The organism is Kocuria gwangalliensis, assembly GCF_039544365.1.
GTDB lineage: Bacteria > Actinomycetota > Actinomycetes > Actinomycetales > Micrococcaceae > Kocuria > Kocuria gwangalliensis.
In genome coordinates this window covers 1-57,671 of the sequence record NZ_BAABLN010000071.1, presented here as the reverse complement: position 1 = coordinate 57,671, position 57,671 = coordinate 1, and the positions used below count along the sequence as shown (strand labels likewise).

General features: G+C 64.6%; 46 protein-coding genes, 1 tRNA gene and 2 riboswitches (1 of these 49 running past the window's edge). Of the genes, 27 read left to right on the top strand and 20 right to left on the bottom strand.

Annotation, left to right across the window (positions count from 1 at the left end):
* Positions 1-1,843, top strand: the 3' portion of a protein-coding gene (locus ABEA06_RS14335) for a threonine/serine exporter family protein (RefSeq protein ID WP_345311942.1). The gene continues 170 nt to the left of window position 1, outside the view; 1,843 of the gene's 2,013 nt are visible here — the last part of the coding sequence; its start codon lies beyond the left edge, outside the window; its stop codon occupies positions 1,841-1,843.
* Between the two features lie 3 nt (positions 1,844-1,846).
* Here the strand turns inward: ABEA06_RS14335 and ABEA06_RS14330 are convergent, their stop codons facing one another.
* Complete coding sequence (locus ABEA06_RS14330; RefSeq protein WP_303382336.1) at positions 1,847-2,701, bottom strand: siderophore-interacting protein; 855 nt, start codon at positions 2,699-2,701, stop codon at positions 1,847-1,849.
* A 19-nt stretch (positions 2,702-2,720) separates the two neighbouring features.
* On the bottom strand, positions 2,721-3,404 hold the full coding sequence (locus ABEA06_RS14325) for a uracil-DNA glycosylase (RefSeq protein ID WP_345311941.1): 684 nt from the start codon (positions 3,402-3,404) through the stop codon (positions 2,721-2,723).
* Between the two features lie 66 nt (positions 3,405-3,470).
* On the opposite strand from ABEA06_RS14325, the gene ABEA06_RS14320 reads away from it, so the two are divergent.
* From ABEA06_RS14320 to ABEA06_RS14305, 4 genes are all read left to right on the top strand, one after another.
* Positions 3,471-3,695, top strand: a complete 225-nt coding sequence (locus ABEA06_RS14320; RefSeq protein ID WP_303382338.1) for a DUF3263 domain-containing protein — start codon at positions 3,471-3,473, stop codon at positions 3,693-3,695.
* A gap of 68 nt (positions 3,696-3,763) precedes the next feature.
* The gene (locus tag ABEA06_RS14315) at positions 3,764-4,402 is read left to right on the top strand and encodes a hypothetical protein (RefSeq protein ID WP_303382339.1); all 639 of its coding nucleotides are present in this window, start codon (positions 3,764-3,766) and stop codon (positions 4,400-4,402) included.
* A gap of 279 nt (positions 4,403-4,681) precedes the next feature.
* Positions 4,682-6,313: a chaperonin GroEL gene (gene groL / locus ABEA06_RS14310; protein ID WP_312395675.1), complete on the top strand. Its 1,632-nt coding sequence runs from the start codon at positions 4,682-4,684 to the stop codon at positions 6,311-6,313.
* Positions 6,314-6,480: 167 nt separating this feature from the next.
* Positions 6,481-7,521, top strand: coding sequence for an RNase H family protein (locus ABEA06_RS14305; RefSeq protein WP_345311940.1), 1,041 nt, complete (start codon positions 6,481-6,483; stop codon positions 7,519-7,521).
* 5 nt (positions 7,522-7,526) lie between these two features.
* Here ABEA06_RS14305 and ABEA06_RS14300 read toward each other — a convergent pair whose 3' ends face one another.
* The 4 genes from ABEA06_RS14300 to ABEA06_RS14285 all read right to left on the bottom strand — a co-directional run bounded on the left by ABEA06_RS14300 (position 7,527) and on the right by ABEA06_RS14285 (position 10,454).
* Positions 7,527-7,817: a WXG100 family type VII secretion target gene (locus ABEA06_RS14300; protein WP_303382307.1), complete on the bottom strand. Its 291-nt coding sequence runs from the start codon at positions 7,815-7,817 to the stop codon at positions 7,527-7,529.
* Positions 7,818-7,920: 103 nt separating this feature from the next.
* Entirely contained in the window at positions 7,921-9,393 is a 1,473-nt protein-coding gene (locus ABEA06_RS14295) for a sensor histidine kinase (protein ID WP_345311939.1), read from the bottom strand.
* 4 nt (positions 9,394-9,397) lie between these two features.
* On the bottom strand, positions 9,398-10,111 hold the full coding sequence (locus ABEA06_RS14290; RefSeq protein WP_190781815.1) for a response regulator transcription factor: 714 nt from the start codon (positions 10,109-10,111) through the stop codon (positions 9,398-9,400).
* Positions 10,112-10,196: 85 nt separating this feature from the next.
* Complete coding sequence (locus tag ABEA06_RS14285) at positions 10,197-10,454, bottom strand: hypothetical protein (RefSeq protein WP_345311938.1); 258 nt, start codon at positions 10,452-10,454, stop codon at positions 10,197-10,199.
* A gap of 149 nt (positions 10,455-10,603) precedes the next feature.
* On the opposite strand from ABEA06_RS14285, the gene ABEA06_RS14280 reads away from it, so the two are divergent.
* From ABEA06_RS14280 to ABEA06_RS14270, 3 genes are all read left to right on the top strand, one after another.
* A complete protein-coding gene (locus ABEA06_RS14280; RefSeq protein WP_303382310.1) occupies positions 10,604-10,987 on the top strand; it encodes a cold-shock protein in 384 nt (127 codons plus the stop codon).
* Positions 10,980-11,537 carry a DUF3027 domain-containing protein gene (locus ABEA06_RS14275; RefSeq protein WP_345311937.1) on the top strand — a complete coding sequence of 186 codons (558 nt, stop codon included), beginning with the start codon at positions 10,980-10,982 and terminating at the stop codon, positions 11,535-11,537. Before ABEA06_RS14280 ends, ABEA06_RS14275 begins: the two co-directional genes overlap by 8 nt.
* A 65-nt stretch (positions 11,538-11,602) precedes the next feature.
* Complete coding sequence (locus ABEA06_RS14270; RefSeq protein ID WP_303382312.1) at positions 11,603-12,832, top strand: MFS transporter; 1,230 nt, start codon at positions 11,603-11,605, stop codon at positions 12,830-12,832.
* A gap of 84 nt (positions 12,833-12,916) precedes the next feature.
* Here the strand turns inward: ABEA06_RS14270 and serC are convergent, their stop codons facing one another.
* Positions 12,917-14,047 (bottom strand): phosphoserine transaminase, encoded by a 1,131-nt coding sequence (gene serC / locus ABEA06_RS14265; protein ID WP_303382313.1) that lies wholly within the window; start codon positions 14,045-14,047, stop codon positions 12,917-12,919.
* Positions 14,048-14,235: 188 nt separating this feature from the next.
* On the opposite strand from serC, the gene ABEA06_RS14260 reads away from it, so the two are divergent.
* The 4 genes from ABEA06_RS14260 to ABEA06_RS14245 all read left to right on the top strand — a co-directional run bounded on the left by ABEA06_RS14260 (position 14,236) and on the right by ABEA06_RS14245 (position 17,880).
* Entirely contained in the window at positions 14,236-14,952 is a 717-nt protein-coding gene (locus ABEA06_RS14260) for a metal-dependent transcriptional regulator (RefSeq protein ID WP_303382314.1), read from the top strand.
* Positions 14,953-15,280: 328 nt separating this feature from the next.
* Positions 15,281-15,448: riboswitch (cyclic di-AMP (ydaO/yuaA leader) on the top strand.
* 5 nt (positions 15,449-15,453) lie between these two features.
* A complete protein-coding gene (locus tag ABEA06_RS14255; RefSeq protein WP_345311936.1) occupies positions 15,454-16,125 on the top strand; it encodes a C40 family peptidase in 672 nt (223 codons plus the stop codon).
* A gap of 235 nt (positions 16,126-16,360) precedes the next feature.
* Complete coding sequence (locus tag ABEA06_RS14250; protein ID WP_345311935.1) at positions 16,361-17,395, top strand: NlpC/P60 family protein; 1,035 nt, start codon at positions 16,361-16,363, stop codon at positions 17,393-17,395.
* A gap of 212 nt (positions 17,396-17,607) precedes the next feature.
* Complete coding sequence (locus tag ABEA06_RS14245) at positions 17,608-17,880, top strand: hypothetical protein (protein WP_303382317.1); 273 nt, start codon at positions 17,608-17,610, stop codon at positions 17,878-17,880.
* Here the strand turns inward: ABEA06_RS14245 and ABEA06_RS14240 are convergent.
* Positions 17,851-18,741 carry a DUF4031 domain-containing protein gene (locus tag ABEA06_RS14240; protein WP_303382318.1) on the bottom strand — a complete coding sequence of 297 codons (891 nt, stop codon included), beginning with the start codon at positions 18,739-18,741 and terminating at the stop codon, positions 17,851-17,853. The genes ABEA06_RS14245 and ABEA06_RS14240 overlap by 30 nt on opposite strands.
* Positions 18,742-18,804: 63 nt before the next feature.
* On the opposite strand from ABEA06_RS14240, the gene ABEA06_RS14235 reads away from it, so the two are divergent.
* Positions 18,805-18,877 (top strand) — tRNA-Arg (locus ABEA06_RS14235).
* 45 nt (positions 18,878-18,922) lie between these two features.
* Here the strand turns inward: ABEA06_RS14235 and ABEA06_RS14230 are convergent.
* The gene (locus ABEA06_RS14230) at positions 18,923-19,618 is read right to left on the bottom strand and encodes a hypothetical protein (RefSeq protein WP_303382319.1); all 696 of its coding nucleotides are present in this window, start codon (positions 19,616-19,618) and stop codon (positions 18,923-18,925) included.
* Between the two features lie 164 nt (positions 19,619-19,782).
* Between ABEA06_RS14230 and ABEA06_RS14225 the strand changes: the two genes are divergently transcribed.
* Together ABEA06_RS14225 and pcrA are read left to right on the top strand one after the other, a co-directional pair.
* The gene (locus ABEA06_RS14225) at positions 19,783-20,514 is read left to right on the top strand and encodes an NHL repeat-containing protein (RefSeq protein WP_303382320.1); all 732 of its coding nucleotides are present in this window, start codon (positions 19,783-19,785) and stop codon (positions 20,512-20,514) included.
* Positions 20,515-20,567: 53 nt separating this feature from the next.
* Entirely contained in the window at positions 20,568-23,021 is a 2,454-nt protein-coding gene (gene pcrA, locus ABEA06_RS14220) for a DNA helicase PcrA (protein ID WP_345311934.1), read from the top strand.
* Between the two features lie 6 nt (positions 23,022-23,027).
* On the opposite strand, the gene ABEA06_RS14215 is transcribed toward pcrA, so the two are convergent.
* Entirely contained in the window at positions 23,028-23,762 is a 735-nt protein-coding gene (locus ABEA06_RS14215) for a hypothetical protein (RefSeq protein WP_345311933.1), read from the bottom strand.
* A gap of 227 nt (positions 23,763-23,989) precedes the next feature.
* Here ABEA06_RS14215 and sucC point away from each other — a divergent pair, with 227 nt between their 5' ends.
* Complete coding sequence (gene sucC / locus ABEA06_RS14210) at positions 23,990-25,159, top strand: ADP-forming succinate--CoA ligase subunit beta (protein WP_303382323.1); 1,170 nt, start codon at positions 23,990-23,992, stop codon at positions 25,157-25,159.
* 32 nt (positions 25,160-25,191) lie between these two features.
* Positions 25,192-26,109: a succinate--CoA ligase subunit alpha gene (sucD, locus tag ABEA06_RS14205; RefSeq protein WP_345311932.1), complete on the top strand. Its 918-nt coding sequence runs from the start codon at positions 25,192-25,194 to the stop codon at positions 26,107-26,109.
* 104 nt (positions 26,110-26,213) lie between these two features.
* On the opposite strand, the gene purU is transcribed toward sucD, so the two are convergent.
* From purU to ABEA06_RS14180, 5 genes are all read right to left on the bottom strand, one after another.
* Complete coding sequence (purU, locus tag ABEA06_RS14200) at positions 26,214-27,086, bottom strand: formyltetrahydrofolate deformylase (protein ID WP_303382239.1); 873 nt, start codon at positions 27,084-27,086, stop codon at positions 26,214-26,216.
* Positions 27,087-27,798: 712 nt separating this feature from the next.
* Entirely contained in the window at positions 27,799-28,965 is a 1,167-nt protein-coding gene (locus ABEA06_RS14195) for a VIT1/CCC1 transporter family protein (RefSeq protein WP_345311931.1), read from the bottom strand.
* Positions 28,966-29,073: 108 nt separating this feature from the next.
* On the bottom strand, positions 29,074-30,291 hold the full coding sequence (locus tag ABEA06_RS14190; protein WP_303382241.1) for a benzoate/H(+) symporter BenE family transporter: 1,218 nt from the start codon (positions 30,289-30,291) through the stop codon (positions 29,074-29,076).
* 96 nt (positions 30,292-30,387) lie between these two features.
* Positions 30,388-30,933, bottom strand: coding sequence for a TY-Chap domain-containing protein (locus ABEA06_RS14185; protein WP_312394980.1), 546 nt, complete (start codon positions 30,931-30,933; stop codon positions 30,388-30,390).
* A gap of 153 nt (positions 30,934-31,086) precedes the next feature.
* Positions 31,087-34,080: a DEAD/DEAH box helicase gene (locus ABEA06_RS14180; RefSeq protein WP_345311930.1), complete on the bottom strand. Its 2,994-nt coding sequence runs from the start codon at positions 34,078-34,080 to the stop codon at positions 31,087-31,089.
* Between the two features lie 151 nt (positions 34,081-34,231).
* Here ABEA06_RS14180 and ABEA06_RS14175 point away from each other — a divergent pair, with 151 nt between their 5' ends.
* The 4 genes from ABEA06_RS14175 to ABEA06_RS14160 all read left to right on the top strand — a co-directional run bounded on the left by ABEA06_RS14175 (position 34,232) and on the right by ABEA06_RS14160 (position 42,823).
* Positions 34,232-37,369, top strand: coding sequence for a hypothetical protein (locus tag ABEA06_RS14175; protein ID WP_345311929.1), 3,138 nt, complete (start codon positions 34,232-34,234; stop codon positions 37,367-37,369).
* 162 nt (positions 37,370-37,531) lie between these two features.
* Positions 37,532-39,694 carry a choline BCCT transporter BetT gene (gene betT, locus ABEA06_RS14170; RefSeq protein WP_345311928.1) on the top strand — a complete coding sequence of 721 codons (2,163 nt, stop codon included), beginning with the start codon at positions 37,532-37,534 and terminating at the stop codon, positions 39,692-39,694.
* Positions 39,691-41,184 carry an aldehyde dehydrogenase family protein gene (locus ABEA06_RS14165; RefSeq protein ID WP_345311927.1) on the top strand — a complete coding sequence of 498 codons (1,494 nt, stop codon included), beginning with the start codon at positions 39,691-39,693 and terminating at the stop codon, positions 41,182-41,184. Before betT ends, ABEA06_RS14165 begins: the two co-directional genes overlap by 4 nt.
* Before the next feature lie 52 nt (positions 41,185-41,236).
* Positions 41,237-42,823: a GMC family oxidoreductase gene (locus tag ABEA06_RS14160; protein ID WP_345311926.1), complete on the top strand. Its 1,587-nt coding sequence runs from the start codon at positions 41,237-41,239 to the stop codon at positions 42,821-42,823.
* A 31-nt stretch (positions 42,824-42,854) separates the two neighbouring features.
* Here ABEA06_RS14160 and ABEA06_RS14155 read toward each other — a convergent pair whose 3' ends face one another.
* On the bottom strand, positions 42,855-43,151 hold the full coding sequence (locus ABEA06_RS14155) for a hypothetical protein (RefSeq protein ID WP_303382248.1): 297 nt from the start codon (positions 43,149-43,151) through the stop codon (positions 42,855-42,857).
* 20 nt (positions 43,152-43,171) lie between these two features.
* Positions 43,172-43,313, bottom strand: a riboswitch (SAM riboswitch).
* Positions 43,314-43,409: 96 nt separating this feature from the next.
* Positions 43,410-44,564: a glycosyltransferase family 4 protein gene (locus ABEA06_RS14150; protein ID WP_345311925.1), complete on the bottom strand. Its 1,155-nt coding sequence runs from the start codon at positions 44,562-44,564 to the stop codon at positions 43,410-43,412.
* A 244-nt stretch (positions 44,565-44,808) separates the two neighbouring features.
* Between ABEA06_RS14150 and ABEA06_RS14145 the strand changes: the two genes are divergently transcribed.
* The 3 genes from ABEA06_RS14145 (at position 44,809) to purH (ending at position 49,297) form a co-directional block, all read left to right on the top strand.
* The gene (locus tag ABEA06_RS14145; protein WP_345311924.1) at positions 44,809-46,602 is read left to right on the top strand and encodes a cell division protein PerM; all 1,794 of its coding nucleotides are present in this window, start codon (positions 44,809-44,811) and stop codon (positions 46,600-46,602) included.
* 444 nt (positions 46,603-47,046) lie between these two features.
* The gene (gene purN / locus ABEA06_RS14140) at positions 47,047-47,640 is read left to right on the top strand and encodes a phosphoribosylglycinamide formyltransferase (protein ID WP_303382251.1); all 594 of its coding nucleotides are present in this window, start codon (positions 47,047-47,049) and stop codon (positions 47,638-47,640) included.
* 46 nt (positions 47,641-47,686) lie between these two features.
* The gene (gene purH / locus ABEA06_RS14135) at positions 47,687-49,297 is read left to right on the top strand and encodes a bifunctional phosphoribosylaminoimidazolecarboxamide formyltransferase/IMP cyclohydrolase (protein WP_345311923.1); all 1,611 of its coding nucleotides are present in this window, start codon (positions 47,687-47,689) and stop codon (positions 49,295-49,297) included.
* Between the two features lie 70 nt (positions 49,298-49,367).
* Here the strand turns inward: purH and ABEA06_RS14130 are convergent, their stop codons facing one another.
* Entirely contained in the window at positions 49,368-49,922 is a 555-nt protein-coding gene (locus ABEA06_RS14130; RefSeq protein WP_345311922.1) for a gamma carbonic anhydrase family protein, read from the bottom strand.
* Positions 49,923-49,954: 32 nt separating this feature from the next.
* Positions 49,955-53,308 carry a beta-phosphoglucomutase family hydrolase gene (locus ABEA06_RS14125; RefSeq protein ID WP_345311921.1) on the bottom strand — a complete coding sequence of 1,118 codons (3,354 nt, stop codon included), beginning with the start codon at positions 53,306-53,308 and terminating at the stop codon, positions 49,955-49,957.
* 281 nt (positions 53,309-53,589) lie between these two features.
* Between ABEA06_RS14125 and glyA the strand changes: the two genes are divergently transcribed.
* Together glyA and ABEA06_RS14115 are read left to right on the top strand one after the other, a co-directional pair.
* A complete protein-coding gene (gene glyA / locus ABEA06_RS14120) occupies positions 53,590-54,876 on the top strand; it encodes a serine hydroxymethyltransferase (RefSeq protein ID WP_345311920.1) in 1,287 nt (428 codons plus the stop codon).
* Complete coding sequence (locus ABEA06_RS14115; protein ID WP_345311919.1) at positions 54,870-55,769, top strand: bifunctional methylenetetrahydrofolate dehydrogenase/methenyltetrahydrofolate cyclohydrolase; 900 nt, start codon at positions 54,870-54,872, stop codon at positions 55,767-55,769. The genes glyA and ABEA06_RS14115 overlap by 7 nt, the downstream gene beginning before the upstream one ends.
* A 66-nt stretch (positions 55,770-55,835) precedes the next feature.
* Here ABEA06_RS14115 and ABEA06_RS14110 read toward each other — a convergent pair whose 3' ends face one another.
* Positions 55,836-57,299 carry an MFS transporter gene (locus tag ABEA06_RS14110; RefSeq protein WP_345311918.1) on the bottom strand — a complete coding sequence of 488 codons (1,464 nt, stop codon included), beginning with the start codon at positions 57,297-57,299 and terminating at the stop codon, positions 55,836-55,838.
* A 119-nt stretch (positions 57,300-57,418) separates the two neighbouring features.
* On the opposite strand from ABEA06_RS14110, the gene ABEA06_RS14105 reads away from it, so the two are divergent.
* Positions 57,419-57,607 (top strand): hypothetical protein, encoded by a 189-nt coding sequence (locus ABEA06_RS14105; RefSeq protein ID WP_345311917.1) that lies wholly within the window; start codon positions 57,419-57,421, stop codon positions 57,605-57,607.
* Positions 57,608-57,671: the final 64 nt, after the last annotated feature.

Below are 57,671 nucleotides of genomic sequence, written 5' to 3'. Positions count from 1 at the left end.
CACGGAGACCCAGGCCGCCCAGGCACAAACCCGCGCTCGGCTCGCGAGTGGAGTGCAGCCAGCGGTCTCGCCCCAGCAATCGGTTGCCGCTCAGGACGGGGCGGTGTCCTCCCAGGTCGGTGCGCTGCCGGTGCTGACTCCCGGCCAGATCGAGGCCGATAAGGCCGGGGCGACACCGCGTTCTCAAGCTGCCGCCGCCACCAGGCCCGTCACGCAGATTTCTCGCCGTGGGTCCGGACAAACCACAGCCGTGGAACGGCCAGATACATCGGGCGTGCCCCACGAGCCGGCCCCGGCCACCACCACGGTGCTGCGGGGCGCCTATCCCTCGACCCGCACGCGGGCGGTGCAATCGTCCAAGGAGAAGTTACGGTCCATCATCTGGGGCGACGCCGCCCCGACCGCACCCATGCGCGTGGTGGACCGACTCACGGCTACGCCGTTCCACAACCTCAGACGGTTCGGGGACAGCAGCGACCGGCAGGCTCGACGCACCCTGAATTTTGCGCTGCGGCTGGCCGAGACCATGTTCCACTACGGTGCCGATGCCCTGGACGTGGAGAACGCGATCATTGCCGTGTGCGCGACCTACGGGGTGGAAAATCTTGAGGTGGACATCACCAACCAGTCGGTGACCATAAACTACGTCGCCGAGATCACCGAGACGGGAAAGCTGACCGCGGAGGGCCACAACACGGAGAGCACGGGACAAATCAGCGGTCCCCGGACCAGCCAGGACGTCCTGGACGATCCCAACACCTACAGTCACACGGTCATGCGCGTGGTGCGCTCGTGGACGGACAACTACGCGGGTCTGGCCAATTCGCACCAACTGGTCACACGCATCATCGAGGGGACCATGCCGCTCAAGGAAGCCGAGCGGCAACTGTCAATCATCAATTCCAAACCCAAGCCATATCCCAAGTGGACCGTGTGGTTGGCAACCGTGGTCGCGGCGGCCACCATCACCATGGCGATCGGCGGCGGAGCTGCCGGTGCCCTGGTGGCGGCGGTGTCCTCGGTGCTCGTGCAGTTGGTGTCCGCGAAACTCGGTGCCTGGCGTATTCCCGAGTTCTTCGCCCTGGCCGCAAATGCATTGATTGTGACGCTCGCGGCCATGGGGATTTCCGCCCTGGGCGTGGACCTGTCACCGCCCAGAGTCATTGCCGGTGGCATCATCATGCTGCTGCCCACTACCCGCATGGTCTCGACCATGCAGGACGCCATCAATGGCTTCCCAGTGACCGCTGTGGGGCGTTTGCTGTCCACATCATTGGCGTTCCTCGGCATCATCGCCGGGATCGCCGTGGGTATCGCGTTGGCCGGCTACCTGGGCGTGCCACGCATCGACGTGTCGCAATCCTCGTTCACCTCACCGGATGCAGTGACCAACACGGTTTTCATGCTCATTTCCACGGCTTTGGTGGCCGTGACCATGCAGGCCAAACCACGGCACATCTTCCCCGCGGTTCTTGCCGCCCTGGCAGGGCTGTTGGTGTTCCATGTGGGTGGCGAGTACGGACTGGGCGCCCGCCTGGACACGGCTCTCGGCGCCGTGACCACGGGCTGCGTTGCCGCATTGCTGGCGGCTCGTTCACGGATTCCGCAAACCATTCTCGCCATCCCCGCGATGACCTACCTGCTGCCGGGGTTGTCCATTTTCCGCGGCATGTACGCGATCACCGTAGAGGCAGACACCGCGGGCACCGGCTTCACCGGGCTGATCAACGCCATGGCATCGATTGTCATGATGGCCTCGGGTGTGGTGCTCGGAAACTACCTGATGCGCCCGTTCCTGGAGCGCATGCAGATCTTCTCGCACCGGCGGAACCGGCGCCGCTGAGGGCTAGAGAATTTTCCCCACGGGGAGCTTCTTCTCGGCCTGGAAGAGGTCTTCCGTACGGCCGGCGGCCCAGTACCCGGACAGTGAGACCTGAGATCGATCCAGGTTGCGGCGGTCGAACAACTCCTTGCGGACCTCTTTCATGGCCTCGCGCTCGCCGTGGACGAAGACCTGAATGCCGGACAGGTCCTCGGGCCACGGGGCCCGGGACACGGCCAACACGAGGGCGCGTTCATCCTGCTGGTGGCTTGACCGGTAGACCCATTGGATCCGTACGCCCTCCGGCACTGTGACTCCGCTGAGATCGTGGCGGTGCGCGGGATCCTGCACCTCGAGAATCGCCAACCCCTCCGCCGTGTCCGGGAGGGATTCCACATTGGCGAGCACCGCGGGGATCGCGGCCTCGTCCCCGGCCAGCAGCGTCCAGGAGGCATCCGGATCGGGTTCCCATTTGCCACCCGGCCCGACGGCCACCAGACGATCGCCGGGCTTGGCCGTCGCGGCCCACGGTCCCGCGTGCCCCTCCGTGCCGTGCAGGGCGACATCGATCCATACGGTGCCGGCGGCGGCGTCGTACCGACGCAGCGTCATATGGCGGGTGACGGGGAGGTCCTCAGGTGCCGCGGCATCGCGCAGGCTCCAGTAATCGGGGAACTCTCCGGAGGGAATGTCGGCCAGCGTGGCGTCGGAGAAGAACACCAGTTTGACGTACTTCTCCGGAGGAACAATGTCCTGGTAATCCGCGTGATTGGCGATCCGGCACACCACGCGGACCATGCCCGGGGACAGCTCCCGGCGCTCGGTCACCTCGAGGTTGAGCTGTGGTTTCCGCGGCTTCCGCGCAGTGGTCTTCTCCATCTCCCCAGCCTAGGTGATCCTAATCGGCGATCGTCCAGTTGACGGGTTGGGCACCCTGGTTCGCAAGAAGCTCATTGGTTTGGGAGAACGGGCGCGAACCGAAGAATCCCCTTGCCGCGGACAGCGGGGAGGGGTGCACAGATTCGACTGTGGGTGCCCCTGCCAGCCACTGTTTGGTGTCGCGGGCGTCGCGACCCCACAAGATTGCGACCAGGGGGGTTCCTCGTTGGGCCAGTGCCTTGATTGCGCATTCCGTGACGGTTTCCCACCCCTTGCCGCGGTGTGATGCGGGAGCGCCCTCCCGCACGGTCAGGGCCCTGTTCAACAGCATGACCCCCTGCTCGGACCACGAAGAGAGGTCGCCGTGCTCCGGCGGGGTGATCCCCAGATCGGTGTTCAGTTCCTTGTAAATGTTCTGCAGGGACCTGGCGATGGGGCGAACCTGCGGTTGCACCGAGAACGAGAGCCCCATGGCATGTCCCGGGGTCGGGTACGGATCCTGCCCCACGATCAAGACCTTCACCCGGGACATCGGTTCGCGAAATGCGCGAAAGATGTTGTCTCCGCTCGGGAAGGTGCGATGCCCGGCAGCATGCTCGGCTCGCAGGAATTCCCCCATCTCACGAATGGTGGACTCCACGGGCTGCAGCGCCCGGGCCCAGTCATCGCTCATGATCTCGTGCAGGGGACGAGGTTCTGACATGAGCTGGTCTCCGATCGATAACGGGTGCGGATAACGGGTATGAGATTACCGGTTATGGTGGCTCTCATGGCTGAACCGGACAACGGGCTTGATGCACTGGACAAGGCCATCCTGCAGCTCGAAGCCGAACACTGGAAATATCGCGGGGCCAAGGAGTCGGCCATTCGGCAACGATTGGGGCTCAGCCCCGTCAATTACTATCAGCGCCTCAATGCGCTGATCGACCGGGACGACGCCGCCCGGTTCGCTCCCATGCTCATTTCGCGATTACGCCGGGCCAGGCAGCGCTGACGGGGTAGGACAACGCCCGCGGCCGTGGGATAGTAGAGGCAAATCGTGGCTGACCGGAAGTATGGACAATGAGTGAATACCCCCGTGACGAATTCGACGACGTTCCCGAGGACGGAACGCGTCAAGGTGCCCACCGGGGTCATAACCCTCGGGCGCGCACCGGTTCTCGTAAAGGATTCCTCGCCATAGTCGGAGCGGGAATTCTGGCGCTCACCGTCGGCGCGGTTGCGTTCGTCAACGCACCGCGTACGGCCCAGGACGCGGTGGAAAATTCCCCCGCGCCCTCGGGGAACATCACTACCAGCACCGCCGAACCCTCCCCGTCACAGAGCCCCACGGCGTCACCGGAACAGCCCGCAACCCCGGCCGCCCCCGAAGCACCCGTTGCTCCGGACAACGGGGTCCAGCCCGGTTCGGAACAGCCCGCAGCCCCGGAAGTGCCCGCCGCTCCGCCGGCGTTCGAGGCACCCGCGGCACCTCCCGAGGCTCCGGCCGCCCCTGAAGCGCCAGTGGAGCAGGTGCCCCTACCGGACACCGGCGACGGCGCGGCGGAGGAATCGGGCACACGGGAAGAATCCGGTTCGGCCGTGGATACCGTTCCGGGAACCGACGCCCAGTCGGGGGGTGCCCGAGGCGGGCAGGCCGACGGTGGCACAGGCATGGGACAGGAACCCGCAACGGTGGCAGTAGCCACGCCGGGTAACTGACCGGCAGCACTCCGTGGTCCCTCAGTCCCGGATGAAACCTGAGTTTTCTTGACTCAAGATGTTTGCACTCTCCGTGGTCGAGTGCCAGTATTGACTTAGCACTCAGTTGAGTGGACTGCTAAACCCGGGTCCGGGGGAGGCCCACTCACGCGAATGGGTGGATACCATCCATCACGGTGAGGTGCGTTCATGCGGGTGAGGACCCGTGCGAACCATCGTCCGTCGCGGGCATCGTGATGAACAGATTTGTTTGTCAACCGTCCAGGAGGGACGCAACACATGGCAAAGATGATCGCATTTGACGAAGAGGCACGCCGCGGGCTCGAGCGGGGTCTGAACACCCTGGCCGACGCCGTCAAGGTGACCCTTGGCCCGCGCGGACGCAACGTTGTTCTGGAGAAGGCCTGGGGCGCTCCCACCATCACCAACGATGGTGTGTCGATCGCCAAGGAAATCGAGCTCGAGGACCCGTACGAGAAGATCGGTGCCGAGCTCGTCAAGGAAGTTGCCAAGAAGACCGACGACATTGCCGGTGACGGCACCACCACGGCCACCGTGCTCGCACAGGCCCTGGTCAAGGAAGGCCTGCGCAACGTAGCCGCCGGCGCCGACCCGCTGTCGCTCAAGCGCGGTATCGAGAAGGCCGTTGCCGCCGTGACTGAGGAACTGCTGTCCTCGGCCAAGGAGATCGAGACCGAGGAAGAGATCGCTGCCACCGCGTCGATCTCCGCCGCTGACCCCGAGATCGGCAAGCTCATTGCCGCCGCCATGGAAAAGGTCGGCAAGGAAGGTGTCATCACGGTCGAGGAGTCCAACACCTTTGGGTTGGACCTCGAGCTGACCGAGGGCATGCGCTTCGACAAGGGCTACTTGTCCGGTTACTTCGTGACCGACGCCGACCGCCAGGAAGCGGTCCTCGAGGATCCCTACATCCTGATCGTCAACTCCAAGATCTCCAACGTGAAGGACCTGGTCCCCGTTCTGGAGAAGGTCATGCAGGCTTCCAAGCCGCTGTTGATCATCGCGGAGGACGTCGAGGGCGAGGCCTTGGCCATGCTCGTGCTGAACAAGATGCGCGGTGCCGTGAAGTCCGTGGCCGTCAAGGCCCCCGGCTTCGGCGACCGTCGAAAGGCCCAGCTGGCTGACATCGCCATCCTCACCGGCGGTCAGGTCATCACCGAAGAGGTCGGCCTGTCCCTGGAGTCGGCGACCCTGGACCTGCTGGGCACGGCCCGCAAGGTGGTCGTCACCAAGGACGAGACAACCATCGTCGACGGCGCCGGCACCCAGGACGAGATCGAAGGCCGCGTGGCTCAGATCCGCGCCGAGATCGCCAACTCGGATTCGGACTACGACCGCGAGAAGCTGCAGGAGCGCTTGGCCAAGCTGGCCGGGGGCGTGGCAGTCCTCAAGGCCGGTGCCGCTACCGAGGTGGAGCTCAAGGAACGCAAGCACCGCATTGAGGATGCCGTGCGTAACGCCAAGGCTGCCGTTGAAGAGGGCATCGTGGCCGGTGGCGGCGTGGCACTCATTCAGTCCGGCCAGAAGGCCTTCGACAAGTTGCAGCTGACCGGTGACGAAGCCACCGGTGCCAACATCGTCAAGGTTGCCATCGACGCACCGCTCAAGCAGATTGCCGCGAACGCCGGCATGGAGCCCGGTGTGGTGGTCGACAAGGTGCGCGGTCTGCAGACCGGCCACGGTCTCAACGCCGCAACCGGTGAGTACACCGACCTGATGGCCGCGGGGATCAACGACCCGGTCAAGGTGACCCGTTCTGCCCTGCAGAACGCGGCCTCCATTGCCGGTCTGTTCCTCACCACCGAAGCCGTGGTGGCCGACAAGCCCGAGCCCGAGGCTCCGGCCGGTGCCGGTGCGGATCCCATGGGTGGCATGGGCGGCATGATGTAAGTACCGCCCCGGGGCACGCTCGATCGCCTCGCGCGGTCCAGCTCTGACAAAGCCCCCGGGACGCCATTGAGTTGGCGTTCCGGGGGCTTTGTCGTGCGCCCGCGCCCGAACCGAGGGGGACCAGGAGGAAGCTACTGCCTGTCGGAGTCGTTTGCAAAGATGATCGCATGACAATTATTGCTGCGGCGGACGGTTCTGCCCTGGGAAATCCCGGTCCCGCCGGATGGGCCTGGTTCATTGACGAGAACACCTGGCGCGCGGGTGGTTGGGACCACGGCACCAACAACATGGGTGAACTCACCGCAGTCCTGAACCTTCTGGAATCAACTCGGCACATACCGGATGAGCCCCTCAAGATCCTGTGCGACAGCCAGTACGTCATCAATTCCATCACCAAGTGGATGCCGGGATGGAAGAAGAAGGGATGGAAGAAGAAGGACGGCAAACCCGTTCTCAACGTGGAGATCATGAAGGCCCTGGACCGTGAAATGTCAGGGCGCATCGTGGACTTCGAGTGGGTCAAGGGCCACGCGGGTCATGACCTCAACGAAGCCGCGGATGAACGCGCCCGGGCCATGGCCTCGGCCTACCAGGCAGGCACCGCGAAGCACGAGATGCCGGTGGGCCCCGGGTTCGCGGGCCCCGGCGATCCGGCGCGAGGACCACAGCCCGGGGGAACCCAGCAGGCCGAACGCGCGGCCCTGCCATCGGCGGAACCCCGCTCTGCGGCGGCCGGGCACGTCGTGCGGTCAACCGAACCCGAATCGGAGCCGGATTTATTCTCGGAGCTGTGGGCGCGTGAGGAAGACCCGGTGCTCGAGGACAGCCGCCCGGAGGAACGCATCGCCCGACAAGCCGATCCGGTGCACCAAGTTCGGGCTCTGGAGGCCACGTTGTTGGCCCCGGACACCCCGGAGGAACACCGCAGGGAACTCTTCCACGAGCACTTTGAATACGTTGCCCGGGACGGATCGGTCACGGGCGCTAACGGATTCATTTCGGACCACCGGGGGCCCGGCGAAAGCCACGAATCGGATCTGAGCCACCACGGGGCGTTGCCACTGGGATCCACCGCCTACCACCTGACGTACCGGCTCACGGACAGTTCCACCGTGACCCGGCGCAGCTCGTTGTGGTTGCGAGAGGACCAGCACAACGACATGGGGCCGTGGCTGCTCCGCTACCACCAGGTCACCACGGAGAGCTGATCGGGTCAGCCGACGAACATCCGGGCGTTGGCGGCCTCGGTTTCCGCGTACTGATTACCGGCCGCTGACAGGGCCTGATTGATGTGCGCCATGGCCTGTTCCATTTGCGCCTGCGCGGCACGCCATGAGCGGAAGGCCTCCTGGAAATTCACTGATGCGGTGCCGGTCCACGAATTCTGCAGATCGGTGAGGGTCGAGGTCATGCCGTTGACCTCGCCGGTCAAGCGCTCGATGTGCCCCTGCGCCTGTTGGGATGTGGCGGCAATGGTGTCGCTGTCGACCACGAACTGGGCCATGGTTGTCTCCTCGCTGTGAGTGTGAACGCCCGAGTCATCCCGGGTGTGCACAGCGTAGGCAGGGGTTCGGCCGTACTCGGCGCGGGCCCTGAACCCGGTGGATTCATTCAATGGTCGGCGGATTGTCCACAGGCTCGCTGTGCGGCACCCGCACGGTGAAGGTCGCCCCACCGCCGGGGGTCTCCTCCAACTTGACGGTGCCGTCGTGCTGTTCCACGATCGCCGCCACGATGGACAGGCCCAAACCGGTGCCGCCGGTTTCTCGCGTGCGAGAGGAATCGGCACGGTAGAAGCGCTCGAAAACACGATCCGCATCCACACCGTGAATGCCGGGGCCGTGATCGCGTACCTGCACGACGGCGGTGGAATGCCCGTCCACGCTTGGTTCCAGCCCCACCGCCAACTCGACGGGGGTTCCTGCGGGGGTGTAACGCAGGGCATTGGTGAGCAGGTTCGCCACCACCTGTCGCAGTTTGGACTCGTCGCCGTACGCCCAGGCTTGCTCCGGGGCGAGATCCTCGAGACCCACCACCTGCACCACGCGATCGGGCGCCGTGGCGTGGGCGTCCGAGGCGGCGTCATAGGCGAGGTGCATCAAATCCATGTGCTGCATAGTGGCCGGCCGGCGTTCGTCCAGGCGGGCCAGGGTGAGGAGGTCCTCGACCAGCTGGGTCATCCGCTTGGCCTCGGATTCAATACGGTTCATGGCCTTGCCCACATCTTCGGGCTGTTGCAGTGCGCCGTGGCGGTAGAGCTCCGAGTAACCCCGGATGGACACCAACGGTGTACGAAGTTCGTGGGAGGCGTCCGCCACGAATCGGCGCAGCTTCGTCTCCGACCGAGTGCGTGCTTCGAAGGCGTCCTCGATGTGCCCCAGCATGGTGTTGAGCGACATGGACAGCTGACCGATTTCGGTCTGGGAGTTGTACCCCTCCATGCGCTGCGACAGGTCACCCTCGGCAATCCGGGCGGCCGTGGATTCCACTTCCCGCAAGGGGGCGAAAGCCCTGGTGACCAGTACCCAGCCCACGGCCATGGCCGCCAGCAGGGTGGCCATGCCGAAACTGAAGGTCAGTAACGACACCGCGGAAATAATGGAGGTGGTTCGGTCCAGCGGCTGGGCAACGATCACGGACATGTCGTAGTGCTGCAACTTGGCCGGTATGACCCGCCATTTCCGTTCGGGAGCTCCGATCGCGGACACCGTGGTGGGCTGCAGGTTGTGGGACACCACATAGGACAGGTCCATCCCGGTCAGGTCCGGTGCGGGGCGGGTGGCACTGGAATCCTGGCTGTTCTCCGCGGCCGCAATCACGTTCCCCTGGGCGTCCAGCAAGTAGCCGGCGTGCGGGACCGGAGTGGCGATGGTCCCCTCGAGTTCATCCAGCAGCACCGTGGACACCGAGGTCACCGACTGTCCCAGCTCTTGGTCCGTGTTGTCGACCAGGGCATCGCGCAGCACGGAAATGGCCACCAGCGACGTCACGAGGATGCTGATGGCCAGCAGCAGGCCCGTGAGGACCATCAGCTGCGAGCGCAGTGACGCGGAACGCCACCTGCGGGAAATCCGGGTCAAGGGATCAGTGGCGCTTGTCGGACGAGCGCAACAGGTACCCCACACCACGCTTGGTGTGGATCAACGGCGTCTGTTCGGGGTCGTTGTCGATCTTGCGACGTAGGTAGGAGATGTAGGACTCCACGATCGAGGCGTCTCCGTTAAAGTCGTACTCCCACACGTGGTCCAGGATCTGCGCCTTGGACAGCACACGATTGGGGTTGAGCATCAAGTAGCGAAGGAGCTTGAACTCGGTGGGGGAGAGGTCGATCTCGCGATCGCCGCGGAAAACCTCGTGGGCGTCGTCGTCGAGCACCAGGTCGTCCACGTGCAGTCGCGAGTCTTCTTCCTCGATGGGCTGGGTGCGGCGCAGTACGGCGCGGATGCGTGCGACCACCTCGTCGAGGCTGAAGGGTTTGGTCACGTAGTCGTCACCGCCCACGGTCAAACCGGTGACCTTGTCATCGGTGTCGTCCTTGGCGGTGAGGAAAAGGATCGGGAAGTGCCGGCCGGCAGCGCGTAGCTTGCGGGTCACGGAGAATCCGTCCATGTCCGGGAGCATGACGTCCAGGACGGCGAGGTCCGGGTTCTCGGCCTCAGCCTTCAGGAGAGCGTCGCGCCCGTTGGCGGCGGTCACCACCTCGAAACCGGCGAAGCGCAGTGACGTCGCCAGTAGCTCAAGAATGTTGGGTTCGTCGTCCACGACGAGCAGTTTGGCCTCAGGAGTCTTATCGTTCACCGTCTCAGTGTCTCGGAGTTACCTGAACGCAGACTGAGACATTTCCCGAGATTTTCTGTACGGTTTCGACGCCGCTCGGGCGAGGTCAGCGGCGGCGTCGCCGCAGCGCGGTCCGGGCCAGCTCGACACACATCAGCATGAAGGCCACGGGGAAAAAGATGGCGGGGAAGATCGTGAAGCCACCCCAGAGGACCTGGCCCATGAGTGCGGCTATCAGGACGATCACCAACGACACCGAACTCAGGGCCGCCAAGACCAGGGCGATCATTCCCAGTATGGAGAGGGTGCCTACCCGGGCCGGTCGGGCGGGGCGGGGGCGTTCCTGGTGCGTGGGATCAGACATGATCACCAAGGTATCAATGTCGCGCGCGCGGTGGATGAACAGCGAATTCGACAAGGCCGGGGAGAGGATAGACTCGAGAGTTCTTAGACGACCGTGAATCCCCGCCCACTAGGGCTTGGAGCAAGACAAGAGAAACTGAGGTGATCCGCGTGCCCACGGGCAAAGTCAAGTGGTTCGATTCCGAGAAGGGTTTCGGCTTCCTGGCAACGGATGACGGGCAGGAAGTGTTTTTGCACTCCTCCGCCCTGCCGCAGGGCGTCACCACGGTGAAACCGGGAACCCGGATGGACTTCGGCGTTGCAGCCGGTCGTCGTGGCGCGCAGGCGTTGTCCGCCACGATTATCAGCAAGCCGCCCTCTGTTGCGCGCAACACCCGTAAACCGGCCGAGGAAATGGCTGTGTTGACCGAGGACCTGATTCGGCTCCTGGATGAGATGTCCAACGGCTTGCGTAAGGGCCGGTACCCGGATCGCTCCCACGGGCACAAGATCGCATCCATCCTCCGTACCGTGGCGGATGAGCTCGATGTCTGAGGTAACCACCAACCCGGCAGAAGATGTTGCCCAGGTAGCGCAACAGGCCGCCGCGGTGACCGCGCGGCGTCGTAACCCCAAGCAGGACCCCACTCTGGCCCAGGCCGTCGAGACCGCGCGCAAGGCGGTCGTGGAGTCCGCGGGCGAGGAGAATATCGGTGAGCACCTCGGTATCGAGGTCCACGAGGACCGTCTGCTGACTCATCTCTTCGACTGCACCATGGCCGGGTATCCCGGGTGGACGTGGTTCGCCACGGTGGCCAGGGCACCTCGGACCAAACTGGTGACCGTGTGTGAGGTCGGGTTGCTGGCCGGTGAGACGTCATTGTTGGCCCCGGAATGGGTTCCGTGGGAAGAGCGCATGCAGGCTGTCAACGACCAGCACGAGGCCGAAGGCGAGGATTCCTCGAGCGGGTCGTCGTCCGAGGACACTGACGCCGCGGAGGACTCTCGTGTCACTGTGACCGCGGATGAGGGCCCCGTTGCGGGCCCCCCGGCGGATCATTCGGAGGCCGACCAAGCCCAGCACGAGAACGAGGAATCGTCGTAGCGCCGCGAACGCCCATTGATTCAGGGAGCGAGCGCCCCGGCCCGGAGGCAACTCCGGGTACGGGGATGTTTCGTTCCCTGAAGATTCGCAATTACCGGTTGTGGTTCACCGGGGCACTGATTTCCAATATCGGGACATGGATGCAGCGCACCGCCCAGTCCTGGCTGGTCTTCGACGAACTCACGGATCACGACGCAACGGCCATGGGTGTGGTGATGGCACTGCAGTTCCTGCCCCAACTGTTGTTGGCTCCGTACGCCGGCGTCACTGCCGACCGGTACGACCGGCGCAAGATCCTGGTGGTGACGCAGACTTTCATGGGCCTGCTGGCGGCGGGCCTGGGACTCATGGTGTTGTTCGGCGTTGCCGAATTGCCCACCGTGTATGCCTTTGCGCTGGGTCTCGGCATTGTGGCCACCTTCGACGCACCCGTTCGTCAGACGTTCGTCTCGGAGATGGTTCCCGACACCCACCTCTCCAACGCTGTGGCCCTGAACTCCACATCGTTCAACTCCGCCCGGTTGATCGGACCCGCAGTCGCCGGCGTTCTGGTGGCCGTGATTGGTTCCGGCTGGGTGTTCTTGTTGAACACCGTGACGTTCGCGGCCATGATCGCCGCGATCCTGGCCATCGATGACAACCACTTACGGTTGATGCCCAAGACCAAGCGTGGCCGGGGCCAGATCCGCGAGGGCATGGCCTACGTGGCGCACCGACCGGACCTGGTGGCGGTCATGGCCACCATTTTCATGATCGGTACCTTCGGCATGAACTTTGCGGTCTATCTTGCGGCCATGGCGGGCTCCGAATTCGGCCGCGGCTCCCAGGAATTCGGTGTGCTCAATTCGGTGCTCGCTGTCGGCACCGTCACGGGGGCACTGTTGGCCGCTCAACGCGCGAGAGCCCGCTTACGGTTCCTCTACGCGGGCTGCATAGCATTCGCCGTGTCCACGCTGGGCGCAGCCACGGCCCCCACCCTCCTCATCTTCGCGCTGTGGCTCATCCCGAGTGGTGTATCGGCCATGACGATCATGACCACGGCCAACGCCTACGTCCAGACGACCACGTCACCGGTGATGCGCGGCCGCGTGATGAGCCTCTACATGGCCATCTTCATGGGTGGCACGCCCCTGGGTGCGCCCGCGGTCGGTTGGCTCACGGACACGTTGGGCGCGCGCTGGGGTATGGGCTCCGCGGTCGCCGCGGGTGCGGCCGGCGCGCTGATCGGCGCGTGGTTTTTCTGGCGCCTTCGCACGGAACAGGACAGGGCTTCTCGGGGGCAACCGGCCGCCTAGGAAAGCGCGGCCGTGAACGGCAGCGGGCGGCGTCGTGAACCAACGACGCCGCCCGTTGCGGTTTTCTCCATGACGGCCGCACCGTCAGGACAGGGCGTTCTCCAGCGTCCAGTCGATGCACGCGAGCAAGGCCTCGACATCCGCTTCGGGGACCGAGGCGAAAGTGGCGATGCGCAATTGGTTGCGCCCCAGTTTCCGGTAGGGGTCCACATCCACCACGCCGTTGGCGCGCAGGACGGACAGTATCCGCGCGGTGTCCACGGTGTCGTCGAAATCAATGGTGCAGACCACGGGGGACCGGTGTGCGGGGTCGGTCACGAACGGTGTCGCGGACGGGGTGCGCTCGGCCCAGTCGTACACGAGCGAGGATGTCGTCCGGGTGTGACCGGCCGCCCACGTCATCCCACCGTTGTCGTTGAGCCACCGCACCTGCTGGTCGAGCATGACCAACCCGGCCAGCGCCGGCGTGTTGTAGGTCTGGTTCTTGCGGGCATTCTCCACCGCAGTGGCCAGGGACAACACATCGGGAATCCAGCGATCGGAGCGGGAGATCTCCGAGATGCGTTCCAGTGCGGCGGGAGATACGGCAGCGAACCAGATGCCGCCGTCGGACCCGAAATTCTTCTGCGGAGAGAAGTAATAAACGTCGGTCTGCGATGCGTCCACGTACATTCCACCGGCCGCCGACGTCGCGTCGATCACCGTGAGGGCGTCCGCGTCCGTTCCGACCGGGCGAGCCACGTCCATGATCACACCCGTGGACGTCTCGTTCTGCGGCCACGCGTAGACGTCGATGCCCTCTCGAGGTTCGGGCCCGGCCGGACGGGTACCGGGTTCGGCCCGGAGAATGTCCGAGGGTTCCAAATGCGGTGCCCTGTCGGTCACCTGCGCGAACTTGGACCCGAACTCACCGAATGAAAGGTGCTGTGCGCGGCGTCGAACCAGGCTGAATGCGGCACTGTCCCAGAAGGTACTCGCGCCTCCCAGACCAAGGATGATGTCGTAGCCGTCGGGAAGATCGAAGAATTCGGCGAGCCCCTCACGGATCCCGCCCACGAGATGACGCACCGGAGCCTGTCGGTGGGAGGTGCCCAGCAGGTTCGAGCCCGCACGGACCAGGGCGGTCACTTGGTCGGGGCGCACACGGGAGGGGCCTGCACCGAAACGCCCGTCGGCGGGCAGCAGGGAGGTGGGAAGGACAGGCAACTCGGACACAAAGGCTCCTAGCATGGTGGATCATTGGGGCTGACACCATTCTGCCCCCTTGCTCTCGCCGAGGTCGCAGCCTGACGGAGCGGTCCGTCCTGTCGGAATGGACCGATATGCTTATCGTGAATGATTCACGAAACCCCTATGAGAGCGCACCCACTCGACGCGCACCCAGATTCCTCGAAGGATGGACCATGAGCGGCGATTTGATCGACACCACCGAGATGTACCTGCGCACCGTGCTCGAACTGGAGGAAGAGGGCATCGTGCCCATGCGCGCGCGCATCGTGGAGCGGCTTGAGCACTCCGGCCCCACGGTGTCGCAAACCGTGTCACGGATGGAGCGGGACGGACTGCTCGAGGTGCTCAAGGACCGTTCCCTGTCGTTGACGGACACGGGTCGGGCCAGGGCCATCGAGGTCATGCGCAAACACCGCTTGGCGGAGCGGCTCCTGGCGGATGTCGTGGGTCTTGACATGGCCTACGTGCATGAAGAAGCGTGCCGGTGGGAACACGTCATGAGCGAACGAGTGGAGCGGCGCCTGATGGCGCTGTTGGACGAACCCCGGTATTCGCCGTACGGGACGCCCATTCCCGGGATGGGCGCCATTGGCGGCCCCCAAGTGGGCGCGGAGCGATTCAAGGGGATGAACCTCTTGGATGCCGCGGATCAGGACCGTTCCGCAATCTTCACCGTGCGCCTTTTGCCCGAGGTGATCCAGGCGGATCAGGACTTGATTGAAACCCTCAGCTCGGCGGGAGTGCTCAATGGTGCCCGGGTTACCGTGGCGCCCTCGGAGTCCGATGACGAGCGTGTCCTGGTCACGGTATCCGCCACCGGGCACAGTGTGGAACTGGAGCGAGCCAGCGCCAAAGCGATCCGCGTGGACCTCGACAAGGGCCGTGTTTGATAACAATGTCCGGCCCGTCCCCTAATGTGTGGATCATCACGATATGTACTATCTGTGAAACGCATCACATACCCGGTAGTAGGGATTGTCCGGGCAGGTCAGGGCGGATTTGACGGGGCGCGGCAATCGGACTGCACAGCCGGACCATGCGCTAATTGAGTAGTAAAACCTTATCAATACCCGCTGATTGATCCATGACTATGCTCGGTCCGTGACCTGTCGTAATCAAAACGTGACAATTTCGTTATCTGTCCTGTACTGTTCTTCTCGTGCCGATCCTTGGTCGGATTGGCGCTCACACGCGTACCGCCTAGTTCTGCCATCGCGTGTGATCCGTACACACACATCCGCAAGGCAGAAGCGGGGGAACCAACTTCGGGCCCGCCAAGTTTCATGGGTCCTTGGGGTTAAGTCGTATCGAAGCTACAAGCCGACGTGCGGCCGGATGACTCCCATCCGAACCCGACAGCTCACCTCGTAGGCGCAGGGAGGAAAACCGCAATGACTTTCATTAAGAAGAACTCAGCCCGTCACCGCGCTGAGACCGCGTCACACGCGGTCCGCAACACGTCCATCGCAGCAGCTGCTGCCGGTGTTGCAGTGGCAGGCATCGTGGCTCCGGCTCAGGCCAACAGCGACATCATCGACCTGGGTGGCACCACCTCTTACGGTACCCAGTCCGTGTCCTCGTGGGGCTCCGAGGCCGGCAACAGCTACTCCTGGACCTCCGACGCGTCCACCGCCGTGCAGACCCCGGCCGCCACGGTCGACAGCGGCGTGGCACAGGCAGCCAGCAACACCCAGCAGGACTCGGGCGTTTCCACCCAGTCCACTTCTTCCGCAAGCGGCCTGGTCGGCACTGCCTACCAGGGCCTGGGCGGCGCGTACGTCCTGGGCGGCACTTCGTTCAAGAGCTGGGACTGCTCCGGCTTCACCCAGTGGGTTTACGCGCAGAACGGTATCGACCTGCCCCGCGTGAGCTGGGCACAGATTGCCGCAGGCACCCCCACCTCCAACCCCCAGCCCGGCGATCTGGTTTCCCAGAACGGTGGAGGCCACGTTGGCATCTACATCGGCAATGGCCAGATGATCTCCGCGCTGAACCCCTCGCAGGGCACCGCAGTGCACTCCGTGAACGCCATGCAGCTGGACGGTTACTACACTTTCCGCTGATCCGCATGAGCTGGGCGGCGGCCCTATTCCCGCCCAGCATCTGCGCGTCTTGACGGGCACGTGATGTACCACTGCACCGTCAGCCGGGCCCCCCGATGGGCCCCCCTCGACTGATCTCCGGCACGATTGTGCCTCTCCGTCCGAATTTGATCGATTGACGCGTGTACACGCGCGCCCATCTTCAGCACACTCCCGTGCCCCGGACGGTCCCCGAACGCGTAAGGAACCCTGACGTATGTCGCCCGAAACGAACACCCAGACTCGCGCCGGCCTCTTCGCCGGCAAGGCCCGCACCGTGGCCGCCGTTGCTGCATTCTCCGGTTTGGCCCTGGCCACCACCGTCTCCGTGCAGGCAACCCAGAACGCTTCCGAGCAGAGCCCCGCGGCCGTCGTGGCCGAGGCTCCTGCTGCTGAGCAGACCGTGACCGCAGAGCCGGCCGCCAAGTCCGACTCCTCCGAGGCCAAGAAGGCCGAGAAGACGGAAGAGAAGGCAGCACCCGAGGCTGAGGTTGCACCGGCAGCTCCCGCCGCTGTCCAGGCTGTGCCCGCTGCGGACGTTGCTCCGGCTGCTGAGGCTGCTCCGGCCGCACAGGCTCCCGCCGCTGAAGCCGCTTCCATCAACGTTGTTCCCGCTTCCGAGAACGTGACTCCGATTGCCCCGGCTGCACCCGCTGCCGAGGCTCCCGCCGCTCAGGCTCCGGCCGCTCAGGCTCCCGCTACTCAGGCTCCCGCTACTCAGGGCCGCCATGCTGCTCCGGCGACCGTCGAGACCCAGGCTCGTGAAGCCGCTGCCGCTCAGGATGCCGGTGTCGCCTACCAGGCTCCCGCCACTCCGGCTGTGACCACTGCGTCCAACACCACCGCTCCGGCTGCTAAGGCTCCGGCCGCGACGGCTGAGAAGACCACGACCGTTTCCACGCAGTCCTCCAACGTTGCGTCCAGCAACAAGGGCCAGGCCATCCTGGGTGCGGCTGAAGCTCAGATCGGTGTCACCCAGGACTGCACCATGCTGGTGACCAACTCCCTGAAGGCTGTTGGCATCAACCACCACGGCTGGCCCGCGAGCTACAAGTCGCTCGGCACCCAGGTGTCCGCGGCTGAGGCCCAGGCCGGCGACATTGCCTACTACGCCAACGGCGGTTCCGGCTCAGCACACGTGGCCATTTACGCCGGTAACGGCCAGGCCATCCACGGTGGTTGGAACGGTAGCCAGACCGTGAAGGCGAGCGTCAACGTGGGCTCCGGCCCCGAATTCATCCGCGTGAGCTGAGTAAGAACACTCACTGTTCCGCGGTAGGTTCCCGTTCCTGACGGGGGCTACGCATCAAGTCGGGACCGGTTGTGTACCCGGCCCTGGTGAGAAACAGCAAGAACACACGAACCCCGCCGACCACGGGGTTCGTGTGTTTTTGCGTTGTACACGCGATGTCGTCAAGGGGAACCCCCACGCGGCACTCAGCGGTTGCGCCTAAAATAGGAACCATGCCCACCGATTACTCGCGCGCCGCGCGCACGCCCCTGGACCAGGAATTCACGTATCTCGCCATTGGTATGGTGGCCGGTGCCGTCCCCGGCATCATTGTGGGGTTCATCGTGGCTGCCTTTGTGGGCCACGCTGCCATGTGGCTGTCCGTGTTCGGCGGCGTGGGCATCGTCGTGGGCCTCGTGGCCGCCACGATTGTCTTCCGACGACGCCGTTCCAAGTCCGCGCTGCAGGCCCCGCCCTCAGTGCCGGGCGAGGGCTTGCAACGCTGAGATCTCCCGACGCACATTGCTTCGTGCCCGTTCTTCCCACAGCAGGAAGCCCCGTTCGGTGTGGAAGAGGGCAGGTTTGTCCAAGAGTCGGGACAGGATTTCTGCTCGGGCCGGCGCGAATTCCCGATCGGGGACGTGCCGGTACTCGTCGCGTACATCACGTGCATACTCCCGATACGTCGCTTCGTCCGTTCCTAGGATCGACAGATCCGCGTCCACCAACACCTGTGCGTCGGCGTCGTCCGCGTCCGGCGTGTGTTCGAGTGTGGCCAGAATCAGCTGGGCCACACGATCGCATGCGCTGCGGCTCCAGCCGGCCAGCTTGAGTCGATTCCGGGCCAGGTCCGCCGACTGCCGTTCGTCCGTGCCGGCCTGGCCCTGATGAACAGCGTCGTGGAACCACGCCGCAGCCACGAGCTCGGGGTGCTCACGTGCCGTGACAAGAGCGTCGATGGATTCGAGCACGCGCAGCAAATGACTGAGATCGTGGTAACTACGGTGCGGTTCGCTCCAGCGTTCCACGAGTTCTTCACTGAGCCACGGCATTGCGGGGAACGTATTGTGCCACCGCTGCCGGAGCGTGGAGGCCAACCGTTTGGGGCGGCGTCGTGCGGGCACCCGCATACCACTGGCCACGAGGATCTTGACCAACTCTTTGCCGTCCACCGGGATGGCGCCGGCACCCACGGCATCCGCGTGGCGGTGCGCCGGGATGTCGTAGTGGTCCAGGTCGAAGGCGCGCGCAGAGATGCCCAGGGCCGCCGCGAAGGCGTGCAACTCGGCAACGGAGGTGTCCGAGACCAGGTGGGAGAAGACTGTGCCGTGCGCGGGCCATCGGGGCGGATCGATAAACAGGGTCATGGTTCCATTGTGGGGGTTCCGACTCGCGGTCGGTGCTCACGCGGCATAAACTAAGTTCTCGTTGCCCTCGTAGCTCAGGGGATAGAGCACGGCTCTCCTAAAGCCGGTGTCGTTGGTTCGAATCCAATCGAGGGCACGAAAAAGTCCCACCGGACCCGGTGGGACTTTTGCGTACTCGGGGTCACTCGCGCGGTCGTTGGCCGGGTAGCTTGCCCTCGGCGAAGTCGTTGAGTTTCCGGCGCACGATCATGACATTGACGATCAGCGCCACGACGACCACCGCCGCCAACAGTGCCCAGCGGGCCATCACGAGCCCCGACGCCGCGGCCACCAAGGATGCGTCCTCGGGAGTCGTCACGGCGGCCTCCAATGCGCGGTTTCCCACCACGAAGACCACTGCGTAGGCCAGCGCCACAAGCCAGAACATCCATTTGAGCGACCTCTTGGGGGTGTTCAGGCCGAAGAACAACACCATGCCCAGGGCGAAGAGTAGCGGGGCGAACAAGCCGGTGGTTGCGTGAACGCCGGTGTAGTCGGCCTGCCCGGTCTCTCCCAGGGCGTGGGAGAACTGCGTTATGTACTGCTGGTCCACCCCGCTCCACTGCATTTCGGGGACCGGCATGCCGCCCGCAGCCCCGGCGCTGAAGCCCGGGAGGACAACAAAGGTGTAGTACGCCCAGAGTGCGATACCGATGATCAGGGCCGCTCCGACCACGATGGCCGCGGACGAGGCCTTACCCGGCTCGGCTCTGAGAGCGCCGTTGGGCATCTCATGCACGTGCTGCCCTCGCCGAGCAGGCCGGGCCGCCGACGAACCGGCGTCCCCGGAAGTTCCGCTCGAAGCTCCGTACTTCTTGGCCTTTTGTGAATTGGTCATGCCCATACCGTTCATTATCCCCGTTTTGTGCGCCCGACGGCGGTTCACCGCTGTCGGGGACATGCAGACACCGTGGGAGTAGGCTTTGTGACTACGGGTACACACCGGACAACGGCCGGTGGGAGAAGGTGCCCCGCGGGCACCGCGGAAGGATGGTGACGGTTGTGGAACTTTCCATTGGCCTACCGGACGGGTTGCTCATGCGCGTGCAGCAAGGGAAGTCCCTCACGCTTTACGAAGCCGATCACGCCACCGTTCGGCGGAGCATTGATTGCTCCTGCCTGGACGGAGCCGAGATCGTCGACATCGTGTGGTCCCACAAACTGTCTGCCGTCATTGCGGCTGTTCCCGTCCGGCATCAATTGTTCCGATGGGATGCGTACACTGACACCCTCCAGGAATACGCCGGAACCGGGGAGAAAGGGCGCCGGGACGGTCGTATTGCACAGGCCAAGTTCGCTTCCACGGTGTCCATCACCGAATCCGGCGACGGCCGACTGTGGTTCGTCGACAAGGATTCGTCCTCGTTGCGTTACATCGAGATCGACACCGACCGACCCGACGGCGGGCCCCAAGTGGTCACCGTGATCGGCCGGCACGGCGCGGGATATCAGGACGGTCCGGCGGACGAGGCCCAGCTGAACCATCCGGAAGATCTGCAGGTCCTCTACGACGGTTCGATCGTGGTGGCGGACACCGGCAATCACGCCATCCGGCACCTGGACCTCAATGAAATGGAAGTCTTCACAACCTACGGTGGACCCGATCAGGACCCCAACGAGTTCGACGATGACGATTTCAAGTTGGAGGCCCCGGTCCGGGTGACCGTGGCCGATTCCCAGTTGTGGGTCGATGACGCCAATGGGCGACACATGCTGGAGCCCAAGTACGTGTGAGATAACATCTCTATTTAATTGGTGTCTGACGGCCTGGATACACTGGGCCAATCATGGATTACCTCGCAGACAACCCTTTGCTCTCGGCCGCTTCCGTGCGTTCGGACTCCGCACCCGTCACATCCGCTCACGCGGGTGCCTCCGCCGGGCAATTGGTGGCGGGATTGAACGAGCCGCAACGCGCAGCCGTGGTACACGCGGGCTCTCCGTTGTTGATTGTGGCGGGCGCGGGGTCGGGGAAGACACGAGTTCTCACGCATCGCCTCGCTTATCTTCTGGCGTCCGGACGCGCGAACCGCGGGGAAATCCTGGCCATCACGTTCACCAATAAGGCCGCGGCCGAAATGCGAGAGCGGATTGAGGATCTCGTGGGGGATTCGGCCCGTTCCATGTGGATCTCCACGTTCCACTCCCTGTGCGTGCGGATTCTGCGCCGCGAGGCCAAGACGCTGGGCCTCACCGCCAATTTTTCGATTTACGACGCCGCCGATTCGCTGCGTTTGATCACCCAAGTGGCCAAGCAGCATGAACTGGATCCCAAACGATTTGCTCCCAAGGCCATCCAGCACAAGATTTCCGCTCTCAAGAACGAGCTCGTGGACGATGAGTCGTTTCTTGCCCGTGCCAACAGCACCGATCCGTTCGAGATGGCGGTGGCCGAGGTGTACCGGGGGTACATGCAGCGGTTACGCGCCGCCAACGCCCTGGACTTCGACGATCTCATCGGGGAGACGGTGCACATGTTCCGCGCGTTCCCGCAGGTCCTCGACTACTACCGCCGCCGCTTCAAGCACATCCTGGTGGACGAGTACCAGGACACCAACCATGCCCAGTACGCCCTGGTGCGAGAACTCGTGGGAGGCACCTCCGGGACGTACCGTGATGAGACCGGGCTACCCCCGGCGGAGCTGACGGTCGTGGGCGATTCGGATCAGTCCATTTATGCGTTCCGCGGGGCAGACATTCGCAACATCACCGATTTCGAGCGAGATTTCCCGTCCGCCCGCACCATTCTTCTGGAGCAGAATTACCGCTCCACTCAAAACATTCTCTCGGCGGCCAACTCCGTGATCTCGCAGAATTCGGGTCGTCGGGACAAGAAGCTCTGGACGGCCGAGGGCAGCGGAGCCCCCATCATCGGCTACGCCGCGGAGAACGAACACGAAGAAGCCCGGTTCATTTCCGAAGAGATCGACCGGCTGCAGGACAAACACGGGGTCCGCCCCGGAGACGTGGCGGTCTTCTACCGCACCAATGCGCAGTCACGCTCCCTCGAAGAGATCCTCATGCGCGTGGGGCTGCCCTACAAGGTGGTTGGCGGCACACGCTTCTACGAGCGCAAAGAAATCAAGGACGTCATCTCGTATTTGCGGGCCATTGCGAATCCCGCGGACGACATCAACGTCCGGAGGGTGATCAACGAGCCCAAGCGCGGGATCGGCGACCGCGCGCAGGGCTCGATTGCCGCCCTCGCGGACCGCGAGGGCATCAGCTTCAGCCAGGCCATGCATCGCCTGGACGAGGCTCCCGGGCTGGCCAAGCGGTCCGCCAATGCCGTGGAGAAGTTCGTGCAGCTCATGGACGATCTCGAGGAACTGTCTCGCACCTCCTCGGTGACCACCGTGGTCGAAGCTGTCCTGGAACAATCCGGGTATTTGGAGTCACTGCGCGCCTCCAATGATCCCCAGGACGAGTCCCGGGTGGAGAACCTGGCCGAGCTCGTGGCCGTGGTTCGCGAGTTCGAGAGGGACAACCCCGATGCGGGGCTGGGGCGGTTCCTGGAACACGTGGCACTCGTGGCGGATGCGGATCAGATTCCGCAGCAGCCTGAACCCGCGGACGGTACGGTCAGCGCCCAGCAGATCGCCAAGGAAGTGGCGGAGGCCCGTTCGCAGGGTGTGGTGACGCTGATGACACTGCACACGGCCAAGGGGCTGGAGTTCCCGGTCGTGTTCCTCACCGGCATGGAGCACGGCATCTTCCCGCATCAACGCAGTTTCCTGGACCCCTCCAGCATGGAGGAAGAACGCCGCCTGGCGTACGTGGGCATCACCCGTGCCCGGCAGCGGCTGTACCTCACGCGTGCGGAATCCCGCTCCATGTGGGGTCAATCGCAGTTCAATCCGCCCAGTCCGTTCCTGGAAGAGATTCCCGCCGACCTACTGGACTGGAAGCGCGAAGGCTCGGCGTCCGGGAGCATGGGGTGGGGATCACCCATCCACGCGGGCGGTGACCGCCGCGACGCCATGCGCGGTTCATCCTGGGCCGCGGGTGCCGGTTCGGGGGCGTCGTTCTCCAGGCTCGCAGCGGCGTCGGCGGGGCGAGTGCAACCGCGCAAGGAGATTCCCACGCTGTCCGTGGGGGACAGCGTGGAACACACGGCGTTCGGCAGAGGTTCCGTGATCTCACTCGAAGGCTCGGGGGACAAGACGGTGGCCAAGGTGCGCTTCGGCTCGGAGGAGAAGCGGCTGCTCCTGCGCTATGCGCCCATCAGCAAAGTCGAGTGAGCAGGCCTAGAGGAACAGGAAAACCAGCGCGGTGAACACCGCGGTGATGCGTAGCGACTCCCCGTCGAGCACATGGATGATTCCCAGCAGCACCGTACTGACCACAATGGCCAGGGCAACGGCCGGCCCGGCCGCGAGGAACATCACGGCGCCCAGCACGGCCCCCGCCACCAATCCACCCCAGGGAACGTAGCGTGCGGCGGGGAACGTGAGGCGCAAAAACAAGGCCCGGTGGGCATAGGCCAGGAGGCTTGCAATCAGGCAGGCCCGGCCCACGTGATAAGCCAGCCAGGCAAGCATGGGCAGCCACGCGATCGGTCCGTGCATGCTGTAGAGCTCGAAGTAGACGCGGACCGGGGTCATGCTCCACGAATCCGCCACGGATACCGGCAGCACAATGGCAGCGAGCACGGCGACCACGAAGCAGACAAAGATCTTGGACCATCTCCGGTGGCTCAGAGCGGCGGCGAACCGGGAAGGCAGCGGGTCCAACCCGCGTCTGCGGGACCAACCGACCAATGACCGCGCCAGGACGAACCACGCCAGGCCCAGGCCGACCCAGAACAGCATTTGCCATCCCAGCGGATAATAGGCGGGGACGTCCCCGGTGACGGTCAGCACCGACCCGTCGACCACGAGCTCGAGTCCCAGCGCCACGAAGGACAGGGTGGCCAGAGCTGTCATGAACCCCCGGTCGGCGGGGCGGGCATCCCATACATCCGCTAGTTCCACGCTACGCATGGAGACCAGTCAATCAGCCGAGGGGGCGTAATCAATGAATTGCGGCGACCAATGAGCTTTGCATCTACTGAAGTGTGACGCGAGTTATCGAATACATGGACTAAAATCACCCTGAGGGCAGTATGGCCGCGCGCTCGTGCGGTCTACCCCGATCTATCAGGTCGATCCGTTGAAGCATCGAGCTTGGGCGGACCGACACCACACCTCGACGCAAAGGACACTTATCCGTGGACCTGTTTGAGTACCAGGCACGCGACCTGTTCGAAAAGCACGGTGTCCCCGTGCTGGCCGGCATTGTCGCCACCACCCCCGAAGAAGCCAAGGCAGCAGCAGAGAAGATCGGCGGCGTGACCGTCGTCAAGGCGCAGGTCAAGGTAGGCGGTCGCGGCAAGGCCGGCGGTGTGAAGGTCGCCAAGACTGCCGATGAGGCCTACCAGTACGCCCAGGACATCCTTGGCATGGACATCAAGGGTCACACTGTCCACCGCGTCATGATTGCCGAGGGCGCGGACATTGCCGAGGAGTACTACTTCTCGGTGCTGCTGGACCGGGCCAACCGCTCCTACCTCGCCATGTGCTCCGTTGAGGGCGGCATGGAGATCGAGCAGCTGGCCGTTGAACGACCCGAGGCCCTGGCCCGCGTGGACGTGAACCCGGCGGAAGGCATCACCGAGGCCAAGGCCCGCGAGATCGTGGAGCAGGCCAAGTTCGATTCCGAGACCGCGGAGAAGATCGTGCCCGTTCTCGTGAAGCTGGGGGAGGTCTACACCAAGGAAGACGCCACCCTGGTGGAGGTCAACCCGCTGGTCAAGACGGGTAATGGCGATGTTCTGGCTTTGGACGGCAAGGTCTCCCTGGACGACAACGCCGAGTTCCGTCACGAGGACCACGCCGGCCTGGCCGACAAGTCCTCGGCCGATCCCCTGGAGGAGAAGGCCAAGGAGAACGACCTCAACTACGTGAAGCTCGACGGCGAAGTGGGCATCATCGGCAATGGTGCCGGTCTCGTGATGTCCACGCTGGACGTCGTGGCCTACGCCGGTGAGAAGCATGGCAACGTGAAGCCCGCCAACTTCTTGGACATCGGCGGTGGCGCCTCCGCTGAGGTCATGGCCGCCGGTCTGGATGTCATCCTCAACGACCCGCAGGTCAAGTCCGTGTTCGTCAACGTGTTCGGCGGCATCACCGCGTGTGACGCGGTGGCCAACGGCATTGTGAAGGCCCTGGAAATCCTGGGTGACTCCGCCACCAAGCCCATCGTGGTTCGTCTGGACGGTAACAATGTCGACGAGGGTCGCCAGATCCTCGCGGACGCCAATCACCCGTTGGTCACGTCCGCGCAGACCATGGACTCCGGCGCCGACAAGGCCGCCGAGCTGGCCAACTCCGCCAAGTAATCGCCCACGCGTAGAGCTATCAGGAAGAAGATATGTCGATCTTTTTGAACAAGGACTCCAAGGTCATCGTTCAGGGCATCACCGGCGGCGAAGGTACCAAGCACACCGCCCGTATGCTCGCAGCCGGCACCCAGGTGCTCGCCGGTGTCAACGCCCGCAAGGCCGGCACCACGGTGAACCACAAGGACAAGGACGGCCAGGACGTAGGGCTGCCCGTTTTCGGTTCCGTCACCGAAGCAGTGTCCGAGACCGGCGCGAACGCGTCCATCGTGTTCGTGCCGCCGGCCTTCTGCAAGGACGCCGTGATTGAGGCCATTGACGCCGAGGTTCCGCTCATCGTCGTGATCACCGAGGGCATCCCGGTTCAGGACTCCGCGGAGTTCTGGGCACACGCCAAGGCGAACACCGGCGCGGACGGCAAGCCCAAGTCCCGCATCATCGGCCCCAACTGCCCCGGCATCATCTCCCCCGAGGAGTCCCTGCTGGGCATCACCCCGGCAAACATCACCGGCAAGGGCAAGCTGGGCCTGGTCTCCAAGTCCGGCACCCTGACCTACCAGATGATGTACGAACTGCGTGATCTGGGCTTCACCTCCGCCATCGGTATCGGCGGGGACCCGGTCATCGGCACCACGCACATCGACGCGCTGGAGGCCTTCGAGGCTGATCCGGAGACCGAGGCCATTGTGATGATCGGTGAGATCGGTGGCGACGCAGAGGAGCGTGCCGCCGACTTCATCAAGACCAACGTGACCAAGCCGGTCGTGGGCTACGTTGCAGGCTTCACCGCTCCCGAGGGCAAGACCATGGGCCACGCGGGTGCCATTGTCTCGGGCTCCTCCGGGACCGCTGAGGCCAAGAAGGAAGCCCTTGAGGCTGCCGGCGTGAAGGTGGGCAAGACACCCTCCGAAACGGCACAGCTCATGCGCGAGATCTTCGCAGGCAAGTAAACCGCGCGTGCCCGGTTGATCAGGCCCGCAATGCGCCGACGCCGCTCGCCCACCTTGGTGGGGGAGCGGCGTCGGCGTTTGTGCGAGAAGTCTTGGGCAGGGTGTCAGGCGAGCACGATGGTGCGGTTGCCCGAAATGACCACTCGACCCTCCGCGTGCCATTTGACGGCGCGGGACAGCGCCTGGGTTTCGGCGTCGGAACCGGCCGCCACCAGATCGCTGGGGGTGTGGGCGTGATCCACGGGGATCACGCGCTGGGCAATGATAGGTCCCTCATCCAGATCCGACGTGACGTAGTGGGCCGTGGCCCCCACCATCTTCACGCCGCGGTCGTAGGCCTGGTGATAGGGCTTCGCGCCCTTGAACGACGGCAGGAACGAGTGGTGGATGTTGATGCACTTGCCGGACAAGGCACGGGTGAGATCATCGGAGAGAATCTGCATGTACCGGGCGAGAACCACGAGTTCGGTGTCGTAATGATCCACGAGTTCGAGCAGTTCCGCCTCCGCCGATCGCTTGGAATCCTTGGTCACGGGAATGTGGTGGAACGGGATGCCGTAAAAGTCCACGAGCGGCTGAAGGTCGGTGTGATTGGAGACGACCGCGACGATCTCGATGGGCAGCGCGTTGACTCGCTGGCGGTGCAACAGGTCCGTGAGACAGTGCGAAATTTTGGAGACCATGATCAGCACACGAGTCTTCTTGCGGGCATTGACCAGACGAAAGCGCATGCGGTGCTGGTCGGCCACCGGTTGGAAGCCTTCAACGAGGGACTCCGTGGTGACGGCTCCGGGGTTGCTCATGGTGTGGCACCGGATGAAGAACTCACTGTTGTGGCGGTCGGAGAAATGCTTCACGTCAAAGATGTCGCACCCTTGATTGGTGAGATTCGAGGCCACAGCACTGACCAGACCGTAGGCCTCGGGACAGTGGACGGTCAGGATGTGCTCATCGGGCGTGGACAGTGGGGCGAACATCGGCGGGGATCTCCTAGGGCAACAATGGGAACGACGCGTGCGGGGGCCGTAGCTGATCCTAGCGGGGCGTTGAGCCCGTGAGCCATGTGGGCCAGGCCGAGGGGCAGTGATCTTTCACGCGCGACACGGCGGAGATCTCGAATGGCATTGTGGAGCGTTTACAACCGGTGGCCGCGGGAGCGGACGGTAGGAGCCCGTCCGGCGCGGGGAGAGGTGCGCCTCTGTGAGAGAACCAGCGGCCACCGGCAGGCGTAAACGCCTCAACGGGATGAAGCCGTGGGCTGAGCGGCTATCAACGCAGGGCATCAGCCACAAAGCACCCCCCAGTGCGAGTGTGGTGATTTATCCCGTGCGAAGTCTCCCGTTGTGGTGGTTTCGAGAACCACAGAATAAAGAATATCGGAGATATGGGGTGTCCAGTTACCTTCCGATCGATCTGTGGAGACTTCGTAAGCTCTACGCCCCACCGATGAATACTATGGAATGTAGTTATTACCACGACGTAACTGGAGGCGGGCTAGGCATGATGTCAATTTGTACCCGCTGTCAAGGGAGTTTCCCCTCACCAGAGCATGACTATTCATAATATGTGGGTGGAGTTTGTGGGCCAAAGTGGGGACAGGTCACGATAGGTTCTTTTCATACCGCGACCACGTGGGGAACCTTTCGTTTCCCGCTTCGACACCACCAGAACACTTTACGCCGGTGCTTCCTATGCGACGGTCGTATTAAAAGCCAAGCCCAAGACGTAGGTCGCAAGGGCCGCACTGTAACCGATGGCCAGTTGGCGAAGTCCGCGCTTCAACGGGGACGCACCCGAGAGCAGGCCAACGCAACCGCCGGTGAAGACCAACGCCAGACCCACCAGGAGCATGCCGACGATCAGCGCCGGACCGCCGCCCAGCCCGAAGAAGTAGGGAAGGAGGGGGACAATGGCGCCGGAGGCGAAGAAGCAGAAGCTGGACGCCGCCGCCCCCAGATCGGTTCCGAGTGCTTGGTTGTCCTCGGACTCTCTCGGGTCCTCCCGATCCGGTAGGCCAGGGTTCAGCGCCGCTCTGGCTTTGGCATCCTGGAAGGACAGTGAGGGATCGCAGTCGCAGTCGAAACGGCCCATGCGTTCCGCGGCGCGGTGTTCGGCGGCTTCCTCGGACATGCCTCTGGCTCGATAAATCAAGGTCAATTCGTTGGCGTCCAGGTCGAGTTCGGGAGCCACGCTGAGCGTGACTTGGGTGGGGCGGGAGGCGTCCAGTAATTCGCGCTGTGAACGCACGGAGACGAACTCCCCGGCGCCCATCGACAGTGCGCCCGCCAAGAGTCCGGCAATTCCCGAGACCATCACAATCGAGCTGGAAACGCCCGTGGCGCCGATTCCCATGATGAGTGCGAGATTGGAGACCAAACCGTCATTGGCGCCGAACACTGCCGCGCGGAAATTTCCCGACAGTCTCGTGCGGCCATCCGTGGCCAGGGCGCGAATAATTTCCTCGTGGACGGCCTCATCGGCGGCCATTGCCTCCGTCGCATCCGAATCTTCACGGTACGGAGAGCGGGATTCCGCGCGTTGCAGTAGCGCCAGCACAAAGACTGTGCCGAAATGCTTGGCCAGGAACATGAGCGCCCTGGAACGCAGGGAAGGACGACCACGTTTTCCCCCGTGCGGGCCCAGGAGTCGGCGCCAATGTTCCGCGTGCCGGTCCTCTGCCACGGCGACCTGGTGCAGAATGTCACCCTGCTCAGCCGGGGCCCGGTCAGCGAGGTGCTGGTAAATCGCAGCTTCCGCGAGCTCGTCGGCCAAATAACGGCGCCACCGGCGGATCTGGGTCGGGGTAGGTTCGATTGACGGAGTGTGATCGGAATGGGGTGATTCTGGAAATCCCATGGGGCCAGAGTTTACGCCGCGCCCCGGATTCGGGTTTTCGGGACCCCGAATCACCGGAACGCGGGTGAGCGGGCCCACCGATGACTTTGTGCTACCCGGCCCGTCCGATCAGCGGGGGCGTCGCCGCAGAATACCGAAGGATACTACGCCCACCAGAATTCCCCAGAAGGCCGAGACAATGCCGAATGGCTGGATGCCGGAGACGGTTACGACCAGCGTGATCAGGGCGGCCTCAATGACAGCCGGCTGGTAATTGCCCTGATGCATGGAGTCGAACATTGAGCCCTGCAGCGCACCGAGCAGGGCCACGCCGGCCAGCGCCGAGATCATGCCCGGCGGAATGGCGGAGAACAAGGTGACGATGGTGGAGGCGAAAGCGCCGAACACGATATAGAAGGCACCGCACGCGATGCCGGCGATATAACGACGCCGGTGCTCGGGGTGTGCTTCGGGGCTCGTGGCGATGCCCGCGGTCACGGCGGCCAGATTCAACGCATGGGATCCGAAGGGGGCGAAAAGGACGGAGGCGACCCCGCTCGCGCCCAACAGGCCGCGGTCATGGGGCGGGAAGTTCGCCGTTTTCATCATGGCCAGCCCGGGGGCATTCTGACCAGCGGCGGTCACGATGAGTAGCGGGATGGAGATACCGGCTATGGCGGCCCAGGAGAACGTGGGCATGGTCAGCACGGGGACGGTCAAACCGAAGTCCGGGGAGACGGACGTGATGGCCCCCGATATCCAGGCCACCGCTATCCCCGAGGCCATGGCCACGAACACTGCGTAGCGGGGGACGAAGCGCTTTCCCAAGAGGTAGCCGACCACCAGGGCGCCCGCGGGAGCGGGATTCTCGACCACGGATGGGGCAACTTGGATGGAGAAGGGCAAGAGCACACCCGCGAGGACGGCCGCCGTGATGGGTTTGGGAATTGCGTCCAGAATCTTGCCGAACAAGCCCGTGACGCCCAGCAGCAGACCCAGTATCGCCGTGACGATGTACGCGCCAATGGCGTCCGAGAAGGTGTAATTGCCCAGAGAGGTGATCAGCAGTGCCGCGCCGGGGATCGACCACGCCACCATGACGGGTTGCCGGAACCACCAGCTGCACAGCACGCAGGTGATTCCCGAACCCACGGAAATGGCCCACACCCACGACGCCGTCTGGGCGGAGCTCAGCTCGGCGGCCCGGGCTGCTTCCAGGACCACGAGCAAAGGGCCCGCGTAGGAGACGACCACGGCAACGAATCCGGCGAGAGTCGCCGACAGCGACCAGTCCCGGCGCAGCGACGGTCTGGGGCTGCGCTGACGTGGCTGGACTTCCGTGCTCATAGTTCTCCCGGTGGTAGGGAAATGGGTGGGCCTCAGCCCACCATATGGGGAAAATCACACCGGAGGAAATATGAATGAGGCATCATTTGATCTGACTCAGATATCAGTGTCCGTGGGACATTGCTCCGGGTTGATGACCGTCAGAGTTCCCGTGTGTCCTTCCGGGACCGGAAAACTTCCGGTGCCCCAGTGGAAGGCATACGGGTTGTTGCACGAGCGGCCGTGGCGCAGAGCGGTGAGAACCCGGCGAGCGGCCTCCTCGGGTGGATGCGGCCCCGAGGTCCACGGTTGATCGACGCCCAACGGCCGGCGCCAACCGGATGCCTCGAAGAACTCGGTGTGATGGGGCCACGCCTCGGGCGGTAGCTGACGGGCTGAACTGACGGCGCATTCCGCGCCACCGGGGCCCGTGCGAACCCACGCGGCGGGCGTGTCGGAGGTTGCGGGGGTGTGGTCGTACTCGATGACCAAGAAGTCATTCCACAGCAGTTGCGCAATGGCCACGGTGAGGAGATGCTCCAGTTTTTCCCACTCTGTGGCCGGAGGGCAGAGCTCCGTGACCTCGACCACTCCGATACCGGCCCGTTCAAGTCTGTGACGAGCCCCGGGGACCGGCGTCTCCGGGTTGACGGTGGGGGACATGAATTTCACTCCGTACGCAACAAACCGCGGCTGATCAGGGGGAATAATCGAGGATGACTGCTCGCAGCAAGGGTGCCGCTGTTGTTCACGGTAGCTATCCATGCGGGGCTGGTCGATACCCCGCGCAATTATGACTCAGCGTTGAACGGCGGTTCAGGGGGAGAGGAGCGTACGGATGTCGCTGGCCGTGATGGCGGAGGAAAATGCGCGCTCGTCGTCGAGGACCGCGGCGAAAAGATCGGCCTTGCGCTGCTTGAGTTCCATGACCTTCTCCTCAATGGTGTTCTCCGCAACCATGCGGTACACCATGACCTTCTTGGACTGGCCGATGCGGTGGGTGCGGTCCACGGCCTGGTTCTCCGTGGCGGGGTTCCACCACGGGTCCAGGAGATAGCAGTAGTCGGCTTCGGTCAGGTTGATACCGAAACCACCGGCCTTCAAACTCACCAGGAACACGGGTGCCCTGCCGCTGCGGAACGTCTTGAGCGCGCCCGCCCGGTCCCGGGTGGAGCCATCCAGGTAGCTGTACGGGATCTTGGCTTCGTCGAGCCTGGCTGCGACCAGTTTGAGGAAACTCGTGAACTGGCTGAACACCAGTGGGCGGTGGCCTTCCGCGACGATCTGGGGCAATTGTTCGAACAGCGCATCCAGCTTGGACGAGGACGCCGTGGACTCCGGGTCCACCAAAGCGGGATCCAGGGCCAGCATGCGCAGCGTGGTCAACGACTGGAAGATCGTGAAGCGATTGCGATCGAAATTCTGCAGCAACCCCAGGATTTTGGCCCGCTCCCGCTGCAACCGTCGGTCGTAGGCGGTGCGGTGGGCCTGGTTCAACCCCACGTGCTGCGTGTGTTCCAACTTGGGAGGCAGCTGCAGATCGACGTCGCCCTTGGTGCGGCGCAGCATGAACGGGCGGATCCGGGAGCGCAACCGCGCCAAGACCTCCGGATCCTGGGCGCGTTCAATGGGCGTTTGATAGAGCTCGGTAAACTTCTTCTTGGACGGGAACAATCCGGGGGCCGTCAACGAGAACAGGGACCACAACTCGGAGAGGTTGTTCTCCATGGGTGTGCCCGTAATGGCGAGCTTGAACCGGGACGAGAGGTCCTTCACCGCACGGTAGGCCTTGGTGCGCGGGTTCTTGACGAACTGGGCCTCGTCCATGATCACCCCGGCCCATGGCAGGGACTGGTAAAGATCGGCTTCCAAACGCAGCAGCGTGTAGGAGGTGAGCACCACGTGAGCGCCGCGAGCGGTCTCCGGCAGATGCTGGCGCGTGGAGTTCATGGTCTCAATGGTTATCGACGGCGCGAAGCGCTTGAGCTCGGCCGTCCAGTTGGCGACCACGGACGTGGGCGCCACCACCAGGAACGGCGGCAGATCGGGATCCGCATCGCGTGCGCGGAGGATCGCGGCAATCGTCTGCACGGTCTTACCCAGTCCCATGTCATCGGCCAGGATGCCGCCCAAGGAGTGGTCCCACAGAAAACTGAGCCAGCGGTAGCCCTCGTACTGGTAGGGGCGAAGATTCGCCTGAAGGGACCCCGGTTCCGCGGGGGCCGGAATTTCCTGGAGGTTGGCCAGCGCGCGGACGCCGTTGCGCCACTGTTCGGCCTGGTGGGTGTCCGTGGCGATGTCCTCGAACTGCTCCCACAACCCGGCCTGGTACCGGTTGAGGGACAGGGGCGCGTTCTTGTCCTCCTGAAGTGAGCGAGCCTCGGTGATCAGCTGCTTCAACCGGAGGAATTCGGGGCGGTCCAAGGGGAAATAGGAACCGTCCGGCATGAGCATGACGTCCTGGCCCACGTCCAGGGCCTGGAAGATGTCCGAGAACGGGACGTAGTGCTCGCCCACCCTGATGGTGACGCCCAGCCCGAACCAGTCCCGATGCTCAGTGGGCGCCGTGGACACGGTGATCTCGGGGGCGCGGGTCACTTCTTGATACGCGGGGATGCCGCCGGTTTCCTCGATGCGCAGGTCCGGGACCTTGTGCAACAGGGGCAGCCAGGCACGGATGAACCGCAGGGCGTCGGACGCCGCGTAGGAACTGCGCTTGAAGTCCAGTTCCGGAATCCTGCGGTGCACCGCCTGTACCACGGAGGATTCCCACCTGGATTCCCGGTTCACCGGTTCATCGGCCAGTGGATTCAGGGGCCGGAACGGCAGGCGGATACGGTCGCGGCCCTTCTGATACTCCCATTCCCACTCCACCCGTTCCGTGAGATCGTCGTGGTGCACCGTGAGCACCATTTCCGGATCGGCCACTTGGGGCAGCTCCAGGGAACCGTCCGTGGCGGTGACGTCCATGCTTTGATGCAGGCGTGGGAAATACCGTTCGAAGAATTCGTCCACTCCGTCACGAGGGATGGTGAGTTCTTCCGCTCGGTCCAGGAACGAGCGTTGCTGTTGATTCAACCGCGTGGCCAACGGGACCAGGTGCAGCGGGAACTGGTTGAGATCATCGGCCAGTTCCAGCTCGCGTGGCCGAGCCTCGGGGAAGAACAGGCCATGGCCCGGTTGCCCGATGATCCTGGTCCAGTGGAGCGGGATTTCGCTGTCGCCCATGACCAGGTGGGGGTACAGCTTGAGGGCCCCGTTCTCGTCCGAGCTGACACTGACCTCGAACCTGCCGGCCGGCCCCACGGAAACCTGCTGACCGGTGCCCTGCGAGACCAAGGGAATGCCGAGCGCCTCGGCGCGGTTGAGGATGGGCCACAGCAGGGGAGAGGTGTAACGCTCCATGTGTAGCTGGTGCCGGTCCACGGCGTACGAACCCCGGTGGGATTCGGACAGTGCTCTCAGTTCCTCGAACCAATCCAGCTGATCCTCGGTGAGTCGCCCGGAACGGGCATGATTGGCCAAATTGCCCCAGTCGATGCCGGTATGGATCCAGCCGGAGCGTTGACCGCGAAGCGCCGGACGTGCCGTCAACGTGACCGGTACGGCGTTCTGGTCCTGCTGCCACGCGCGGGGACCGCGATGCTGCACCCGGGACAAGTTCAATTCCAAGGCGACCGAGGGGCCGTGCTCGGGGTCCGTCACCACCCGATCGTGATCTGAGCCGGGGACGATGCGGGACAGTTCGCTGCGCCAATCGGTTGTGAGCCCGGTGGGCCGAGCGCTCGCGAAATGTACGTCACCATCCATGCCAATTACCGTACCGCCCTCCGACGACACGCAAAGTGCACGCGTGGTGATGGCGGCTGTCACACCGGCGTCTCGAGGTGGCGTCGGAAACCTATACTCAAGATGAACCTGATTTATTGTCACCGCGCCACGGGGCGCAGACGGAGGATTTGTGGCAGACGCCGCCGGGCTCCACACGGGAGACCACGCCATTGCATCGGGACCCCAAGAAGTCGAGTATTTACGCTGGAACGACGCCGTGGCCAGGGCTTTCTGTGGCACACAGGCATCCGGTGAACTGGTCCATCTGGACCTGGACGACAAGACCCTCGAGCAGATCGGGGCGGAGTTCGGTTTGGACGGGCCGTCCGCCCTGCGGGCCATGGCCGATTCCGTGACACCGTTGCTGGTGGTGGACGGCTCCCGCCGCTCGATGTTCGACTCCTTCAACAAGCTGACGGAGGCCTGGTACCGGGCGTCCAGGCGTCAGCTCAACGATCTCAACAGGATCGGCCCGCCACCCGTGGTGGCGTTGTTGGCCCTGTTCTCTCTGGCCGGGCGGCACATGTCCGCGCTCGCGGCCCGCACGGGAAACAAATCCGTGTCGGCGTTCTACCTTCCGTTGGCGATTTTATTGCAAGCCGGCCAGGACAACGTCAAGGCCCTGGAATCGGCCGTGCGCAAGGACTCCGAGATGTACTGGGACGCCCTGCGCTACTGGTTGGAACTCTTCGACGGGCAGGTCGGGTTGCCCTCCGCTCACGCGGTGAACCATCGACCCGTGGGACTGGCCTTGTCCCAGACGATGTTCGGCGAGGCCGAGCTGCGGCAGCTGCACCGCATGTTCGAAGACCTCGAGCTGACCACGGCTCAGGGGATGAGCGCCCAGGAACTGGGAATCTACGTGGATTTCTGGCTCGACATCGCGGACACGGATGTCTCCAAGGGCATGCGCCGTATCTGGTCCAACCCGCTCACTCGCGACGCCGGTCTCCAGGTCGCGTTGGCTCAGTTGGGCGCGTGGGAATCCTCCCGCGACGACGACGCCGCCATAGCGGTTGCCACCGAGCGGCGAGCATCGCGTCACCTGGGCCCCCGCAGTGTCAGCTTGTCCATGACGGACGGCACCGATTACGTGGGCAACCCGATTTTCGAGCTCGGGTTCGTGGTGCCCAAGCGGATGATTTCCGGGCGCGAAGTGGAATTGGCCACCGAGGCCGGGCCGCGCACCATGTTCCTGTCCTACATCGGTGACGCGTACTTGGGGATCTCCGCGTACAACTCGCGCATGTCCAGCGAGACCCTGTTGTCCGGTGAACTCCAGCTCAGCAACGGTGACACCGCCATCACGCGTAATCCGCGGCCGGTCGTGGTGTTCGCCAAGGATGCCTACTCGGACACGTTCATCTCGGTGGATCACATTCCTGCCGCGTGGCCGTCACGGATCTTGGTGCAGAACAAACCCGAGTGGGTTGAGCAGATCACCGCCATTCTTGATGACTCGGCCTCGCCGGACTACCGCATGGTGGGCCCCGGGGAGAACGGCCTGCCCGAGGACTGGGTGCTGTTCGACGATGTCCAGGTGCTGCGCGCCGGTGATCCGATGCTCACGGTCAACGACAACTTCTCCGGGCTGGTACCCCGCCTGGTTCCGGCCGTCACGCTGTCCGGTGGCCTGCGCATCCCGGGGGACGTGAGCCGGTTCTCGGCGTTGCGGCCGCCGCAGATCACGGTCACCTCCGATTCCGACGATCCGCTGTCGCTGGAATGCGAATGGCGGAACCCGCACTCGTTCAAGCTGATGTCCACCAAATTATCGGCCCCTCGAGTGCCACCCTTCCAGGTGAGCTTGGAGGGCTCGGACCTGATGCGGGACAACAAGACGCTCAAACCCAATGACTACACGCTGGTGCTCAAGGCTGGGCGCACCGTGAAGCAGCGCCTGGAATTCCGCGTCCGTGACAGCTCCTTCTACATCACCCAGCGCTCACTGGGCTACGAAGGCGAAATGGTGCACGTGGCGCGGGAGCCGTTGTGGCCCGTCACCTCCACCACCCTGGACGAACTGCCGGATGAATATGTGCAGGGTTCCTTCGACAACATGGACTCGGTGGAACTGGAACCGGACGCGCTGGGCGTGGAGGTTCCCGAGATCGCGGGCTGGCATTCGGCCGAGGGTCTCATGTACCCCGAGCGCAGCAATGAGCTTCCCGCACCCGAGGGCGCATCCTGCCTGGTCACCGGCAAGCACAAGGTGATCCTGCCGCCCATGGACCCCAAGGCCAAGGCGCCGTGGATCTTTGGGCGCTGCCGCCATTGCGGGCTCACCAAGCGCTACCCCGGGCGGCTCACCAAGCTGTCGGCGGTCGGTCAGACCGGTTCGGTGGAGTCCTTGCAGTTCATTGGTCCCGACTACAGCGACTACCCCGGATCCTGGGCACCTCTGAAGGACGCGCTGACGTTCCTGGGTGGCGGCAAACGGGGGAGCCTATCGATCATCGCCCGCCAGGCCGAGGACTCCGAGCGCTTCGAAGAGTGGTTCGTGGGGCATTTACAGGCCCTGGGCTTCCTGGAAGTCATTCGTGACGGTAACTGGACCGTGCGTCGCTGGCAGGTCTGCTCACCCGCGCTGACACAGTTGGTGGATGGTTCCGTGCTGCTCACCGGTGGTTGGCGTGCGGAGCAGGAGGAGACGGTGACCGCCGCCGCGGAATCACTCGGTGCAGAGGTCGTGGTGCTGTCCCCCGAGGATCACGCGACCACACTGTTGCAGGACGTGGACCTGGATGCTCTGCGTGACGAGCTACCCAATGGCATGTGCGATGTGGTCTACGAGGCGGGACCCGTCATGCTCGACACGTTGCCACCACTGTCTTCGGTGGTGGACTCGTTGCCGCTGATCGAGATGCAGTACAACGGCGTGGCCGAGCATTTCGTGCCCGAGGACGCCACGTGGGAGGCCACGGAGAACCGTAATCAGGCGGGGTTGTTCCGCATTAATCACCACCACCGCACTCGTTACGCGTTCCGTACCGAGGCCGACGTCGCCTCGGGCCACGCCCGCCCGGTGTCCTCCGCCCTGGGTAAGCACTTGGCCGCTCGGGACGCCGGAACGCCGTTGGTCAGTCACGACTCGGAGCTCCAGTTGTTGTCCGTGCCGATCGGCGCGGAGTTGCCGGGGCTTTACGGTCGGGCCGCGGTGCTGTGTTCCGGTCTGTTGCCGACCAAGGTGGACGAGGACTTCTCCTTGAACTACGGGGACATCTCCGACGAGTTCGCGAGCGCACTGGTGGCCAAACTGCTGGCCTGAGGTTCGTCCGGAAGGCGAAAGCGCCGCCTTGGCCCGGCAAGGCGGCGCTTTCGCGTACGGGTTCGCCTACAGTGGAGACAGCTGTAACTTAGTACCGAGTGGTAATCAGACGTCTCGAACCCCGGGTTGTTCCTCGTCCGACCCGAACCAGCGAACGGAATCATGAGTGATTCCTCGACCCTGTCCAGCGCGCATTCCGGATCGTCAGCATCGGTGCCCTCCGACCCACCTCCCGGCGGACCACCCGAGGGGAACACCAAGATTCCGGTCAACTGGCGCGTCCTGGTGGCCTCCGGGGTGCTGATCATTGCCTTCTCGGCGTGGGCCATGCTTGCTCCCGCGCAGGCGGACACCGTGATCGGTGGTGTCGTGGCCTGGGTGGCCAAGTACCTCGGCTGGTTCTACATCCTCACGGCCACCCTGATCATTGTGTTCGTGGTGATCGTGGCCGCCAGCAAACAGGGCAACATCAAAATGGGTCCCGACCACGCAAAACCGCAGTTCAACATGTTCACATGGACGGCCATGCTCTTCGCCGCCGGGATTGGCGTGGATCTCATGTTCTTCTCCGTGTCCGAACCGGTGAGCCAGTACTACGCACCCCCTGTGGGTGAGGGACAAAACCTGGAGGCCGCGCGCCAAGCGGTCGTGTGGACCCTGTTCCACTACGGCATCACCGGGTGGGCCATGTACGCCTTGATGGGAATGGCCTTCGGATATTTCGCCTACCGGTTCGGTATGCCCCTGAGCATTCGTTCGGCCTTGTACCCGTTGATCGGTAAACGCATTCACGGTCTCGCGGGCGATGCCGTGGACACGGCCGCCCTGCTGGGCACCATCTTCGGTGTGGCCACCTCGTTGGGCATTGGCGTGGTGCAACTGAACTTCGGCCTGCAGTTCTTGTTCGGGGTTCCCGAGAACCTGGCGGTGCAATCAGCATTGATTGCACTGGGGGTCCTGATGGCCGTTGCCTCGTGTGTTTCGGGTGTGGACAAGGGCATTCGGCGGCTGTCCGAGTTGAATATCATTCTGGCCATCGGCCTGATGTTGTACGTGCTGATTGCCGGCCGCACGGCGTTCCTTCTGGACGCGATCGTGATGAATATCGGTGACTTCCTGGCGCGCTTCCCCGACATGAGCCTGAACACGTTCGCCTTTGAAGCACCCCAGGAATGGATGAGCGGCTGGACCCTGTTCTTCTGGGCGTGGTGGATCGCGTGGGCCCCGTTCGTCGGGTTGTTCCTGGCGCGGATTTCCCGCGGCCGTACGCTGCGCCAGTTCGTGGTGGGTACCATGACGGTCCCGTTCGCGTTCATCCTGCTGTGGATCTCGATCTTCGGCAACTCAGCGCTGGATCTGGTGGTCGGCGGGAACGATGCCTTCGGTGAGGTCGCCGTGAGTACACCCGAGCGGGCCTTCTACTCACTGCTCGCGGAATACCCCGGCGTGACCATTGCGGCCTCGATCGCCACGTTCACCGGGCTGTTGTTCTACGTGACCTCGGCCGATTCCGGCGCGCTGGTCATGAGTAACTTCACCTCGAAGATCGAGGATCCCAATCAGGACGGGCCCAAGTGGTTGCGCGCGTTCTGGGCGATCGGCACCGGTGTGCTCACCCTGGCCATGCTGCTCGTGGGCGGGGTGACCACGCTGCAGAACGCCACCCTGATCATGGGTCTGCCCTTCTCCGTGGTCATGTACATGATCATGATCGGCCTGTGGCGGGCCCTACGGGTGGAGGCCAGCAGCGCGGAGTCCAATGCGACCGCCAGCCGCTCGGTCGTGGCCAGCAGGACCGGGCGCGAGATGCATTGGCGCTCGCGGTTGACCCGGCTGGGCAACTACCCGGGCGCGCGCACCGCACAACGCTACATTCACGACGTCGCCGCGCCCGCCCTGAACACGCTGGCCGTGGGACTGCGGGAATCCGGGGTGGACGCCACGGTGGAATGCACGCCCATCCCGGACAATGCTTCGGTGGATCAGGTGTGCCTGCACGTGACCTTGGCGCCCGAGCGTGACTTCACGTACCAGGTGTACCCCGTGGCGTTTCCCACACCGGGCTTCGGTGGTTTCCGCACCAACCCGGACTCGGACCAGTATTACCGGTTGGAGGTGTTCGCCGCGACCGGTTCCATGGGCTATGACGTACTCGGATACACGCAGGACCAGTTGATCAATGACGCCCTGGACGGCTACGAGCGACACCTGAAATTTATTCGAATCAATCATGAACACCCCGGAAGCACCCAGATTGGTCTGACCACGTCCGAGACCATTACCTGGGGTGAAGACTTCTCGGAATCCAAGGAGGAAACACGATGAGCAACACCTTGTACATTGACGGCCAGTGGGTCCCCGCGCTCGACGGCGGAACCCGAACCATCACGTGCCCCGCGGACGGTACCGAGGTTGCGGTGGTCGCCGAGGCCACCGGCCAGGACACCGAGCGCGCCATTGCCGCAGCTCGTGCCGCCGCCGACGACGAACGCTGGGCAAGCGTTCCCGCCCCGGAACGCGGCAGCTTCCTGCTGCGCGTCGCGGCAAGCCTGCGCGAGCGCAGCGAAGAGTTCGCCCTGGCCGAGTCCAAGGACACGGGCAAGCGGATCGACGAGTCCCGCCAGGACATGTCCGACATCGCCAATTGCTTCAAGTACTTCGGCAAGATCGCCGCCGTGGACGCCGGGCGCATCATCGACGCCGGGGACCCGGACGTGCTCAGCCGCGTGGTCCACGAACCCGTGGGTGTGTGCGGGATGATCACCCCGTGGAACTACCCGTTGCTGCAGGCCGCGTGGAAGATCGCACCGGCATTGGCCGCGGGCAACACGTTTGTGCTCAAGCCGGCCGAACTCACCCCGCACACCTCGATCCTCATGATGCGGGTGCTCGAGGACGTCGGGCTGCCCGCGGGTGTGGGCAACCTGGTGCTGGGTGCCGGCGCGCAGGCGGGTGCACCGCTGTCCAGCGATCCGCGCGTGGACCTCGTCTCCTTCACCGGCGGCCTGGTGACCGGTCGTGTGATCGCTGCCGAGGCGGCGTCGACGGTCAAGAAGGTGGCCCTGGAGCTGGGCGGTAAGAACCCCAACGTGATCTTTGCCGACGCGGATTACGACGCCGCCCTGGACAACGCGCTCAACGGCGCCTTCATCCACTCCGGCCAGGTCTGCTCGGCCGGGGCGCGCTTGGTGATCGAGGAATCCATGGCCGAGAAGTTCGTGACCGACCTGGTGCGCCGAGCCGAACAAATCCGGTTGGGCGGGCCGTTCGATGAGAAGGCCGAGACCGGCGCGTTGATTTCCGAAGCCCACCGCGACAAGGTCCACGCCTACGTGGAGCGGGCCCGTGAGCAGGGCGCACGAGTGCGTTGCGGCGGTGGCTTCGCGGAAGGACCGTCGGCGGACGGTTTGCTGGATTTGAGCGACGGCGTGTTCTACCTGCCCACCGTGATCGACCAGTGCACTCGGGAAATGGACTGCGTGCATGACGAGGCCTTTGGACCCACCGTGACCGTGGAGACCTTCCGTACCGAGGAAGAAGCAATCGTGATCGCCAACGACACCAACTACGGACTGGCCGGTGCGGTGTGGACACAGGACGCGGGCCGTGCACAGCGCGTGGCCGGCAAACTGCGCCACGGCACCGTGTGGATCAACGACTTCGGCCCGTATCTGCCGCAGGCGGAATGGGGCGGCATGAAGCACTCCGGTGTGGGGCGCGAACTGGGCTTCCACGGTCTGGCCGAGTACCAGGAGACCAAGCACATCTACCAGAACACCCGCCCCGCGGTGACCGGTTGGTTTGCCGAACGCTGAGTCGTTTCGCTGGATCTCACCGACCACGGAACAACGACCCATGGGAGAAACCGTGACCACCACAGAAAACGTGGCTACCTACGATTACATTGTTGTCGGAGCAGGCTCGGCGGGCGCCGTGATCGCGGCGCGCCTGAGCGAGAACCCGGACGTGAGCGTGGCCCTGCTCGAAGCGGGCGCCCATGATGAGAACGTGCCCGAAGTTCTAACGCTCAACCGCTGGATGGAGCTGCTGGAATCCGGTTACGACTGGGACTACCCGATCGAAGCGCAGGAGAACGGTAACTCCTACATGCGCATGGCCCGCGCCAAGGTGCTGGGTGGGTGCTCGTCCCACAACTCATGCATTGCGTTCTGGGCCCCGTCCGAGGACATCGACGAGTGGGAATCCACCTTCGCAGTGGAGGGCTGGAACGCGGAGATGGCATTCCGGCTGTACAAGAAACTCGAGAACAACGAGGATCCCGGTTCCCACCACGGCCATGACGGACCGGTGCGGTTACGCCAGGTCCCCGCCGTGGACCCGTGCGGCGTGGCGGTGCTCGACGCCGCCGAACAGGCCGGGATTCCGCGCGCGGACTTCAACACCGGCAAGACGGTGACCCAGGGCGCGAACTTCTTCCAGATCAACGCGCGCGAGGACGGTACCCGAGCGTCGTCGTCGGTGAGCTACCTGCACCCGATCCGGGAGCGTACGAACCTCACCGTCCTGACCGGCACCCAGGCCAAGCGCATTGTCTTCGACGAGAACCGGCGTGCCACCGGCGTGGAGATCACGGATGACGCCTTTGGTCGCGCTCACGTGCTCTCGGCCAACCGCGAGGTGATCGTCTCCGCCGGCGCCATCGACACGCCCAAGCTGCTCATGCTCTCGGGCATCGGCCCGGCCGAGCATCTCACCGAGGTGGGCGTGGACGTGCTCGTGGACTCCCCGGGTGTGGGTTCACACCTTCAGGATCACCCCGAGGCCGTGATCCAGTGGGAGGCCAAACAGCCCATGGTGGAGGACTCCACCCAGTGGTGGGAGATCGGCCTGTTCGCCCAGGTGGATGACGGCCTGGACCGCCCGGACCTGATGATGCATTACGGCAGCGTGAACTTCGACATGCACACGTTCCGCCACGGTTACCCCACCGCGGACAACGCCTTCTGCCTGACCCCCAATGTCACACACGCCCGTTCGCGCGGCACCGTGCGTCTGCGCACGCGTGATTACCGGGACAAGCCCCGGGTGGATCCCCGGTACTTCACCGATCCCGAGGGTTACGACCTGCGCATCATGACCGCGGGCATTCGTAAGGCGCGGGAGATCGTCGCGCAGTCCGGGCTCTCCGAATGGGCCGGCGAGGAACTCTTTCCGGGTCAGGACGTACAGACGGACGAGGAGATCGCCGAGTACATCAAGCGCACCCACAACACCGTGTACCACCCTGCTGGTTCCTGCCGGATGGGCCCGGTCGAGGATCAGGAGTCACCGCTGGATCCCCAACTGCGTGTCAAGGGTGTGAGCGGGTTGCGCGTGGCCGATGCGTCAGTGATGCCGGAACTGGTGACCGTGAATCCCAACATCACGGTCTTCATGATCGGCGAGCGCGCCGCGGAGCTGATTACCCAGGATCAGGAGCTGCCCGCGCACTAGGCGCGGCGTGAGAACACGGATGAGGCCCCGATCAGGCGCTGAGCGCCACCGGTTTCGGTTCCAGCTTGTAGAACGCAATGCCACCGGAAACGTTGGACGCCCCGGGAACCAGTAGTTGCCGGTACTTCTCGCACCACTGGGCGCGGCCTCGATTGTGGGCGGCAGCGTGGGCCAGGGCTCGAACGTTGTTGCTCAGATATTCGTGGATGTCCCCGTTTGATTCTATGAGACGCACCATGTGGTGGTCGGGGTCGATGTCGACGGTGACGTCAACCCATTGTTCTCGAGGGGACTCGGTCTTTGTGCGTAATTGTTGAATGTTCTTCATCAGTAGTGTGCCTTCGTACAGGGAGGTTCTTGCTGCGCACGCGGTTGCGCCCCAGCCGCTTCGTCATCCAAACCACCCCTGAACCAAGGGTTGGCGTGCGCCGGGTTGGAGCCCGACAGGTGTGCGGTTTCAACACCGAACACCAGAGCGCATCTCGTGAAGCTGGATTCGAGCGTAGCGGGTCGACGGCATGGGAAACCAGGGGGTGACATATAACGTCACCAAAAGTTAACCAACGAATGGATTGTGCACCACCGATCAGGAGGTGGTTGTGGAGAACCTGGGCGCGCGGGAGGCCACGGTTTGCGCCTGTGCATAGTGCTCCATGAGCTGATCACACACGGCGGTCCACGTGCGGGTCTGCACGGTGTCATACGCAGTGCGGGAGAAAGCGGCGCGTTTAGCGTTGTCACCCACGAGGTCCGCCACACGAGCGCGGAGCATTTCGGTATCGCCGGGCTTGTACAGCCAACCGTTGCGGGATGAATCGACAAGGTCCACGGGTCCTCCCCGACCGACCGTCACCACGGGTACCGCGCTGGCCATGGCTTCCTGGATCGTCTGGCAGAAGGTTTCGTGTTCACCGGAGTGGACGAACACGTCCAGGGAGGCCATGGCGGTGGCCAATGCGTCACCGTCCAGGAATCCCGCGAAGTGCGCGTTGGGAAACAACGTGCGCAACTTCTCCTTTTCCGGCCCCGACCCGATGATCACCAGTCGGGTGTCGGGCAGCGAGTCCAGCACCACGAGGTCCTGAACCTGTTTCTCGGGTGCCAGACGACCCACGTAGCCCACGAGCTTGCGCCCGCCGCCCACGCGTTCGCGCCAGTCCTGATCGCGGCGAGTTGGATCGAACCGGCGAGTGTCCACCCCGCGCCGCCACATCCGCACACGCTGCACACCGTGTTCATGCAACTGGGAAATGGAGGCCGTGGACGGCGCCAGGGTCAGGGTCGAGGAATTGTGCATGTTCCGCACGTGGCTCCACAACACGTTCTCCAGAACGGGCGCACCGTACCGCGCCGCGTATCCGGGGATGTCCGTCTGGTAAATGGTGGCGCACGGCAATCCCAAGTTCCTGGCCGCCTGAATGGCCTGCCACCCCAGGACGAAGGGCGAGGCCACGTGAACGACGTCCGGCTGGAAACGGGTCAGGATTCGTTGCATGCGGGCGACCGTGCAACTGGCCACGCGGACGTCCGGGTATCCGGTGAGCGGAATGGACGCGATGCGTTGGACCCTGACACCGTCCATGGTGTCCACGGATCCCAGGGAGCTGAGTTTGTCGTAGGACGGGGCAATGACCATGGCCTCGTGGCCCTGCGCCCGCAGATGGTCCAGGACTCGAACCACGGAATGCGTCACGCCATTGATGTGTGGGAGGAACTGTTCGGCAACCACTGCGATTCTCACGATTAATACGGTGGCCCGGTCGGGTCACCGGATGCCCACGCCCCGGTGACCTGTCGGTGAAGTCTGGGCCAACTCCGGCGGGGACGTGGAAAGATGGGGGGCGATGAACTTCCCCACCTTTTCCAACACCCTGCCCGGGGTCCGCGAGCGCTCGCAGCGCCGCCGAAACAGTGACCCCGGGGATTCACCCACTACACCGCCCTCGCCCGGCTCTCCCCAGGGTGGCCGCGAGGGCGGATTCCCCATGCCCCTTTGGTTGCAAGGAGTGATTGAACTCATGGCCGTGGCGGCCGTGAGCCTGTTGCTCACCGGGGTGGTGATGGCGGCGGTGTGGCTGGCCGGTGGCTTCGATTCATTGGGTGTGCTGGGTGGATTGCAGCTCGCGGGTCAGGTGTGGTTGGTGGCGCACTGTACGCCGTTGACCATGGCGGCGATCCAGGGCATCGACCTGTCCTCAGGGGGTGGAACTCTCACCCTGGTCCCCCTGGGTCTCACCCTCATACCGTTTGCACTGTCGGTCATTGCGGGGAGGAGGATTGCCCGCGCGTGCTGGCGCGGCCAGTTCCTGATCCCCTTCTTCGCCGGCATGGTCAGCTACGCGCTGATCGGTGCCCTCGTGGCGCTCGTGAGTAGCACCGAACACGTGTCGGTCAGCGTGCCGGCCGGGGCGGTGTTCCCCTTGATTCCCGCGGGCCTGGGGACGTTGGTCGGCGGGTGGAGCGTTTCGCGCTCGCTCGCCGCGATCCTGGGTGCCGACGCCGCATCGTGGATCCAGCGCACCAGCCAGTACTCCAGGTGGGCGGGTTCCTACCTCTGGGCAGTGGTACGCGCGGGGTTCCTGTCCGCAGTGGCCGTGATCGCCGCGGGTGCACTGGTCACCGCGGTAACGCTGGTGTGGAACTGGGACCGGATCATTGCTGTGTACCAGCAATTGGGCACGGGCGCCGCCGGTGACACCGCCCTCACGGCACTGCAGTTCGGCTACCTGCCCAACATGGTCGTGTGGGCTGCCGCTTGGGTCAGCGGGGCCGGATTCTCGATCGGGGAGGGCGCACTCGCCTCCCCGTTCGAGAATTCACTGGGTGCGCTGCCGCAGTTCCCGCCGTTCGCAGCCCTGCCGGAGGGTGATCCATGGGTCTATGCCTCCGCCGTGGTGGTGCTACCGGTCCTCGCCGGAGTGCTCGCGGGCTGGTGGTTCCTGCGCGAGGGCGAGAACCACCTGGACGACTGGATGGCCATCAGGTTGCCCATGCGGTGGTTCACGTTCATTCTGTCGGCCCTGCTGACCGTTGCGTTCATCGCCGCGATCGGTGCGGGCCTCGTGGCATTGCTCGCGTGGTTGTCCCACGGATCGCTGGGCCTGGGGAGGCTCACGGACCTCGGGCCCAATGCGTGGCACGTGTTCCTGTGGACCGGCGCCGAAATCACTGCCGGCGGTGTGATCGGATACATCCTGGGCCCGTGGCTCGAACGCGAGGGCTATCGGAAGAACCCGTGGAACAGTTCCCTGGAAGAGCCGCCCCAGGGTGATTCTGATCCCGAAGACCGGCGGCGCCACGGCGTGGAAGTCTCCGGCGCTGCCCGGGCCGCCAAGGTGGAAGCCAAGCAGGCCAGGAAGGCGGAAGCCCGGCAGAGGCGCGCGGCCAAGAAATCAGCCAAGCGAAAGGCCGCCCGGCTGCGAGTCCCCGGGGCGGACGCGCGGCCCGATAGTCAGGAACCGTTGCAGACCGACAATCCGGCGCAGTCCCGGCCCCGGACCGACGAGACCCGGACCGGAACTGGTTCGAGCGGCGTCGGCGGCGACCGGAACCGCGTTCCGTGGGATGCGAACGGGTCGACGGCGGTGACCGCTCAGGAGGCGGGTGAAGCGGAGCCAACCACGGCGGACGGCGCCGGTGTTGCCGTGTTCGACAGTGGCTGGGCGGATTCGGGAGACTCGGCCGATGCGGGGGACTCCCACGCGGTGGGCGATGCCGACGGCGTGGGCCCCGGCGATGATTCCCCCGGACCGGTCTCCAACTCCGTGCCGGAGAGGTAATTCCAAATGTTGTCCGTGAGCTGACGCTGACAGTGGCTGGTGGAGGACAGCGTCAGGGCAGAGGAGGCGCACTCCTGGTAGACCTGCGAGGCCGGCCACACGGCCAAGCGCGCCCCGCCGCCAAAGGCATTGAACGCGCCCCACACTATGGCCAGGATGGCCAGAAACGTGATGAACAACCGGGGCTGCATTGTGCGGGACGTACTCAGCACCACAATGCCCAGGACAACGGCGGCCAACGCCATGACCACGCCCACGGCCGTGGACCACACGTGACCGGTCACCAGGGCGGAGGACAACAGGGCGAGTCCCGCTGCCAAACCGGAAAGCCTCAAACGGGAGGACGCGTGTGCTGTGTCTGGGCTGTCGGAATCTTGCATGATCTCCACTGTAAGGCAGCGGCCGGGTCCGGGCGGACCGCGGAAAATCGTTAGCATGATCGGTATGCGACTCGTGGTCATGGTTTCCGGTTCCGGTACAAATTTGCAGGCAATCATTGATGCGCTGCACAAGGGCGACGTGGACGTGGACATCGTGGCGGTCGGCGCGGACAAACCCTGCGCCGGCCTGAAACGCGCGGAAGCCGCCGGGATCGACACGTTCCTGGTGCCGCTGGCGAACTACCCGGAGCGGGAGCAGTGGAACCGGAGCCTGGAACGCGCCATTGCCGGCTACAACCCGGACCGCGTGGTGTTCGCCGGATTCATGCGCATCGTGGACGCCCACCTGGTGGCGCGTTTCGCCGGCAGGATCATCAACACGCACCCCTCGCTCCTGCCGTCGTTCCCGGGCGCGCACGCCGTGCGGGACGCCCTGAACTTCGGTGTCAAGGTCACCGGTGCCTCAGTGCACGAGGTCGTGGCCGACGTGGATGCCGGCCCGATCCTGGCCCAGGCGGCCGTGCCGGTCACCCCGGAGGATACCGAGGAAACCCTGCATGAACGCATCAAATCCGCCGAACGCGGTCTCCTCGTGAATGCCCTGGCGACGCTGAGCCGCGAGGTTACCTTTGACCGACCCGGTGAAGAGCAGTCGTAGACTTTTCTGTGGCACCGGCACCACCCCTACCTCTCCTGGAGTTTCTGTGAATTCAATTCAGCTGGACCGCGTACCCCTCAAGCGCGCCTTGATTTCCGTGTATGACAAGACCGGTCTGGAGGAGCTTGCGCGCGGCCTGCACGAGGCCGGGGTGAGTATCGTCTCGACCGGTTCCACGGCGCGGCGGATCTCCCAAGCGGGCGTGCCCGTCACCGAGGTCTCCGAGGTCACCGGGTTCCAGGAATGCCTGGACGGGCGCGTCAAGACCCTGCACCCGCGGGTGCACGCCGGGATCTTGGCTGATCGCCGCAAGCAGGAGCACACCGACCAGTTGGCGGAGCTCGGGATCGAGCCCTTCGACCTGGTGGTCGTGAACCTCTACCCGTTCGTCGACACCGTGCGTTCGGGTGCGGCTCAGGACGACGTGGTCGAGCAGATCGACATCGGCGGCCCGTCCATGGTGCGTGCCGCCGCCAAGAACCACGCGGCCGTATCCGTGGTGGTGGACCCCGCAAGTTACTCGGACGTGGTCGATGCCGCGCGGGGAGGCGGTTACGATCTCGCCGCTCGCCGCAAGTTGGCCGCGACCGCGTTCGCACACACGGCCGCCTACGACACCGCTGTGGCCACGTGGACCGCCCAGCAATTCGACACCGACACGGACGCGAACTTCTGGCCGCCCTACGCCGGTCTCGCGTTCCAGCGCGCCGCGTCCCTGCGCTACGGCGAGAACCCCCACCAGAAGGCCGCGCTCTACGTCGACGACGCCGCCTCGCCGGGAATCGCACAGGCCGAGCAGCTGCACGGCAAGGCCATGTCCTACAACAACTTTGTGGACGCCGACGCCGCACTGCGCGCCGCTTACGACTACGACCAGCCGGCCGTGGCCGTGGTCAAGCACAACAACCCGTGCGGTGTGGCCGTGGCATCGGCGAACGCCGCGGACCCCATTGCCGATGCCCACCGCAAAGCTCACGCGTGCGACCCCCTGTCCGCCTACGGTGGTGTGGTGGCCGCGAACCGCACCGTGACGGCAGAGATGGCCGAGACCCTCAAGGGCATCTTCACGGAGGTCGTCGTGGCACCGGAGTTCGAACCCGCAGCCCTGGAGATCCTGCAGGCCAAGAAGAACATCCGCTTGCTCGAGCTCCCGGAGGGCTTCGGGCGTGACCCGCTGGAGTACCGTGCCGTGTCCGGCGGAGTCCTCTTCCAACAGGCCGATCGCCTGGACGCCCCCGGTGACGACCCCGCCAACTGGACCCTGGCCGCCGGTGAACCCGCCGACGAGCAGACCCTGGCCGACCTCGACTTCGCGTGGCGGTCGCTGCGCGCGGTGAAGTCCAACGCCATTCTGCTGGCCGATCACGGGGCGTCCGTGGGTATCGGTATGGGCCAGGTCAATCGCGTGGACTCCTGCAAACTGGCCGTCGAACGCGCCAACGCGCTCGCCGAGGACGGCACCCAGCGCGCCCGCGGCGCCGTGGCGGCGTCGGACGCGTTCTTCCCGTTCGCGGACGGCCTGCAGGTGCTGTTGGACGCCGAGGTGCGCGCGGTGGTCCAGCCGGGCGGATCCATCCGCGACGAAGAGGTTGTTGCCGCGGCGCAGGCGGCCGGTGTGACCATGTACTTCACCGGGGCGCGCCACTTCTTCCACTGAGGCACAGGTTGTCAGCTGAGCAGTCGGCTCGCCCGAGCCCGCCGGACCTCCAAGGCTCCTGGTATGCGGGTTACTGCTGACCGTTGATCGCGCGGTGTTCCCGGGACAGCTCGATGTAGTGTTCGGCGTTCTCACGCACGGCCGAGCGCTCCTCGGCGGTGAGTTCCCGGCGGACCCTCCCGGGAACACCGGCGACCAATGAACCCGGGGGCACCCGCGTGCCTTCCAGCACCACGGCACCGGCCGCAATGAGACTGCTGGTACCGACCACCGCGCCGTTGAGCACCGTGGCGTTCATCCCCACGAGCACTTCGTCCTCCAGGGTGCACCCGTGGACCACGGCGCCGTGGCCAACGCTCACGCGTTCGCCAATGGTGCAAGGATGACCGGGATCGGAATGGACGGACACATTGTCCTGGAGATTCGAATCCGCGCCCAGGCGCAACGGAGAACGGTCACCGCGCACCACGGCACCGTAGAAAACACCCGCTCCCTCGCCGATCTCCACGTCACCGATCAGGGTGGCGTTGGGCGCAATGAATGCGGTCCGGGCGATCTGCGGCTCATGGCCGTTGTAGGGGAGAAGGATGTGCGATACCGCACCGGCGGGTTCACTGTGTGTCATGGACCAAACTTTATCCGCCGGCGCACACCGGATCAGTCGTTGTCGTTATCACCCGACACGGACTGGCGGCGGAGCCGGGCCAGGGCCTTTTCGGGTCGCCGGGACGCACGGTGTTTCAAGGACACGGAGATCTTCTGGCCACCCTTGAGCACGTACTCCGCGCCGTTCACGTGAATGGTCACGGGATCCGCCTTGGACGAGGTGCCCTCCAGCTCCAGGATGTCCTGGTCGATGGAGACCTCGATGACCTGTCCGCGGTAGAGCACCGTGAAATCCACGGCCTGCAACTCCCGGGGCAGCGTGGGGCGGAACTCCAACCAGTCCCCGCGCACGCGCAACCCGGCGTAGGCGCGGGTGATCACGTCCACGGAACCCGCCATGGCACCCAGGTGAATGCCCTCGCCGGTGGTGCCGCCCTGAGTGTCGTCCAGGTCGACCATGAGCGCGTCCTGGAACGAGCCCCAGGAACGATCCGGGTCCAGCCAAGCCAGAACCGCGGCGTTGACCACGCGGGACAGGGACGATCCGTTGGACGATCGGGCAATGTAGTGATCGACCGTGCGCTGAACGGTGTCGTGATCGATCGTGTACCCCATGCGTGCGAGCTCTTCGATGACACCTTCGGGGCCGAGTAGGTACACCAGCATGATGGTGTCCGCCTGCTTGGTCAGCTTGTAGTTGTTGGTGAGGTCGCCCTCGTTCTCCAACAGCAGGTCCAACCGGCCGATGTTGTGGTACTTGGTGCGATAGAAATCCCAGTCCAGCTCGGCCAACCCGTCGTAGCCCTCGAACTGCGAAATCGTGCCGTCGGCATTGAACGGAACGTACATGTTCTTGGCCATGTTCAACCAGGTCTGCACCTCCTGGCTGGAGATCTCGAAGCGGGATTCGAGTTCCTCGCGCTGGTGCTCGACCATGTCGTTGAAGATGTGGGCCGAGTGCCGGAACAACCACGAGGCCAACACGTTGGTGTAGGCGTTGTCCTTGAGGCCGCCGCCATGCTGGCCGGCGGGGCCGTCGTGGTATTCGTCCGGACCCATCACACCGGCAATGTGGTACTTGCCGTCGTGGGAGTCGTACTCGGCCAGGGAAGCGAACAAGCGGGTGATGCCAATGATCAATTCGGATCCGTGGCCGGAGAGCCAGTCGATGTCACCGGTGGACTCGTAGTACACCCACGCGTTGTACGCAATGGCAAGGCCAACGTGGAACTGACGCCAGGAGTTGTCCGGCAGCCAGCGGCGGGAATGGTGGTTGTAGAGCTCCGGCGGGGTTTCCTCGCTGCCGTCGGAGCCGGACTGCCACGGGAACGCCGTGCCGTACAAGCCGAACTCCTGGGCGCGGTGGCGTGCCATAGCCAGTCGCCGCCACCGGTAGGACAACAGCGACCGGGTCACGTGGGGGTGACGCATGTTCACCACGGGGAGGATGAACAACTCGTCCCAGAAGATGTGGCCGCGGTACCCCTCGCCGTGCAAACCGCGCGCCGGGACACCCGCATCGCGTAATAACAAATGGGGTGCCAGGGTCTGGGCGGTGTGGAACAGGTGGGCGCGCACGGCCAGCTGGGTGCCGCGGGATTCGGCCGTGTCCTCAGCGGCGTCCAGGGTGACCTCGTAGCGGTCCCACAACCTGGCCCACTCGATTTCATGCGAGGCCAGCAGTTTGCGCACACCGAAGGGGTTGCGGTCCAGCTCGCACAGCGCGCCTCCGCGGGGGGAGCTGATGGCGGCGTCGCGGCTGGTCACCACGGCCGTGGTGCTGTCGATGACCACGGGCCGGTCCGCGGAGACTTGGAGCAGGTGGCGGCGAAATTCAATGCCACCGGGACGCACCTCTCGGCGTTCGCTACTCGGGACGTCGCTCTCGACCCGGGTGCGCTGAGCCATGGCAATCTCGATCTTCGACTGGGTCGTGCGCACCAGGGAGAGCAAGGTTTCGTGCTCGTCCGGCAGGGTGGTGGATTCGAGCAACATCAGGTGGTGGGCGTTGAGTTCCTTGTACTCGGCCACGCCACTGTTGGTCACGGTGGGATCAATACCGGTTCGCACGTGGAGCCGGCCGGAGAAATTCCGGGGGATCAGCGTGGTTTCCTGCGCACCCAGGTGGCGGTAGCGCAGGGACACGAGTCGCCGCTGCACCACATCGAGGCTGCGAGTCGTGCCGTCGGGGCTGGGCTCGTGATCGCTGAGCGTCAGCGTACGGGTCAACAGACCGCGCCTCAGGTCCAGGGCCACGTGTTCCTTGGAGGGGCGCATGCCGCCCTCGGACCACCATTCACCCTCCGCGAAGCGCAGGTCCAGGTGCAACCAGTTGGGGGTGTTGACCATGGACTCGTGCTCCGCGTCACGGCCGTTGAGGTTGCTCTGCACCCGATTGAACACACCGGCCAGGTAGGTGCCGGGGTAGTGGACGTCGTTCGCGGGAAATTCACTGGCGGCCCCGCGGACACCCATATAGCCGTTGGCCAGGGTCAACAGGGCCTCGCGACGGGGCTCGTTCGCGGGGTCGAAGCCTTCGAATGCGAGGGTCCACGGATCATCACGCAGTGCACCGAGGTCGAGTTCGCCGACATCGTTGAGCACCACGTGGGCGCCTGCGCGGTAGAGCCGATCGCGGGCGCTGTCACGGTTGATGCCCACGACCAATCCGAAGCCACCGGCCACACCGGCCTGTACTCCGGCCGCGGCATCTTCGACGACCACGGAGTTTTCCGCCGGGACGTTCAACAGACGGGCGCATTCCAGGAACGTGTCAGGTGCCGGCTTGCCGGGAAGGTTCTGCTGGGCGGCCATGTTGCCGTCCACGATCTCATCGAAGATCTCCGACAGACCCGCCGCGGCGAGGACCACGCCGCTGTTGCGGCTGGCGGTGACCAGACCCACGGGGACCCCGGCGGTCTGCAGGCGTTCGATGAGCTTAACGGTGCGCGGGAACACCCGGACACCGTGCTCCTTGAGCTCGGCATGGAAGAAACCGTCCTTGGTGGCGGCTTGCCCCTGCACGGTCCAGTCACCGGCCTGGGGTTCCTCGGCATTGCGGGCCTCGGGCAGCATGGCACCGCGGGCCGCGAGCAGCGCACGAACGCCGTCCTCGCGGCGTCGTCCGTCCACGTAGGTACGGTATTCACCCAGGACGTCAAAGGCAGAGCGGTCGATCTGGCCGCCGGGTTCCGCCGGCTGGAGGCGCTCATCTAGCAAAACGGCGTCAAAGAGTTGTTGCCACGCGCGGGCGTGCACGCTGGCCGTGTCCGTGACCACACCGTCCATGTCGAAGATGACGGCTGAGTAGCGGGTCCGCAGCACATCCACCGGGGCCGAAGGAGCGTGGTCCTCCGTGATCCGGGGCATGGAAGCGGTGAACGGGGCGGTGGGCAGAACGTTCACAGCGCAGTGTCTCCTTGACGGATCGGAGTCGATCCGAGCTGATGAATTGGGGGTCAGGAACGTGTTAAGGAAACACTCGTCACGGTTAAATAAAAAGTAGCCCGCAAACAGTGTGCTCCTCACGTCGGCGTGCTAGGCAACCTCTCAAGTATACGAGCATCCCGCGATAGGTACCAGTGGGTATAACGTGGTTTCTTACACACATGTGCACCGCACTCAATGCGAACGGACCTCGGCGCTATGCTGGACGCGACCCCTCCCGCGCCAAAAGAAGGTGGAGCATGACGGAATCCCTGGGACAGTCAGTCACCAATCAGCCACTGTCGGAGGTGGACCCGGACGTATCACGGGCCATCGAGCAAGAATTGGGGCGGCAACGCTCCACGTTGGAAATGATCGCCTCCGAGAATTTCGCACCGCGCGCGGTCCTCGAGGCGCAGGGCTCCGTGCTCACCAACAAGTACGCCGAGGGTTATCCGGGCCGCCGCTATTACGGCGGTTGTGAATTCGTGGACGTGGTGGAGAATCTGGCTCGCGATCGCGCCACCCAGTTGTTCGGCGCCGAGCACGCCAACGTGCAGCCGCACTCGGGTGCCCAGGCCAACACCGCCGTGATGGCTGCGCTCATGCAGCCCGGCGACACCTTGATGGGACTGTCCCTGGCACACGGTGGTCACCTGACCCACGGAATGAAGATCAACGTGTCCGGCAAGCTCTACAACATTGCCGCGTACGAGGTGGATCCGGACAGCTACCGCATCGACATGGACAAGGTGCGCGAAACAGCACTCGAGGCCCGCCCCAAGGTCATCGTGGCCGGCTGGTCCGCGTACTCGCGGCAGTTGGACTTCGAAGCCTTCCGTGCCATCGCGGACGAGGTGGACGCCAAGCTGTGGGTCGACATGGCACACTTCGCCGGTCTGGTGGCCGCGGGACTGCACCCCAACCCCGTGCCCCACGCCCACGTGACCACCTCCACCGTGCACAAGACCCTGGCGGGTCCTCGTTCCGGCGTGATCCTGTCCACCGAGGAGTTCAAGAAGAAGATCGACTCCGCCGTGTTCCCGGGCCAGCAGGGCGGGCCGCTCATGCACGCGATCGCCGGCAAGGCTGTGGCGTTCAAGATCGCCGCGACCGAGGACTTCGCCGAGCGCCAGCGCCGCACCATTGAGGGCGCCCAGATCCTGGCCGAGCGCCTGAACGCCTCCGATGTCGCCGAGCACGGGGTGTCCGTGCTGACCGGCGGCACGGACGTGCACCTGGTCATCGTGGATCTGCGCAACTCCGAGTTGGACGGTAAGCAGGCCGAGGACCTGTTGCACCAGGCCGGCATCACCGTGAACCGCAACGCCGTTCCGTGGGATCCCCGCCCGCCCATGACCACGTCGGGTCTGCGCATCGGCACCCCCGCGCTGGCCACCCGCGGATTCGGTGCCCGGGAATTCGAGGAGGTCGCTGACATCATTGCCAGCGCCCTCAAGCCCGGCGCGGACATCGATGCACTGCGCGCCCGCGTGGACGCGTTGGCCGAGCAGTTCCCGCTGTACCCCGGCCTCGAGGAATGGTGAGTGTGACCGCACGGATCCTGGACGGGCGGGCCACCGCCACCGCCATCAAGTCCGAACTCGCCGACCGAGTGAAGGTGCTGACCGACAGGGGACGCGTCCCGGGACTGGCTACCGTGCTGGTCGGTGACGACCCGGCGTCGCACTCCTACGTGACGGGCAAGCATCGCGACTGCGAGCAGGTGGGGATTTCCTCGATCCGCAAGGAACTGCCCGCGGACGTCTCGCAGGCCGATCTCGAGAAGGTCATTGACGAGCTGAACGAGGACCCCGCGTGCACCGGGTACATCGTGCAGTTGCCGCTGCCGGAGCACATCAACACGAACGCGATTCTCGAACGCGTTGATCCGGCCAAGGACGCGGATGGGCTCCACCCCACCAACCTGGGGCGTCTGGTGCTCAACGTCAACGAGCCCATGACCTCACCCTTGCCGTGCACCCCCGCCGGTATTGTCGAACTGCTCGAACGCCACGGCGTGGAGCTCAAGGGCAAACACGTGGTGGTCGTGGGGCGCGGTGTGACCGTGGGCCGCCCGATCGGCCTGCTCCTGACCCGCCGCGAGATCAACGCGACGGTGACTTTGGCGCACACCGGCACGCAGAACCTGGGTGAGCTGTTGGCCCAGGCGGACGTGGTGGTGGCCGCAGCCGGCCGCCCGCACATGATCCGGGCCGAGCAGATCAAGGACGGCGCGGTGCTCCTGGACGTGGGGGTCTCGCGCGTCGAGGACCCCGAGACCGGTAAGAAGAAGCTGACCGGTGACATTGATCCCGCCGCTGCGCAGAAGGCCTCGTGGCTTTCCCCCAACCCCGGGGGAGTGGGACCGATGACCCGCGCCATGCTGCTGGTCAACGTGGTCGAGTCCTGCGAACGAGCCGAGGGCATCCTCACGTAGCGCAGTCCCGCCCACACGCAACGACGACGCCGCGCCGCCCACCCGGGCAGCGCGGCGTCGGTCTTGCTATTCGGTGGGGATCTGCTGGACGGGGTCCGTGGTGGTTCCGGGTGGTTTGGGGCGCTTGTGGTCCACCAACGCGATCACGAATGCGACCACCAGGACCCCCACGATGGCCAGGAAACTCGTGGTGAAGGCCGTGTCCCAGTCCGAACGGGCGAGCACGCCGAAGGCCACGGCGGTGATCACGGCGGTGCCGACCGCGGTGCCCACGCGCTGCCCGGTCTGCATCACGCCACCGGCGGCGCCGGCGAATCTGAGGGGCACCTCCGAAAAGCTCAGAGTCTGATTGGGCGGCATCACGGAACCCTGGCCCACGCCCACCAGGACGAGCGTGAGATACAGCCAGGCAATGTTCCAGTCGAAGTGCACCACGCCGTAGAGCACGCCAATGGTCGTCAGCAACCCCGTGACAGCGCAGGCAATACCGGCCAGGATGACTCGACGGCCGTAGCGGAGCACGCCACGCCCGGCCAGCGGTGCCACCACCGCGGACATCAGAGCCGCGGGCAGGCTCAACATGCCGGCCTCGAATGCGGTGCGGCCCAGCCCCTGTTGCACATACATGGCCAGCACCACCCACACACTGGTCATGCCCAGGAAGTACACGGTGATCAGAGCGGTGCCGTAGCTGAAACTGGCGATCCGGAACAGGTCCAGATCCACCATGGGCTCGCGGCCGCGGGCCTTGTAGCGCGCCTCCCACCGGGTCCAGAGGAACAACAGGAGGGCGCCCAACAGCAAGGACAGCCAGACGAGCGGACCAAGCCGGGATTCCACGAACGGGAACAGCAAGGCGAGGATCCCCAGACCGAACAAGACGACTCCCACGGGGTCCATGTCCACCCGGCCAGGCTTACGGTTCTGTCGCGGCAGCCACAGTGCGGCCAACACCAGGGCCACTGCGGCCGTGGGCACGTTGATGAGGAAAGTGGCCCGCCAGCCGGGGCCGTCTCCGAGGGCACCGATCAGGAATCCACCGAATGCGGGGCCAATGGCTACCGCAACGCCCACCACCGCACCGAGCATCCCGAAGGCCTTGGCGCGGGCGGGGCCGCGGAAGTACTGCTGGATCATCCCCACGCTCTGCGGATTGATCAACCCGGAACCCAACCCCTGAGCCACCCGCCCAATATTGAGCACGGTGGTGTTGGGCGCCAGCCCGCACACCAGAGACGCCAGGGTGAACACCACGATTCCCGCCATGAAGAGCTTGCGGCGGCCAAAGATGTCACCGGCGCGGCCACTCGCGACAAGCAGCACGCCGAAGGCCAGCGCAAAACCCGTGAGAACCCACTGCAGCGCGGACGAACTGGCGTGCAGATCGGCTTGGATCGCGGGTAGCGCAACGTTCACGATGGACACACTGACCAGCGCCATGAACAGGGGGACCAGGAGCACCCACAGGATCTTGCTGCGCTCGTGCGGGGTCAAGGGCGGGGGCGCTGGGGTCGGGTGGGAGCTGCTCACTCGATCCTTGATACCCCATAATCGCTGCGGAGACCACGGCCGGGTCGGTGGCTGAGACGAACGGGTACGCGCCACCGTTCGATTCGTGCGCGGGGGTGGTCTTTGAGACAATATGGCTCATGCAGCCGATTGGATCATCACAAGCCCAGTTCACGGTAGACCCGCAGACCGCCAAGCGCACTCGCGGTGCTTTCTGGGGCACCATCATTGGGCTGGCTGTCCTGGTGATCATTTTTGCCGTGGCTCTGCTGCAGGCGGCCAACACCAACTCGGTACTCGGGTGGATCCTTGAATCGCCCCGGGTTTAATGGAGACATCGTTAACCCGGAAGGATGGGCGGCATGGTCGCACCACGGAAGTACCCCGACGAGC

Bases quoted from the DNA above. Each gene is read 5' to 3' on its own strand.
- ABEA06_RS14285 (WP_345311938.1), bottom strand. From the start codon at position 10,454: ATGTCTGATCCCACGCACCAGGAACGCCCCCGCCCCGCCCGACCGGCC.
- betT (WP_345311928.1), top strand. From the start codon at position 37,532: ATGAGTGATTCCTCGACCCTGTCCAGCGCGCATTCCGGATCGTCAGCA.
- ABEA06_RS14315 (WP_303382339.1), top strand. From the start codon at position 3,764: ATGAGTGAATACCCCCGTGACGAATTCGACGACGTTCCCGAGGACGGA.
- ABEA06_RS14155 (WP_303382248.1), bottom strand. From the start codon at position 43,151: ATGAAGAACATTCAACAATTACGCACAAAGACCGAGTCCCCTCGAGAA.
- purU (WP_303382239.1), bottom strand. From the start codon at position 27,086: ATGTTCGCCCCACTGTCCACGCCCGATGAGCACATCCTGACCGTCCAC.
- ABEA06_RS14185 (WP_312394980.1), bottom strand. From the start codon at position 30,933: ATGTCCCCCACCGTCAACCCGGAGACGCCGGTCCCCGGGGCTCGTCAC.
- ABEA06_RS14115 (WP_345311919.1), top strand. From the start codon at position 54,870: ATGGTGAGTGTGACCGCACGGATCCTGGACGGGCGGGCCACCGCCACC.
- ABEA06_RS14275 (WP_345311937.1), top strand. From the start codon at position 10,980: ATGTCTGAGGTAACCACCAACCCGGCAGAAGATGTTGCCCAGGTAGCG.
- glyA (WP_345311920.1), top strand. From the start codon at position 53,590: ATGACGGAATCCCTGGGACAGTCAGTCACCAATCAGCCACTGTCGGAG.
- ABEA06_RS14260 (WP_303382314.1), top strand. From the start codon at position 14,236: ATGAGCGGCGATTTGATCGACACCACCGAGATGTACCTGCGCACCGTG.
- ABEA06_RS14325 (WP_345311941.1), bottom strand. From the start codon at position 3,404: ATGTCAGAACCTCGTCCCCTGCACGAGATCATGAGCGATGACTGGGCC.
- ABEA06_RS14300 (WP_303382307.1), bottom strand. From the start codon at position 7,817: ATGGCCCAGTTCGTGGTCGACAGCGACACCATTGCCGCCACATCCCAA.
- purN (WP_303382251.1), top strand. From the start codon at position 47,047: ATGCGACTCGTGGTCATGGTTTCCGGTTCCGGTACAAATTTGCAGGCA.
- ABEA06_RS14255 (WP_345311936.1), top strand. From the start codon at position 15,454: ATGACTTTCATTAAGAAGAACTCAGCCCGTCACCGCGCTGAGACCGCG.
- groL (WP_312395675.1), top strand. From the start codon at position 4,682: ATGGCAAAGATGATCGCATTTGACGAAGAGGCACGCCGCGGGCTCGAG.
- ABEA06_RS14180 (WP_345311930.1), bottom strand. From the start codon at position 34,080: ATGGATGGTGACGTACATTTCGCGAGCGCTCGGCCCACCGGGCTCACA.
- ABEA06_RS14330 (WP_303382336.1), bottom strand. From the start codon at position 2,701: ATGGAGAAGACCACTGCGCGGAAGCCGCGGAAACCACAGCTCAACCTC.
- ABEA06_RS14195 (WP_345311931.1), bottom strand. From the start codon at position 28,965: ATGGGATTTCCAGAATCACCCCATTCCGATCACACTCCGTCAATCGAA.
- ABEA06_RS14270 (WP_303382312.1), top strand. From the start codon at position 11,603: ATGTTTCGTTCCCTGAAGATTCGCAATTACCGGTTGTGGTTCACCGGG.
- ABEA06_RS14320 (WP_303382338.1), top strand. From the start codon at position 3,471: ATGGCTGAACCGGACAACGGGCTTGATGCACTGGACAAGGCCATCCTG.
- sucD (WP_345311932.1), top strand. From the start codon at position 25,192: ATGTCGATCTTTTTGAACAAGGACTCCAAGGTCATCGTTCAGGGCATC.
- pcrA (WP_345311934.1), top strand. From the start codon at position 20,568: ATGGATTACCTCGCAGACAACCCTTTGCTCTCGGCCGCTTCCGTGCGT.
- ABEA06_RS14215 (WP_345311933.1), bottom strand. From the start codon at position 23,762: ATGCGTAGCGTGGAACTAGCGGATGTATGGGATGCCCGCCCCGCCGAC.
- ABEA06_RS14105 (WP_345311917.1), top strand. From the start codon at position 57,419: ATGCAGCCGATTGGATCATCACAAGCCCAGTTCACGGTAGACCCGCAG.
- ABEA06_RS14230 (WP_303382319.1), bottom strand. From the start codon at position 19,618: ATGACCAATTCACAAAAGGCCAAGAAGTACGGAGCTTCGAGCGGAACT.
- ABEA06_RS14245 (WP_303382317.1), top strand. From the start codon at position 17,608: ATGCCCACCGATTACTCGCGCGCCGCGCGCACGCCCCTGGACCAGGAA.
- ABEA06_RS14250 (WP_345311935.1), top strand. From the start codon at position 16,361: ATGTCGCCCGAAACGAACACCCAGACTCGCGCCGGCCTCTTCGCCGGC.
- ABEA06_RS14145 (WP_345311924.1), top strand. From the start codon at position 44,809: ATGCCCCTTTGGTTGCAAGGAGTGATTGAACTCATGGCCGTGGCGGCC.
- ABEA06_RS14130 (WP_345311922.1), bottom strand. From the start codon at position 49,922: ATGACACACAGTGAACCCGCCGGTGCGGTATCGCACATCCTTCTCCCC.
- ABEA06_RS14240 (WP_303382318.1), bottom strand. From the start codon at position 18,741: ATGACCCTGTTTATCGATCCGCCCCGATGGCCCGCGCACGGCACAGTC.
- ABEA06_RS14190 (WP_303382241.1), bottom strand. From the start codon at position 30,291: ATGAGCACGGAAGTCCAGCCACGTCAGCGCAGCCCCAGACCGTCGCTG.
- ABEA06_RS14305 (WP_345311940.1), top strand. From the start codon at position 6,481: ATGACAATTATTGCTGCGGCGGACGGTTCTGCCCTGGGAAATCCCGGT.
- ABEA06_RS14165 (WP_345311927.1), top strand. From the start codon at position 39,691: ATGAGCAACACCTTGTACATTGACGGCCAGTGGGTCCCCGCGCTCGAC.